This window comes from Neisseria sp. P0009.S007, assembly GCF_051962515.1.
On record NZ_JBQCVF010000002.1, the window covers coordinates 4,235 to 56,491 of the forward strand.

General features: G+C 50.6%; 71 protein-coding genes, 1 tRNA gene and 2 pseudogenes. 5 read left to right on the forward strand and 69 right to left on the reverse strand.

Going from position 1 to position 52,257, the window contains the following annotated elements; genetic code table 11:
- From ACTHS3_RS00465 to tpiA, 4 genes are all read right to left on the reverse strand, one after another.
- A partial coding sequence (locus ACTHS3_RS00465) for a flavoprotein (protein WP_440366845.1) occupies positions 1 to 128 on the reverse strand: 128 nt, incomplete at its 3' end.
- A gap of 90 nt (positions 129 to 218) precedes the next feature.
- Positions 219 to 304: transfer RNA gene (locus ACTHS3_RS00470), tRNA-Leu, on the reverse strand.
- 15 nt (positions 305 to 319) lie between these two features.
- Complete coding sequence (gene secG / locus ACTHS3_RS00475) at positions 320 to 679, reverse strand: preprotein translocase subunit SecG (RefSeq protein WP_004519013.1); 360 nt, start codon at positions 677 to 679, stop codon at positions 320 to 322.
- A gap of 7 nt (positions 680 to 686) precedes the next feature.
- Positions 687 to 1,460, reverse strand: a complete 774-nt coding sequence (gene tpiA / locus ACTHS3_RS00480; RefSeq protein WP_004519014.1) for a triose-phosphate isomerase — start codon at positions 1,458 to 1,460, stop codon at positions 687 to 689.
- A gap of 183 nt (positions 1,461 to 1,643) precedes the next feature.
- On the opposite strand from tpiA, the gene ACTHS3_RS00485 reads away from it, so the two are divergent.
- Both ACTHS3_RS00485 and ACTHS3_RS00490 read left to right on the forward strand, forming a co-directional pair.
- On the forward strand, positions 1,644 to 2,300 hold the full coding sequence (locus tag ACTHS3_RS00485) for a protein-L-isoaspartate O-methyltransferase family protein (RefSeq protein ID WP_039861872.1): 657 nt from the start codon (positions 1,644 to 1,646) through the stop codon (positions 2,298 to 2,300).
- 50 nt (positions 2,301 to 2,350) lie between these two features.
- Complete coding sequence (locus ACTHS3_RS00490; RefSeq protein WP_003679997.1) at positions 2,351 to 2,680, forward strand: rhodanese-like domain-containing protein; 330 nt, start codon at positions 2,351 to 2,353, stop codon at positions 2,678 to 2,680.
- A 66-nt stretch (positions 2,681 to 2,746) separates the two neighbouring features.
- Here ACTHS3_RS00490 and ACTHS3_RS00495 read toward each other — a convergent pair whose 3' ends face one another.
- From ACTHS3_RS00495 to ACTHS3_RS00785, 59 genes are all read right to left on the reverse strand, one after another.
- On the reverse strand, positions 2,747 to 3,295 hold the full coding sequence (locus ACTHS3_RS00495) for an amino acid permease (RefSeq protein ID WP_440366814.1): 549 nt from the start codon (positions 3,293 to 3,295) through the stop codon (positions 2,747 to 2,749).
- 78 nt (positions 3,296 to 3,373) lie between these two features.
- On the reverse strand, positions 3,374 to 4,153 hold the full coding sequence (locus ACTHS3_RS00500) for a DNA adenine methylase (protein WP_083314035.1): 780 nt from the start codon (positions 4,151 to 4,153) through the stop codon (positions 3,374 to 3,376).
- 81 nt (positions 4,154 to 4,234) lie between these two features.
- A complete protein-coding gene (locus ACTHS3_RS00505) occupies positions 4,235 to 4,354 on the reverse strand; it encodes a zinc finger domain-containing protein (protein ID WP_311457636.1) in 120 nt (39 codons plus the stop codon).
- A gap of 182 nt (positions 4,355 to 4,536) precedes the next feature.
- On the reverse strand, positions 4,537 to 5,799 hold the full coding sequence (locus tag ACTHS3_RS00510; protein ID WP_070646345.1) for a hypothetical protein: 1,263 nt from the start codon (positions 5,797 to 5,799) through the stop codon (positions 4,537 to 4,539).
- A 75-nt stretch (positions 5,800 to 5,874) separates the two neighbouring features.
- Positions 5,875 to 6,105 carry a hypothetical protein gene (locus ACTHS3_RS00515; RefSeq protein ID WP_070646342.1) on the reverse strand — a complete coding sequence of 77 codons (231 nt, stop codon included), beginning with the start codon at positions 6,103 to 6,105 and terminating at the stop codon, positions 5,875 to 5,877.
- Between the two features lie 83 nt (positions 6,106 to 6,188).
- A complete protein-coding gene (locus ACTHS3_RS00520) occupies positions 6,189 to 8,054 on the reverse strand; it encodes a hypothetical protein (protein ID WP_070646339.1) in 1,866 nt (621 codons plus the stop codon).
- 11 nt (positions 8,055 to 8,065) lie between these two features.
- Entirely contained in the window at positions 8,066 to 8,443 is a 378-nt protein-coding gene (locus tag ACTHS3_RS00525; RefSeq protein ID WP_070646336.1) for a hypothetical protein, read from the reverse strand.
- A 3-nt stretch (positions 8,444 to 8,446) separates the two neighbouring features.
- Positions 8,447 to 9,385, reverse strand: a complete 939-nt coding sequence (locus ACTHS3_RS00530; protein WP_440366817.1) for a hypothetical protein — start codon at positions 9,383 to 9,385, stop codon at positions 8,447 to 8,449.
- A 109-nt stretch (positions 9,386 to 9,494) separates the two neighbouring features.
- Positions 9,495 to 10,076, reverse strand: coding sequence for a hypothetical protein (locus tag ACTHS3_RS00535; protein ID WP_070646330.1), 582 nt, complete (start codon positions 10,074 to 10,076; stop codon positions 9,495 to 9,497).
- Positions 10,077 to 10,184: 108 nt separating this feature from the next.
- Entirely contained in the window at positions 10,185 to 11,870 is a 1,686-nt protein-coding gene (locus ACTHS3_RS00540; RefSeq protein WP_070646327.1) for a hypothetical protein, read from the reverse strand.
- Positions 11,871 to 11,878: 8 nt separating this feature from the next.
- Positions 11,879 to 13,714, reverse strand: a complete 1,836-nt coding sequence (locus ACTHS3_RS00545) for a hypothetical protein (RefSeq protein ID WP_249967815.1) — start codon at positions 13,712 to 13,714, stop codon at positions 11,879 to 11,881.
- 45 nt (positions 13,715 to 13,759) lie between these two features.
- Positions 13,760 to 14,170 carry a hypothetical protein gene (locus tag ACTHS3_RS00550; protein WP_070646324.1) on the reverse strand — a complete coding sequence of 137 codons (411 nt, stop codon included), beginning with the start codon at positions 14,168 to 14,170 and terminating at the stop codon, positions 13,760 to 13,762.
- Positions 14,171 to 14,273: 103 nt separating this feature from the next.
- Entirely contained in the window at positions 14,274 to 18,329 is a 4,056-nt protein-coding gene (locus ACTHS3_RS00555) for a phage tail tape measure protein (protein ID WP_070646321.1), read from the reverse strand.
- 109 nt (positions 18,330 to 18,438) lie between these two features.
- A complete protein-coding gene (locus ACTHS3_RS00560) occupies positions 18,439 to 19,197 on the reverse strand; it encodes a hypothetical protein (RefSeq protein ID WP_070646318.1) in 759 nt (252 codons plus the stop codon).
- A gap of 12 nt (positions 19,198 to 19,209) precedes the next feature.
- Positions 19,210 to 19,674 carry a phage tail terminator protein gene (locus ACTHS3_RS00565; RefSeq protein WP_070646315.1) on the reverse strand — a complete coding sequence of 155 codons (465 nt, stop codon included), beginning with the start codon at positions 19,672 to 19,674 and terminating at the stop codon, positions 19,210 to 19,212.
- Between the two features lies 1 nt (position 19,675).
- Complete coding sequence (locus tag ACTHS3_RS00570; RefSeq protein WP_070646313.1) at positions 19,676 to 20,107, reverse strand: phage virion morphogenesis protein; 432 nt, start codon at positions 20,105 to 20,107, stop codon at positions 19,676 to 19,678.
- A gap of 3 nt (positions 20,108 to 20,110) precedes the next feature.
- Entirely contained in the window at positions 20,111 to 20,521 is a 411-nt protein-coding gene (locus ACTHS3_RS00575) for a phage protein Gp36 family protein (protein ID WP_070646310.1), read from the reverse strand.
- A 58-nt stretch (positions 20,522 to 20,579) separates the two neighbouring features.
- Positions 20,580 to 21,569: a major capsid protein gene (locus ACTHS3_RS00580; protein ID WP_049335940.1), complete on the reverse strand. Its 990-nt coding sequence runs from the start codon at positions 21,567 to 21,569 to the stop codon at positions 20,580 to 20,582.
- Between the two features lie 22 nt (positions 21,570 to 21,591).
- Positions 21,592 to 21,927 carry an oxaloacetate decarboxylase alpha chain gene (locus ACTHS3_RS00585; RefSeq protein WP_070646308.1) on the reverse strand — a complete coding sequence of 112 codons (336 nt, stop codon included), beginning with the start codon at positions 21,925 to 21,927 and terminating at the stop codon, positions 21,592 to 21,594.
- Positions 21,920 to 22,870 (reverse strand): hypothetical protein, encoded by a 951-nt coding sequence (locus tag ACTHS3_RS00590; protein ID WP_440366822.1) that lies wholly within the window; start codon positions 22,868 to 22,870, stop codon positions 21,920 to 21,922. Before ACTHS3_RS00590 ends, ACTHS3_RS00585 begins: the two co-directional genes overlap by 8 nt.
- Before the next feature lie 290 nt (positions 22,871 to 23,160).
- Positions 23,161 to 23,460, reverse strand: a complete 300-nt coding sequence (locus tag ACTHS3_RS00595; RefSeq protein WP_070646302.1) for a glycine cleavage system H protein — start codon at positions 23,458 to 23,460, stop codon at positions 23,161 to 23,163.
- Positions 23,461 to 23,463: 3 nt separating this feature from the next.
- Entirely contained in the window at positions 23,464 to 24,759 is a 1,296-nt protein-coding gene (locus tag ACTHS3_RS00600) for a phage minor head protein (RefSeq protein WP_070646299.1), read from the reverse strand.
- Positions 24,746 to 26,191, reverse strand: a complete 1,446-nt coding sequence (locus ACTHS3_RS00605) for a phage portal protein family protein (RefSeq protein ID WP_070646296.1) — start codon at positions 26,189 to 26,191, stop codon at positions 24,746 to 24,748. The genes ACTHS3_RS00600 and ACTHS3_RS00605 overlap by 14 nt, the downstream gene beginning before the upstream one ends.
- A 50-nt stretch (positions 26,192 to 26,241) precedes the next feature.
- Entirely contained in the window at positions 26,242 to 26,439 is a 198-nt protein-coding gene (locus tag ACTHS3_RS00610) for a hypothetical protein (RefSeq protein WP_440366824.1), read from the reverse strand.
- A gap of 2 nt (positions 26,440 to 26,441) precedes the next feature.
- Positions 26,442 to 28,052, reverse strand: coding sequence for a phage terminase large subunit (gene terL, locus ACTHS3_RS00615; protein ID WP_070695165.1), 1,611 nt, complete (start codon positions 28,050 to 28,052; stop codon positions 26,442 to 26,444).
- Positions 28,053 to 28,880 carry a phosphoadenosine phosphosulfate reductase domain-containing protein gene (locus tag ACTHS3_RS00620; protein ID WP_141750523.1) on the reverse strand — a complete coding sequence of 276 codons (828 nt, stop codon included), beginning with the start codon at positions 28,878 to 28,880 and terminating at the stop codon, positions 28,053 to 28,055. It lies immediately after the preceding gene.
- Positions 28,873 to 29,379 (reverse strand): DUF1804 family protein, encoded by a 507-nt coding sequence (locus tag ACTHS3_RS00625; protein WP_004520456.1) that lies wholly within the window; start codon positions 29,377 to 29,379, stop codon positions 28,873 to 28,875. Before ACTHS3_RS00625 ends, ACTHS3_RS00620 begins: the two co-directional genes overlap by 8 nt.
- A 2-nt stretch (positions 29,380 to 29,381) precedes the next feature.
- On the reverse strand, positions 29,382 to 29,579 hold the full coding sequence (locus ACTHS3_RS00630; protein WP_049343850.1) for a hypothetical protein: 198 nt from the start codon (positions 29,577 to 29,579) through the stop codon (positions 29,382 to 29,384).
- Complete coding sequence (locus ACTHS3_RS00635) at positions 29,576 to 29,842, reverse strand: hypothetical protein (protein WP_440366827.1); 267 nt, start codon at positions 29,840 to 29,842, stop codon at positions 29,576 to 29,578. The genes ACTHS3_RS00630 and ACTHS3_RS00635 overlap by 4 nt, the downstream gene beginning before the upstream one ends.
- A gap of 11 nt (positions 29,843 to 29,853) precedes the next feature.
- Complete coding sequence (locus ACTHS3_RS00640; protein WP_063076057.1) at positions 29,854 to 30,183, reverse strand: hypothetical protein; 330 nt, start codon at positions 30,181 to 30,183, stop codon at positions 29,854 to 29,856.
- Complete coding sequence (locus tag ACTHS3_RS00645; protein WP_210398386.1) at positions 30,180 to 30,497, reverse strand: hypothetical protein; 318 nt, start codon at positions 30,495 to 30,497, stop codon at positions 30,180 to 30,182. Before ACTHS3_RS00645 ends, ACTHS3_RS00640 begins: the two co-directional genes overlap by 4 nt.
- A complete protein-coding gene (locus tag ACTHS3_RS00650) occupies positions 30,394 to 30,813 on the reverse strand; it encodes a hypothetical protein (protein ID WP_070695164.1) in 420 nt (139 codons plus the stop codon). The genes ACTHS3_RS00645 and ACTHS3_RS00650 overlap by 104 nt, the downstream gene beginning before the upstream one ends.
- Entirely contained in the window at positions 30,785 to 31,021 is a 237-nt protein-coding gene (locus ACTHS3_RS00655) for a hypothetical protein (protein ID WP_070695163.1), read from the reverse strand. Before ACTHS3_RS00655 ends, ACTHS3_RS00650 begins: the two co-directional genes overlap by 29 nt.
- A gap of 2 nt (positions 31,022 to 31,023) precedes the next feature.
- Positions 31,024 to 31,188 (reverse strand): hypothetical protein, encoded by a 165-nt coding sequence (locus ACTHS3_RS00660; RefSeq protein ID WP_021439337.1) that lies wholly within the window; start codon positions 31,186 to 31,188, stop codon positions 31,024 to 31,026.
- A gap of 2 nt (positions 31,189 to 31,190) precedes the next feature.
- Positions 31,191 to 31,394, reverse strand: coding sequence for a hypothetical protein (locus ACTHS3_RS00665; RefSeq protein WP_070646193.1), 204 nt, complete (start codon positions 31,392 to 31,394; stop codon positions 31,191 to 31,193).
- Positions 31,391 to 31,936 (reverse strand): N-acetylmuramoyl-L-alanine amidase, encoded by a 546-nt coding sequence (locus tag ACTHS3_RS00670; RefSeq protein ID WP_070646196.1) that lies wholly within the window; start codon positions 31,934 to 31,936, stop codon positions 31,391 to 31,393. The genes ACTHS3_RS00665 and ACTHS3_RS00670 overlap by 4 nt, the downstream gene beginning before the upstream one ends.
- A 162-nt stretch (positions 31,937 to 32,098) precedes the next feature.
- Entirely contained in the window at positions 32,099 to 32,578 is a 480-nt protein-coding gene (locus ACTHS3_RS00675) for a Mor transcription activator family protein (protein WP_070646199.1), read from the reverse strand.
- A 2-nt stretch (positions 32,579 to 32,580) separates the two neighbouring features.
- Positions 32,581 to 32,979: a gp16 family protein gene (locus tag ACTHS3_RS00680; protein ID WP_070646201.1), complete on the reverse strand. Its 399-nt coding sequence runs from the start codon at positions 32,977 to 32,979 to the stop codon at positions 32,581 to 32,583.
- A gap of 154 nt (positions 32,980 to 33,133) precedes the next feature.
- On the reverse strand, positions 33,134 to 33,313 hold the full coding sequence (locus ACTHS3_RS00685; RefSeq protein ID WP_082815512.1) for a hypothetical protein: 180 nt from the start codon (positions 33,311 to 33,313) through the stop codon (positions 33,134 to 33,136).
- 123 nt (positions 33,314 to 33,436) lie between these two features.
- A complete protein-coding gene (locus ACTHS3_RS00690) occupies positions 33,437 to 33,910 on the reverse strand; it encodes a DUF2335 domain-containing protein (RefSeq protein WP_070646204.1) in 474 nt (157 codons plus the stop codon).
- Positions 33,907 to 34,095: a hypothetical protein gene (locus tag ACTHS3_RS00695; protein ID WP_070646207.1), complete on the reverse strand. Its 189-nt coding sequence runs from the start codon at positions 34,093 to 34,095 to the stop codon at positions 33,907 to 33,909. Before ACTHS3_RS00695 ends, ACTHS3_RS00690 begins: the two co-directional genes overlap by 4 nt.
- 274 nt (positions 34,096 to 34,369) lie before the next feature.
- Complete coding sequence (locus ACTHS3_RS00700) at positions 34,370 to 34,891, reverse strand: host-nuclease inhibitor Gam family protein (RefSeq protein WP_049343832.1); 522 nt, start codon at positions 34,889 to 34,891, stop codon at positions 34,370 to 34,372.
- On the reverse strand, positions 34,884 to 35,030 hold the full coding sequence (locus tag ACTHS3_RS00705) for a hypothetical protein (RefSeq protein ID WP_168162674.1): 147 nt from the start codon (positions 35,028 to 35,030) through the stop codon (positions 34,884 to 34,886). The genes ACTHS3_RS00700 and ACTHS3_RS00705 overlap by 8 nt, the downstream gene beginning before the upstream one ends.
- A gap of 11 nt (positions 35,031 to 35,041) precedes the next feature.
- On the reverse strand, positions 35,042 to 35,242 hold the full coding sequence (locus tag ACTHS3_RS00710) for a hypothetical protein (RefSeq protein WP_049230751.1): 201 nt from the start codon (positions 35,240 to 35,242) through the stop codon (positions 35,042 to 35,044).
- Between the two features lie 15 nt (positions 35,243 to 35,257).
- Positions 35,258 to 35,503 (reverse strand): hypothetical protein, encoded by a 246-nt coding sequence (locus ACTHS3_RS00715; RefSeq protein ID WP_049343831.1) that lies wholly within the window; start codon positions 35,501 to 35,503, stop codon positions 35,258 to 35,260.
- Position 35,504: 1 nt separating this feature from the next.
- On the reverse strand, positions 35,505 to 36,332 hold the full coding sequence (locus ACTHS3_RS00720; RefSeq protein ID WP_070646210.1) for a hypothetical protein: 828 nt from the start codon (positions 36,330 to 36,332) through the stop codon (positions 35,505 to 35,507).
- On the reverse strand, positions 36,329 to 36,685 hold the full coding sequence (locus ACTHS3_RS00725; protein WP_070646213.1) for a hypothetical protein: 357 nt from the start codon (positions 36,683 to 36,685) through the stop codon (positions 36,329 to 36,331). Before ACTHS3_RS00725 ends, ACTHS3_RS00720 begins: the two co-directional genes overlap by 4 nt.
- Complete coding sequence (locus ACTHS3_RS00730) at positions 36,682 to 36,879, reverse strand: hypothetical protein (RefSeq protein WP_049343825.1); 198 nt, start codon at positions 36,877 to 36,879, stop codon at positions 36,682 to 36,684. The genes ACTHS3_RS00725 and ACTHS3_RS00730 overlap by 4 nt, the downstream gene beginning before the upstream one ends.
- The gene (locus ACTHS3_RS00735) at positions 36,876 to 37,367 is read right to left on the reverse strand and encodes a methyltransferase domain-containing protein (protein WP_070646216.1); all 492 of its coding nucleotides are present in this window, start codon (positions 37,365 to 37,367) and stop codon (positions 36,876 to 36,878) included. The genes ACTHS3_RS00730 and ACTHS3_RS00735 overlap by 4 nt, the downstream gene beginning before the upstream one ends.
- Positions 37,367 to 37,534 (reverse strand): hypothetical protein, encoded by a 168-nt coding sequence (locus ACTHS3_RS00740; protein WP_168162972.1) that lies wholly within the window; start codon positions 37,532 to 37,534, stop codon positions 37,367 to 37,369. The genes ACTHS3_RS00735 and ACTHS3_RS00740 overlap by 1 nt, the downstream gene beginning before the upstream one ends.
- A gap of 189 nt (positions 37,535 to 37,723) precedes the next feature.
- Entirely contained in the window at positions 37,724 to 37,879 is a 156-nt protein-coding gene (locus tag ACTHS3_RS00745) for a hypothetical protein (RefSeq protein ID WP_168162973.1), read from the reverse strand.
- Between the two features lie 99 nt (positions 37,880 to 37,978).
- Positions 37,979 to 38,218, reverse strand: a complete 240-nt coding sequence (locus tag ACTHS3_RS00750; protein ID WP_063076373.1) for a hypothetical protein — start codon at positions 38,216 to 38,218, stop codon at positions 37,979 to 37,981.
- A gap of 27 nt (positions 38,219 to 38,245) precedes the next feature.
- Positions 38,246 to 38,488, reverse strand: a complete 243-nt coding sequence (locus ACTHS3_RS00755) for a toxin PIN (protein ID WP_025457345.1) — start codon at positions 38,486 to 38,488, stop codon at positions 38,246 to 38,248.
- A 1-nt stretch (position 38,489) separates the two neighbouring features.
- Positions 38,490 to 38,837, reverse strand: a complete 348-nt coding sequence (locus ACTHS3_RS00760) for a hypothetical protein (protein WP_083314034.1) — start codon at positions 38,835 to 38,837, stop codon at positions 38,490 to 38,492.
- Positions 38,830 to 39,399, reverse strand: a complete 570-nt coding sequence (locus ACTHS3_RS00765) for a helix-turn-helix transcriptional regulator (protein ID WP_070695161.1) — start codon at positions 39,397 to 39,399, stop codon at positions 38,830 to 38,832. The genes ACTHS3_RS00760 and ACTHS3_RS00765 overlap by 8 nt, the downstream gene beginning before the upstream one ends.
- Positions 39,396 to 40,115, reverse strand: coding sequence for an AAA family ATPase (locus tag ACTHS3_RS00770; protein ID WP_049358176.1), 720 nt, complete (start codon positions 40,113 to 40,115; stop codon positions 39,396 to 39,398). The genes ACTHS3_RS00765 and ACTHS3_RS00770 overlap by 4 nt, the downstream gene beginning before the upstream one ends.
- A gap of 62 nt (positions 40,116 to 40,177) precedes the next feature.
- Positions 40,178 to 42,379: a Mu transposase C-terminal domain-containing protein gene (locus tag ACTHS3_RS00775; protein ID WP_440366836.1), complete on the reverse strand. Its 2,202-nt coding sequence runs from the start codon at positions 42,377 to 42,379 to the stop codon at positions 40,178 to 40,180.
- Entirely contained in the window at positions 42,376 to 42,633 is a 258-nt protein-coding gene (locus ACTHS3_RS00780; protein ID WP_049352586.1) for a helix-turn-helix domain-containing protein, read from the reverse strand. Before ACTHS3_RS00780 ends, ACTHS3_RS00775 begins: the two co-directional genes overlap by 4 nt.
- Before the next feature lie 63 nt (positions 42,634 to 42,696).
- Entirely contained in the window at positions 42,697 to 42,909 is a 213-nt protein-coding gene (locus tag ACTHS3_RS00785) for a hypothetical protein (protein WP_049352588.1), read from the reverse strand.
- 323 nt (positions 42,910 to 43,232) lie between these two features.
- Here ACTHS3_RS00785 and ACTHS3_RS00790 point away from each other — a divergent pair, with 323 nt between their 5' ends.
- The gene (locus ACTHS3_RS00790) at positions 43,233 to 43,997 is read left to right on the forward strand and encodes a S24 family peptidase (RefSeq protein WP_063076376.1); all 765 of its coding nucleotides are present in this window, start codon (positions 43,233 to 43,235) and stop codon (positions 43,995 to 43,997) included.
- A 144-nt stretch (positions 43,998 to 44,141) separates the two neighbouring features.
- Here ACTHS3_RS00790 and ACTHS3_RS00795 read toward each other — a convergent pair whose 3' ends face one another.
- From ACTHS3_RS00795 to acpP, 5 genes are all read right to left on the reverse strand, one after another.
- Positions 44,142 to 45,110 (reverse strand): amino acid permease, encoded by a 969-nt coding sequence (locus ACTHS3_RS00795; RefSeq protein WP_440366839.1) that lies wholly within the window; start codon positions 45,108 to 45,110, stop codon positions 44,142 to 44,144.
- Positions 45,111 to 45,208: 98 nt separating this feature from the next.
- Entirely contained in the window at positions 45,209 to 46,096 is an 888-nt protein-coding gene (locus tag ACTHS3_RS00800; protein WP_440366841.1) for a homocysteine S-methyltransferase family protein, read from the reverse strand.
- Positions 46,097 to 46,237: 141 nt separating this feature from the next.
- On the reverse strand, positions 46,238 to 46,930 hold the full coding sequence (locus ACTHS3_RS00805; RefSeq protein ID WP_440366843.1) for a hypothetical protein: 693 nt from the start codon (positions 46,928 to 46,930) through the stop codon (positions 46,238 to 46,240).
- Positions 46,931 to 47,112: 182 nt separating this feature from the next.
- Positions 47,113 to 48,360 carry a beta-ketoacyl-ACP synthase II gene (gene fabF / locus ACTHS3_RS00810; RefSeq protein WP_039861923.1) on the reverse strand — a complete coding sequence of 416 codons (1,248 nt, stop codon included), beginning with the start codon at positions 48,358 to 48,360 and terminating at the stop codon, positions 47,113 to 47,115.
- A 162-nt stretch (positions 48,361 to 48,522) separates the two neighbouring features.
- Positions 48,523 to 48,759, reverse strand: coding sequence for an acyl carrier protein (gene acpP / locus ACTHS3_RS00815; RefSeq protein WP_003679644.1), 237 nt, complete (start codon positions 48,757 to 48,759; stop codon positions 48,523 to 48,525).
- Between the two features lie 254 nt (positions 48,760 to 49,013).
- Here acpP and ACTHS3_RS00820 point away from each other — a divergent pair.
- Both ACTHS3_RS00820 and ACTHS3_RS00825 read left to right on the forward strand, forming a co-directional pair.
- A pseudogene (locus ACTHS3_RS00820) lies at positions 49,014 to 49,668 on the forward strand (IS1595 family transposase).
- 274 nt (positions 49,669 to 49,942) lie between these two features.
- Positions 49,943 to 51,418, forward strand: coding sequence for a DUF389 domain-containing protein (locus tag ACTHS3_RS00825; RefSeq protein WP_049344980.1), 1,476 nt, complete (start codon positions 49,943 to 49,945; stop codon positions 51,416 to 51,418).
- A 44-nt stretch (positions 51,419 to 51,462) separates the two neighbouring features.
- Here the strand turns inward: ACTHS3_RS00825 and ACTHS3_RS00830 are convergent.
- A pseudogene (locus ACTHS3_RS00830) lies at positions 51,463 to 51,654 on the reverse strand (aminotransferase class IV); the annotation flags it as partial.
- Positions 51,655 to 52,257 lie beyond the last annotated feature (603 nt).

The window sequence follows — 52,257 nt, forward strand, 5'->3', positions numbered from 1 at the left end:
CGGGTCATCTCCGCCCCTTGCGAAACCACCAAATGCGTTTCTACCTGATGCTCACGCAAAAGCTGCAAAGCCTTCACGCCATACTGAAAACCGCTGGCACCGCTGATGCCGACAACCAAACGCTTCATTGTATTTCCCTGTCTTGGCCTAAAGATAAATGAAAGGCAGATTCTCAAGACGAAAAAATAACCGCTAAAAAGCGGTTAGATTTCCTAATGTGGTGCCGACAGCGAGATTTGAACTCGCACAGCCTATGGCCACTACCCCCTCAAGATAGCGTGTCTACCAATTCCACCATGTCGGCATAAATTAAATTGTCTTACTGCTGCTGAGGATTCGGAGCAACAGGAGTTGTATTGTTTTGTGCAGGCGTTGCAGGCTTAGGAGCTTGCTGGGTCTGCTTCACATCGCTGAAGTCTAAACCATGCTTACTGGAGTGAGTGTGAATATACACCATCGCCATGCAAGTCGCAAAGAAAAATGTTGCAGCAACGGCAGTCGAGCGGCTGAGGAAGTTGGCATTACCGGCAGAACCGAATACGCCTTGCGCGCTACCGCTGCCGGAACCGAATGTTGCGCCGGCATCCGCGCCTTTACCGTGTTGCAGCAATACTAACACGATTACGAATAGAGCGGAAATAATATTAATAATCCAGATAAGGGTTTTAAAGGCTTCCATATGTTTTCTACGAGGCTTGTGCTGCGTTGATGATGGCGGTAAAGGAGTCATATGATAATGACGCGCCACCAACCAATGCGCCGTCTACATGAGGTACTGCGAAGATGTCGGCCGCGTTATCCGCTTTCACACTTCCGCCGTAAAGAACGCGGATTTTAACATCGCTTCCGCACAAAGACAAGATTTCTTTGTAGATAAATGCGTGCATGTCGGCGATTTGTTCGACGGTGGCGACTTTGCCTGTACCGATCGCCCAAACCGGCTCGTAGGCAACGGCGATGTTTTTGGTGTTCAAACCTTGCAGGATGGAAAGCTGGTGGGCAATGACTTCGTGTTCTTTACCGGCTTCGCGTTCTTCCAAACTTTCGCCGACGCACAACAATGGAATCAGGCCGACGTTGAGGACGTTTTCCATTTTGCGGCGTTGGATTTCGTTTTTCTCGCCAAAATAAAGGCTGCGCTCGGAGTGGCCGATGAGGACGATATCTGTACCGATGTCGGCAAGCATTTCAGCGGACACTTCGCCAGTGTACGCGCCATTATTTGGGAAACGGCTCACGTCTTGCGCACAGGTCAAGATGCGGTTGTTCAAAACAATCTGCATGGCGTTGTGCAGTTGCAACAGATAAACGGTCGGAGCAGCCAGGCCGATTAACACGCGTTCTGCGGTTGGCATGACACGGAAGCGGTGCATAAGTGCATTGTTGTTTTGGAGTCGGCCGTTCATTTTCCAGTTGCCGATAACCCATTTTTGGTCCCACATTCCGATTTGGTGATACATCTTTATTGCTCCGTGTGTTGGTTGTTGCTTGCTGTAGCGTCGTGTAATGTGAAAGTTTAGTGGATATATGTGCGCTTGGCAATTATTAACGGGCCTCCGGGGCCGTCTGAAAGATGGCACACTCTCCGACAAGGATTTATAATGTATGCTTCGATAAAATTAAGAATTGAACGGAGCACAAATATGGACTTTGAAAAAGCGCGTTTCAATATGGTTGAACAGCAGATTCGTCCGTGGGATGTCTTGGACTTCGACATTTTGGATGCTTTAGAGGAGATCGAGCGCGAACATTTTGTCGGCGAGGCTTTTCAAGGTTTGGCCTATGCAGATATGGAGCTGCCGCTGACCAACGGCCATAAGATGTTGGAACCCAAAGTCGTTGCCCGCCTGGCTCAAGGCTTGAAACTGAAAAAAGACGAAACTGTCTTAGAAATCGGTACAGGCTCAGGCTATGCAACCGCCCTGCTGTCCAAACTGGCCGGCAAAGTCGTGACCGACGACATCGACGCCGAGCAGCAGCAACGCGCCAAAAAAGTTTTGGACGAATTGGGCTTTACCAACGTCGATTATGTGCAAAACAACGGCCTGACCGAAGCATCGCAAGGCGCTCCTTTTGATGCGATTTATGTGGGCGGCGCAGTAGACAGCGTACCTGAAATCTTAAAAGAGCAATTGAAAGATGGCGGCCGCATGGTGGTCATTGTCGGTCGCAAACCGGTACAACGCGTGCTTTTGCTGACGCGTAACGGCAATGAGTTTTCCGAAAAAGTATTATTTGACACCGTCGTGGCACACTTGGAAGACAAATCGGCCAATCCGTTTGGCGATTTCGATTTTTAAACAACAGGCCGTCTGAAAATTCAGACGGCCTCATGCTTTTACCCAACCCTATGACCGACATCATCCAACTCTCGCCCACCGAATTGAAACAATGGCAGGACGAAGGCCGCGCATTTCATCTGCTCGACGTCCGCACCGATGAAGAACGCGCCATCTGCACCCTGCCCGCCGCCATTCATATCCCGATGAACCTCATCCCCCTGCGCCAAAACGAGCTGCCCGACGATGATTTACCCATTGTTGTCTATTGCCACCACGGCATCCGCAGCCTGCACACGGCAATGTATTTGGAAGACGCCGGATTTGAAAACCTCTACAACCTGCAAGGCGGTATTGATGCTTGGGCAATGCAGGTAGACAGCAAAATGATGCGATATTGAATCGGTTTTATCAATAAAAGGCCGTCTGAAACTGGATTTCAGACGGCCTTTTTCAAACCTTTCTGCTTACACTTGTAAGCTAGCGACAAACTGCTGTACGGCCGGCACAGCCAAAATCAACAGCAATACCAATACGGCTTTTTCCATACGGTTGAACTGACAATTTCCGTAGTGTTTCTTTTGCGAATAGAAAAACAGTAATACGCCGGGCAAATAGAGCAAGACTGAAAGCAGCAAATATTCCGTGCCTGCCGCATAGACAATCCAAGCCGCATAAAGCGTTGCTGCCGCGCCGATAAGACGGTATTTCGCCGCGGCCTTTTGTGTCAGCGATAATTTGAGCAGATATGCACCAATTAACAAATATGGTATCAAAATCATGGAAGTCGATACCATCAGCAAGGCAGAATAATCCTCGCCTTTTAACCACACCAGCAATAGGCAAAACTGCACGGTCAAGGTGGTAAACATCAATGAACCCTGCGGCACTTCGTTTTTATTCAACGGGATAAACGATTTTGGAAATGCGCCGTTTCTCGCACCCATGTGCGGAATCTCGGTCGCATACTGTAAGGTCGTGGCGGATTTGTCATAGTTTCGCGGAAATTTTGACACTTTTAAAAATATCGGCTGTGCCAAATAAATTGCAATTCAGAAATGAAAACAAAAGCGACGATACCGTCGCTTTTTATTTTACCAATTACATACGACCAATTCTCCACTGGTTTTACCAGTTTTATTTCTTCCGACCGTATAAGCCAATTCAAGTTGAGTGATACGGAAATCTTTAAACAATTCCCTGATATCAGGGTGGTCATTAATGGATAGCATGACCTTACCCTTACTCTCTGCCATTACCTTGGCCAGTAATTCATACTGCTCCCAGCCAAATGATTGGTCATAGCCTGCGGTCTGCCAATATGGTGGGTCTGCATAGAAGAAGGTGTGCTCACGGTCATATCGCTTGAAGCAACGATCCCACGATTCATTCTCTATATAAACACCTTTTAAACGGTCTTTAGCAGCCTTTAATTTAACCTCAATCTGAGACGCATCCCACGCTTTTGACGTGGTAGCTGTCCCAAAATGCTGATGGACGGTTTTGCCGCCGAAGGCGTTGTGTTGAAGGTAGAAGAAGCGAGCGGCACGTTGAATATCTGTCATGCATTCGGGCGGCGTGTTTTGCAGGCAGGAGAATGTCTCGCGGCTGGTCAGCGTCCACTCGAACTGACGGACGAACTCGTCGAAATGATGTTGTACCACACGATAGAGATTGATGAGCTGTCCGTTGATGTCGTTGAGTACCTCTACTTTAGCAGGCGTTGGGCGCATAAAGAACAATGCTGCGCCACCAGAAAACAACTCGACATAGCAAGAATGCTCGGGGAACATGGGCAAAAGATGTTTTGCCAAACGACGTTTGCCACCCATCCAGGGGATAATAGGTAATGTCTGTTGCATTTTTTGCATCATATATACTCCTAAATTATGGCATTCGCGATGCTCTAAATCAGATTTAATATGACGCTCAAAGGCATTCTTTTGATTTATTAATTAGCTGAAAGAATTGATGTTTTTACAACGAGCGCACTTTATTTGTACACAGCCGCTGCCTTTTGCCAGCAATTTCCCACAAAACTTACAGCGTAATTCACGATAGATTTGCATTTGCATCCACTCCTGTATCAGATAGAATGCCTCGGTCTCTAGAGACTAAGGCGGCCTTAGAAGTCAATGCAGGCATACTCTGCTTGGCTGGCGTAACAGTGTTGCCGCACTGTTACGTCGCCGTCCCACTTATATTTAAAATCCTCCCGAAGGCCGCCTTATTCAGACGGCCTTTTATTTATATTTGCCTACAAGTAGCGCAACTCTTTGGCTTTTGCGATGATACGTTCGGCGACTTTAGCCTCAACCGCCGGAAGCAGATGAGCACCGCCGTCCTGCGAGAGGGACAACGGCATTACGCCGTCTGTTTGCGCTTTTTTATCCGCCTCATTCGGCGTGAGGCCGCTATCCGTCCAAATCTGGTCAGATAAAATATATTGCTCAATATCAAAGACATTATTGCCATATTTAGACTTGAGCCAATTATTAAATTGATCCTTGAGCTGATGTCGGTATGGGTGGTTTTCTTTGGCCCAACCCGGCTTATTATCAGCCCATACAGTCAGGACAATATAACGGGGAGACTCTTTCGGCTGAACTTGTTGAATACATTTTTCAACATAGCTTTTGATTCGTTCTAAGACCGTCTGCCAGTTGCCGATATTTGCGCCGTTAATATCATTCTTGGCCGTTGCCAACACACAAATGCCATCGACACCGCCGCTGTTTTTCAGTCGTACCGGATATTTTTTACCCGGAACAACGCTATGAGCCTGGCTATCGCGCGGAATAACTTTAATATTGGCGGTTTGGCCGGTCATGACCGCCTCAATGTCATCGCCAATAATAACGACGGTAGAGTGCATACTGAAAGGCGTAACGCCTTCGCCGTAAACCAACTCGCCATCAACCATCACGCCATTCGCTTTTGCCGGAATAGTATCAACTTTAAAAGTAACTTCCACCGGACTGCCGTCCATCGACATCAAGGCATACGCAGCCAGGCTGCCCCCCTGTGCGTTGTTTACAACCGGCAGATTTTCAGCGGCGGCAACACTCACGGCCTGACCGCCGATACGCGCATTGGTAGAGTCCCCGAAGAAATTGAGGCTACGTTTCAATGCAGAAGGAGGGGAAGGAGGAGCTACCGGGCGTTCCGCTTCTTTAGGCGGAACCACAGGGCCCGACGGCATAACGGTATGACGTCCATGCTCGACCGGTGCGCCAATATATTGAATGCCGAATCGGTCGCCTTGCTGCAAGGTATCAGTAATATTTTCAGGCTTGGCACAATAACGCAGATCAATAATACAATTGTGCGGCTGAACAAGAGCGTAGCCGTCTTGCTCATCGGTTAACGCGACTAATTTATTTTTATTATCACGCAAAGAGAAATTGACCCAATCACCGGCACGCGTACCATCCGGCACTTTTACCTTCACACGCGTCAAGGCAGTGGCTTCAAATTTTAAAATGTCGCCGATACCGACACCCAACACTTCAGTTCGCACAAAACCTCCTCAAAATAATAATAATTATTTTAAGACGTTATACGAAAGCAACGCCTGGCTATACTGCACTTAGCCTTATACGCCAAGCTCTAAAACAGTAGTATCGGGAGCCTGCCCAAGGATACGGTTGCTCAAGACATCATAAAACACGCGCTGATTTAAAGCGGCTTGTCCGCTTAAAACAAGATTGCCGCCGCTTTGCGTTTGCGCCGCCCATGAGCCGCCGCCCAAATCGCCCGTTATTTTGGCAATGCCGCGCTGTTCGCGCCTGAGCAGTGCCGTCAGGTTTTGATACAGATTAGTCATTTTGTTATCCTCAACAAAAAGATAAAAGGCCGTCTGAACATGGCTTTCAGACGGCCTTTAAAGCATCTTTAAACCAGCTTTAATCACTCGTCAAAATAGCGGTCTATCGTTACATTTTGAGTCACGACAGGCGCGTCGTTTTCGATTTTGACTTCGACCGACACACCAACCACCACGCCTTGCCAGCTTCCCGAAGGCTCATTGATTTGCCAAATCTCGCCTAAATTCGCCATAGGAATGGCGTATTTATCCGATACCGGCAAAGACACCGTTTCGCGCTTATGCACACCGGTTTCGCTTAACGCGGCAATCCCTGCGGCGAGCAAGACCGGCTGGTCGGTATAAAGCGTATTGGTCAGCGCGGAGGCACGCGGCTCGCGGTTACTGCCGTTGCGGTACACATCCGCGCCTTTGCCCTTGTTATGGCTCGGCCAAACATAAACCCCATTGGCGCGCTCCGATACATTGCGCTGGCCGCTGATGCTGAAAATCACGCTGACAGGGACACTGACATCGGCAGGCGCATCGGAAACCTCCCAAGAAGCCTTTTTCCATTTAGGCTTAAAGCGGATAACCGGCCTAGCGCGGTCGCTCTCCACAAATCCCCCGGCGGCTTGAGCCAGCTCTTGCAAAACAGCAATCGGCGTTTTATCGGTCAACGAATACACATCTCCCGGAATCAACCAATCAGCCATCGTCCAGCCGTCCAAATCCACGCCTGTCGGGCGTAAAACCTCCGTTGCGATTTGTTGCGCATAAATCGGATTGCGGTATGTACCGCGGCCTTTAGGCGCATAGTCCGCGCCCAAACGGGCGGTAACACTGCGGCCGGTTACCGTATAGCTCTTTTGCCCAAAGCGGCGGTTGTCGCTGTAATCCTCGGCGAGGATGACAAAAGTATCCGCATTGATTTGCACCGCGATTTCGGCCTCCCGGCCTTTCGGGCGGACATCAGGATTAATCTTAGCGAAATCATCGGGCGAAACAGTCAAACTGCCTTGCCAGCAATAACCGGCAGTGTCCGTCGTAAAGGAAGCAGAAAACAGCCCGATCGGCTGGCCGTCAACCGTAGCCTTAATAATATTTTGCATGATATATCCGTCTAAAACAGGAGTGCTTACCGTATCAAAACAAGCAAACGGCAGCGGAATATGGCGCGCATCGTGTGCAATCTTTTTGCGGTAAAACCGCAGGTGCAGACGGTTTGAAGGCGGGCGGATACCGCAAACATAAGTTTCAGGAACCGGCTCTGGCTCAACCGGAATCTCATAATACTCGCAAGGCACAGCCAAAGCAGGCAGGCTTTGCGAATGCGCACAGCGTGCCAATACCGCCGCCTCGCGCACCTCCGACACCAAACAATCGCCAACCGGCGCATCATCGGAAAACACACTCTCCGAACACGCCGCCAAAGCCTCGCCAAGACCCGCCGCCGATTGATCCGCATTACAGCCGCTTAGAAACAAATCATCGGGGAAAGCATCATGCAGACAGCCGTCCAGGCCATCCATTCCGGCCTGCTCCGCCTGCATACAACCGGCAACCCCGTCAGACAAGCCGACCGTTTCATGCAGGCAGCTTTCCAACTCAGGCATATCCGAAAAGGCCGTCTGAAAACAAACCGCCTCCCCGACAGCCTCCGCCGTTATCCCCGACACTTGGGCAGCAATGCCGCCCAAATCATAACGACCGGCCGCGCACACTGCCTGCGTTGACACCGCCTGCTGCACAAAGCCCCACGCCCCCGAAACAGTCGCATAACCATCCGGAGGGCGGTACGGATTAGGCTTAGGCGGCGTATCAGGAACAATCTCGCCGCCGTCTTCAATATGGCGTAAAGGCCGTCTGAACGCCAACGGCAAGAACCTGGACGGCGGACGGGAGCCAATCGCCAAACCGAAAGGCAAAGGGATACGCGCCGAATCAGCATAAATTTTGTCTTCGGACATTTCAGACGGCCTCAACCGCCGCCGTCACGCTCGACATAAGGCTTAATAAAATCATAAGAAACAGGCTCGTATTGCTTTTTATAATCCGTCGCCACCATCAAATACTCCTCGTCTTCCTTAAGCCGGTCGAAGCGGTAGCTGCCGTCTTCCGCGCTCCAAGTATCGGCGATGCAGTACATATTAGGCCGGGAAAACAGGTAAATACGGCGCGAAGCCGGCTGGCCGCCTACCGTAACAATGCCCGTACCTTCGCCGGCAATATAGCCATGGCCGCCGTATTTCCAATGCGGTGACTTGACAGCACGGCTTCGCGCAATCCGGTTGACGACTTTGCCGCGCAGCTTGCCGCGTTTAACGGCAAGACGGCTGCGGAAAACATAATTCGGCATGGCTTACAGCTCCCAGGCCGTGAGGTTGATCAGCAGGCCGGAATGATTACTAAAAACTTTGACATACATCCATGCATCGCCGGAATTGTCTAAATTATCGTAAACAGTACCTTGCGGGATAACACTGTTACTCGGCATCGCTTCGTTAGTACGCATCAAACCCGGAACTAAGCCGCGAATCGCATATTTACTGCCATTAAGTTCCTCAAAAAGATACAGGTCGGAAGCCGTAAAGCCGCCACTGATTGGGCTTGGATAAGGGGAAGCGGATTCAACCACATTAGCACCACAATAAAATTTATTTGGCGCATCCCCCTTGTAATCACGCATGGCCGAGCAATAAAAATTGGAGTAGTCAGCAAGATTAAAATTATATTCGCTTCCGTACGCCCCCAGACCCAATAGGTTTTGATGCTCGTCAGCCACCGCCAAGCTTGGAAACTCCCCAAAATAAAGTACAGGGCTGCCTACCGAATTGCCCGGACTCAGCAAAACAAGGGCGAAGGCACGTGCATGACCTACTAAAACCCATTTCAATCTGAAACTATTGTCGTAATAACCGGAGCTAGCAAATCGAACCCTACTCGAATTACGCCAAACATACTGAACCGCCTTGCCCGCTGTAGCAGATGTCGGCTCCAAAATCCCACAGACATCGGCATAACGATTATTTCTGTCGCCGCCTGCAAGATACTTCGTATCATCCACCCCCAGCCACCACTTTGTCGCCTTCGGGTGCGTACTGCGGAAACAAGCTTCTTGCGTCTTTTCAAACGCCATTTCCCAGCCCAGCCCGTCCTTACGTTTATTACCTTCGCCGTAACCGGTAACCAAGCAGGCTTTTAAAATCGTTTTAATGCTGCCTGCCGCCGATTCAACCTGCGGCGCACCCTCGTCATCCCAGCGGTAAACCTTTACCGGCACACGTTGCGTATCAAACATTTCAGACGGCCTTTCTTTTTAAATGGTTTTTAAAACCAAATTAAAACAAAAGCCCCGAAAATCGGGGCTTGGCATAGTTGCACTCACTTGCTTGTTTCTATTTTGTTTTTTAGCGGAAATAAGTAATTTTCGCCTGATTTCCGCTTGCATCGACGGAGCAGCTAAATTGCGCACGCAACATAGCCCCGAAACTGTTTTGTGAATCGACATATCCGCTTATTTCAAACGTCCCATCGGCATTTTCACGTCGTTGCCACCCTCCGAAATCAGCCGAAGAAGGCGATTTTAAAATACCCGTTACCGCGCTTTCGCAAGCTGATTGCGCCTGATATACGCTCGGCTTGGATGACGTACCGCCGTTTTTGAATGTAAACCAAAGCATCGGGATGGAAACCAGAATCCCGGTGCCGATCAATTTCAAGAAATCAGACCCTCCGCTTTTTTTATTTTTCTGTCTGAGCTTTTCTCTTTCTTTCGCTTTTTCGCTTTCTTCTTTGGCAAGATCGGGATTGTCGGCATGGAGGATTTTATCGTATTCCGCCTTTGCCGCCGGATTCAGCAAATACTCGCGACACCATCTTATCTCATCCAACTCAAGTTCCTGTCGCTCCGCAGCACGCAATATAGCCCGTTTAATCTCTTCTTCCGTTGCAGATGACATAATCCCAAGAAGTTTGTAATAGTTTTCCATTTCATTCTCCATATTTATTTTAAATAATGTATTCTAAAACAAACGGCATAAAAAAGAAACAAACGGTATAAAGGCCGTCTGAAAGTGCTATTCAGACGGCCTTGTCTTTTATTCGGCCACTGTATTACCGCGCAAACACGCGGTAAAACCATCGCGGCCGTTTTGCTTGTCCGGCGAAGGCTGGACACTGCGCAAAATCCAAACGGGCAACAGCGTGCCGTAGGTGTTGAAGCGGATACAGTTCTGGACCGACCAGCCGCCGCCGAATGCGGCCGCCTTGAGCGTGAAATACGGCTTGCCGGTCGCAGGATTGGTCGGCGCAAGATCGGTCAAGGTATCGCTTTTTGCGACCAAGCCCAGCCGCTCGCCGTAAAGCTCAAATTGGGTTGCAGTAATAAATTTAATCAGCCAACGCTCGGTAATCGCGCCATTACTGGCCAATTTAATCGGGTAGTCTTTGACATTGGTACGCGCCAAAATAGGCTCCCCGCGTTGCGCGTCACTCCACACATTGTCCCATGCCTGTTGCGAAAACGGCTCGGTAGCGCGCACCAGCAAATCGCCGCCGATCAGGGCGGAGGACACAAATGTATGCTCCTTCGGATAGTTGCGCCCAATCGCAAACTGGAGTTTCAGACGGCCTGAAATATCGACGCCGGTCACACGGTTTTCTTCTTCCCACGCGCAAACGGCAGTCAGCGGCAGGGTATATTGCGACAAGTCCAACGGCTCGGCAAAAGTAATGCTGCCCGCTTTGAGGTCTGCCGTGTATTTCTCAGCGAGGACGTGTTTGCCCTTGCTGTCGACCAAGCAGAGGCGGTCGATATTTTGACGGTTGAGCGTGATTTTTTGAGCGGCAGTAAACGCGCTGCCCAAATCCTGCTTGAGACGGTTGGAAATCACGATCATATCGCCCTTGCGGAACACAGGGACGCGTCCATCGGCAGGCAGGCGTACGGCATCAATGCCGATAATCGACGAATCCAAAGGCAGGTTGTCTTGGGTCACGGCGTTGTAGCGTAAATCTTCAGGGTAAAAACCCTCATCGCGCTTGATTTCATAAAAGCCTGTCTCGTAGTCGATTTTGCCTGTGATGCCGCCGGTAATTTCGCCTGCGGCGTTGCTTCTGCCGACAATTTCGCCATTGCCCGCGTAAACGGTAAAACTTTCAGGCTTAACCGGCGCAGCAGGTGTGCGGCCTGCATAACCATAACCCTTGATCTGTGGCTGGCGTACGATACCGCCTGTAATTTTAAGATTCAGGAAGGCAATATTACGGTCATTGATAATGACTTTACCGTCAGCAGTCAACGTACCGACTACATCGCCAGAACCTTGTACTGCATTCCAATTCTTATAAAGCGTACCGCCTCGTTCAACAATCTCTGTCTCGCCGTCATGAAATGACCAGGTATCAAAAACACAGACGCTTCCTTGATCAAAGTCGCTCAAAACATTAAATAACAAGCCACCGTTCAAGCTGCCACGACGTTTTTTTATTGAGGCTGGATCACTAGTGAGGTAATCTGCATACCAACTGACTATTTTCCCATAACGGTTTATTGTTTTGGTTTCAAGCAATTCTAGGTACTTATATTTTGTACCCAAAATATTTCCTTCGACTATCCGTCTTTCCTGACCAGCAACCTGCAACACCGTTTTAGGTACAATTATTGTCGAGCCTACAGCACTTACACCCTCGGCTTTTCGACCGCCGATTGTGAACTCGCCATTTTTCGCAGGGTTGGCGGACAATACAATTTTAAAACCGCCTGAACCAGTTTTTATTCCCATTATTTATCCTATCTCAATGCTGCCGCATAACCAGAATAACTGTTTGAAACAGTTGTACTTGTATATTCTTCAAAGCTTCCCAAAGCCGTTAAAGAAACAGTGCGCCAATCAGGTATCGCTGTCCCCAGTGTGATATTCCAAACCTCTCCTTTTTCCTCTGCGGTCAAGCCAAGACCATCAGCAAGGCCAACTTGAATGCGATCAGGCTCATCACAAACATAATCAACTGAAGTAGAGTCAATATAAGCCGGCAATTTAATCGTGCCGTTCAAATAATCCACGCTGCCAGTTGCATCGCCCGTTAATTTTCCTGCTCCATCATCTCGTGCGCTTTTTTTACCGTTATTTTGCCAAGTAAGCACCAGCGTTCCCGGCTTAATTGGATGGCCTAGGGAATAAGTGCACTCCCCATTTGCCGCCTTGGGCAGATTATTCCCCCCCGTCTTCCCACCATCAAAAGACGTAAAACCAGAGGAATCTCCCCATTGAAACACCAAACGGCTGCCAACATCCGGAAGAGACGGTAGATTAAGCAATACACTGCCTGTTGCAGACGATACCGTACCTACACTTTTACCGGCTTCATCCCGTAACACGCCGTCGCCTGTATCGGTCAAAACATACCAAACGCCCAAAGCCATAAAAGACACTTTTAAACTACCCAAAGCAGGATTAGGTCTAAGCAGAGGGGCAAATGATGTACCGTGGTTGGTTTCTTTAATTTCTACCGCAAAAGCATATCGCGCTGATGACGATTTAGCACCCGGAACCGCAGTTACCGTGTAATAACCTGTCGGCAAACCACTCAGACGCCCATGAGCGTAATCGGCATTGACGATATTGTCCCCGCTTTTAAGTTGACCGAAGCCATTGTCTGTGTAGTTCCCAATCTTGATACTGCCGGGTAAAACAGCCGAAGGCAAAGTTAAGGTTCCACTATCGACACGCCCCGCAAAAAGCTGCTTTTCCGGCGCAGCGGCGACCCATGCTTCACCGGGAACCGGGTATTCGTCCGCATAAGGTGTCTCGACTGTCGAGGTCGGTACAAGCTTTTCGTAAATGCTTGACACCGTCAGCGCGGCATCTCCTGCCGAAAGGCCATCTGACACGGGTTTGACACCATAATAAGTCGCGGAATCTGCAACTTGGGTTTCTAAAATCTTAACTTTAGGCGCGGCATAACCTTTGACCGGATAATCGACACCGTCAAAATCTCGGGTTAACGGATTGCTGATTTCCATTTTGACTACACGGCGCGGCACTTCCTCGACCTCACCGTTTGATTTTGGAATCTCAAAAATGCGCACCTCGTCTTCGATGTTGATAATGCGGAAATACTCTGTGATACGGCGCGTCATATTTTCAGTTTTATCCTCATATTGCAGACAATAACGCTCGCCAACCTTCGGCAAAGGAGCCTCTACGCGCTGATACGCCTGCACAAGGCGCACGCCTGCCAAATGGCGACCCAATAACGTCATGCGGCTCTCCACTGTCGGCACAGAATACGCCTCAATGCGCGGCATAATATCCGCGCGGCTCTCTCCGTAGTTGCGCGCCTTAAACGCTAAAAAAGACACGTTTTCAGAGGTCGGCGGCTCGGTAATGACGAAATGACCGCCGTAAAGCGGCTCGGAGTCGTTACGCAAAACGGCAGGGTACAGCAGACGCGCGTCCAGGCTGCCCATCGTGCGGTCAACGTCCGAGACGGGCGGAAAAATCTCGTTATCCTCGCCCGTCAGCGGCTGGCCGACCATCAAACCGCCGCCGTCAGGCGTATCGGTCATGCGCTGGCTGGGGTAAATCTGCAAATCCTGCTGCGTCAGGCGCGTTGTTTTTTCCATTTTGAAACCTTTTTAAATCCTGTTTAAACCTACTTTCAGACGAACTTAAAACGTCATCAGGCAGAGCTGGGCGGTGTATCGCTCGCTATCCGTTTCCGGCGTTGAGTAATGCACCGGCTCGACATTGTTCAAAGCCGCGTTGTGCGTACGCCAAATAACATTAAATTCGCGGCCGTCGTAGTGCGTCAGCGTCATCTCCAATTCGGGGACGTCGGTCCAGTCACGCAACGTACGCAAGATACTCAAATCAAGCCACACCCAATCGCCCGACAGCGTAATCGGGCGACCGTTTGTCTTAATGCCTTGTTGAATGACCAATCCGCCCGACAAGGTGCGCTGCGGAGCGGCCTGCGCCACCTTGTTCCATTCAAATTCATCGTCCCAGCGCATATCCTGCGGCAGATGTACGGCCACGCCGGTATCTTTCCGTTTCAGCGTCCATTCTTGATTTGCCATTTCAGACGGCCTTTGCGTATTTTTCTCAAAACCCTATTAAAACAAAAGCCCCGAAAATCGGGGCTTGGCATGGTTGCAGTCAGATGGTTGCAGGCCGTCTGAATTATGTCGTGCGCTTTAATGAAGCTTGTAAACTATTCATAAAACCGTTAACAGCTTTCTCAGCAACCGCTTGGTCGCGCTGCGCCAAAATTTGGTTAAGCTTTTCCGGGTCGATATTAACCTGCGGATTGCCGATTTGTTGCAACCGCTGGGCGGCATTACTGTTACCATACGAACCTTGGTTGCGGACTTGCTCTTGCGCGGCAGATTCGGCGCGCTTGCTGCGCTGCCTGTTGTAAATCTGTTGCTGCAAATCGATTTGACGCTGATATTCGCGCGCAACGTCGGTTTGTTTGAGGCGGTTGGCATTGTCGAGTTTTTGTTGCAGCTCACGGATTTTTCTTTCTTGCTGCAAAGAATAAACCGCTTCCGTATTACCATTAAGCTCGGCAAGCTCGGCCTCAAGCGCGCGGGTTGCATCATGTGCTTCTTGACGCAGGGCATTCAGCCGGCGTTGGGCATCGGATATCGCATTGCGGAATTTTGTCAGCTCAGTATTCCCCAATTTATCGGCAGCACGAGATGCCGCGCTGGCCGCATCGTTCAAGATATCCTGTGTCACTGCGCCTTGAGCAGCAGCATTGGTCAGCCTTTGCATCGCGGTATTCGCGTTGTAAATCTGTTGCGTGTACTCTTTCATCTGAGCAGCGCGGAATGTGGCCTCCATGCCCAACTTAATCCCGGAAAACTGTCGGTTCATCAAATCTAGCTGCTCATTATTGAGCTTGTAAAAGCCTGCCGTTTGCGTCAGACGGTAGCCGTAATCACTAAACGATTTAGACGCATTTGCTGCCGCTTTGGCTGCATTGTCTGCCTCTGCTGCCGCCTCTTTGTTGGCTGTCGCCACTTTTCTGACCGATTGGGCATGGTTTTCCGCCGCTTGCGAGCCTTTTTCATGCGCGGCTTTCGCGGCTTCGCCTGTTTTAGCGGCAGTATCATTTAACCCTTGATAGGCGGTTTTGGCTTTTTCCGCACCGCCCGAAGCCGCGTCGCCCAACCGGGCAAGCTGTTCCTGCGTCAACAGTGCCGCGTCTCCGCTGGCTTTGAGCTGGTGTTGAAACTCGGCAAATTCCTCCTTGCTTTTAAGTTTGCCCATCATGGCCTCAAAGGCTGCCTGTATTAGCTTGGCATCTTTTTGACCGGCGGCCGCCGCTTCTGTCGAGGCTGTCTGAAAATCAGCGAATGCCTGCCGCGCGTCGCTGCTGATACCTGTCATCACGGCCTTGCTGTCCACGCCGATTTTGGCGAAGGCGTCGGCAACCTTGTCCGTCGACTCCCTTGCCGTATCTCCGATTTTCTTAATTTCCTCGGCCGTCAGCCCGGATTGTTTGCCTACCTTTTCCAATTCGGCCAAAAGAGCATCGGTTGATTCTTTACTGTCCATCTGCTTGAGCGCGGCCTGAAACACCCGGCCCATCTGCTCGGCATCATTACCAAACTGAGAGGCGACACGCGAAAAATTGGCAATACCTTCCGCCGCCTTTTTGCTCATGCCGGTGGTTACCTCTTCCGCCGTCAAACCCAAAGCCTCAAGGGCTTTTTGTGCTGCGGCAAGCTCGCCTGTATCTGCGCTGATTTTGACGTTTTTCTTATCAAGTTCGGCTTTCAGTTCGGCGGTTTTGGTACGCACGTTTTCCAGCTTGATTGCCAGCTCACTGTAAAAGTCGCTGGTTTCTCGACCGTCTGCACGCAAGGCGGCCATACTGTGTTCCAACGCTGACAACTCTGTTGCAGACGCACGATATTCGGCTTGCAGGGCTTTGACGGCGGCTGCCTCTTCTTCGGCAGCTTTTTTCTTGGCGACGGCGGCTTTTTCGGCAGCTTCCTGGGCTTTTTTATCCGCTATCTCCAACTCGCGCTTAATTTGGGCTTCGGTTTTGAAAAACTCGTGATACTTGTCGAGACCGCCGGTGGTAAACAGACTATCCAAAATGGCAGGAATACGGGCGAGGTTATCGCCGAAAATTTTTGCTAAATCCGTGTTTTCGCGCAGCCAGCCGCCCACACCACGGCCGACCTCAAAAGCCGCAAAAAGTAATCCGGCATTGGATGCCGCCGTCTTGAGATTTTGAGCCAATGCTCCCGCAGCAGCCGCGCCATTACCGAAACCGTTACCGGCAGCAGCGGATTTGAGCGCAATGCCCAGCTCTCGTGCAGCGACAGTGGTCGACAGGATAGATGCTTTGGTTGCTTCAATTCCGACACGCTGGGTCGCAAATGATGCTGATACCGCACCACCAGTCAGGCGGACAGCCGCCTCATAAGCCTTGACGGCAACTGCGCCTGCTGCAAACAGCGTGGCAAGTTGCGTCAAAACCGGAAACTCTTCGGTAATCGCTCCGATTGCGCTTGCCACACTGCCGGCCGTACTCGCCAATAGAGACACCAAAGGCAGCAGCTTTTCGCCGACCTCGATGGCAACGTTGATGATTTCCTGCTTGGCTTTGTTGATTTGCGCCTCGCTGGTGGACATGGCGTTTGCCACCTCTTTTTGCATCGCGCCGACGACTTGTCCCTTGTCAGCGACCAAACCCAAAGCCTTTTCGTATTCGCCCAGTGAGCCGACCAAGAGGGCAATGTCGTCGCTGTATTCCGTGCCGAAGAGTTGCGAGAGCATTAGGGCGCGGCTTTGTTTGTCCAAGCCTTCGAGTTTGTGCAAGAAGTCCGTTAAAGCCTGCTGCGGATTGGCGGCGATATTGGCTGCCATCTCGTCGGCAGACGTACCGATACCTTCCAAGGCTGCCTGAAAGCCCTTGCCCTGGCTTTGCGCGGTTTGCAGTTTTTGCAGCATGGCATTGATGGCGGTCGCCGCTACTTCGGGCGGTTTGCCCAAGGCGATAAAGGCGTCGGCAAGCGCGGCAGCTTCGTCGGCGGCCAGTCCGAACTGCTTGGCCGTACCGCCGATACGCGCCATCGCCGCAACAATGTCTTTTTCACGGGCGGCGGTATTGTTGCCCAAAACGTTGATGGCATCACCGAGCTTCTCGACTTCTCCAATCGGGAGCTGGAACACGTTGGCAATCGTCGCGGCGGCATTGCCTGCCTCTTCAGCAGTCATGCCAAAGGCAACCGACATCTTAGACGCGATGGCGGTAAATTCCGACAACTTCTCAATCGGGATGCCGAGCTGTCCGCCGGCAGCGGCAAGATCCGCCATTTCGGCGGCGGAAATGCCCAATTCCGCACTCATTTTTTTCAGCTCGTCTGAAAGTTTGGCGTACTGCTCGTCCGTACCTTCGGCGACTTTTTTCACGCCCGCCATCGCAGTCTCAAACTTCATCGCCTCTTTGGCGGCAAACGCCAAGCCGCCTGCCTTACCGACCAAACCTTGAACTTCAGAGGCAATTTCGGAAATAGACGGCTTCACGCCTTTCAGGCTGGCTTCAAGTTCGCGCACCTTGCCTTCCTGCAACTGCGCCGCCCGGGCTAATTCTTCATGCGAGAGCGTGCCGCTGTTTTTAAGCAATTCGTAGGCGTCTTTGGTCTTTTGGATTTCCTGCCGTGCCTTGTCGTCGGTATCGATGCCGAGCTGGATTTTTGCATCAGCAATGGCTTTTAGGGTTTGCGCTTCGGCGGTCAGGCGGTCGAGCTGCGCTGTTGCGGCGGCGGATTCGGACGACAGGCGCGCCTCTTCGGCGGCAAGATTTTTGACGGACACGCCCGACACCGACATCGCATCGCGGGCGGCATACAGCTTGCCTGTCAGCTCGGTTTCGCTTTTTGCCAGGCGTTCGGATTCGGCACGCAGTTTCGCCAAATCGGCCTGCTGTTGCTGCGTACCGCCGCCGCGCATGGATTTCTCCAACGTCGCGGTCAGCTCGTCCAGCGCGCGCATTTCTTTGGCGGTATTGTCCAATTCCGCCGACAACGCCTTATATTCTGCAATTGCCGCCTGTTGCGCTTGTGCTTTGGCCAGCGTTGCGCCCAGCTCTTTCGCTTCGGTGGTCAGCTTGCCCGTATCGATGCCCGCTGCCTCGATGGACTGCGCCAGCGCGTCGATGTTTTCAACGCCGGACACGCCCGCCTTAATCTCTAAACCTGCCTGAATATTCGCCATGATTTAATCCTGTTTTAAAACCCGTTTAAAAAAGGCCGTCTGGAACCTGCCGCCGCTGCGCCTACACGCAGAAGCCAGTTTCAGACGGCCTTTGTTTATTACCGAATCTTTAGTTGTTGTACGACGTGAAGGAATAGGTCGAAGTTTCGCCCGAAGCCAACACCGCCGTGCCTTTGAATTCCGCCGTATTAAAGTCGTCGCCGAACCAGTCGATACTGCCGTCCGCCGCCAGTACGGCATGGGGGATATGCAGGATGCCGGTCTCGCCGGTAACGCGGTTGCGGCCGTCGACGTAGATTTCCAAATCCAAGCGGGACAAGGTGGCTGCGGACACTTTATAGCCGCCGGAATCGCGGGTTTTGTAGTCGACGGTGATGTTTTCGCCGTCGTTGACGGTATCGGCGGCCGGCAGGATGGTAATCATGCCCAAGGTGGCATTAATATCCAAATGCTTGGCATCAACATTTGCGTTTGACTTGTTTTTGACTTTGACGGTAGCCGGGTCGATGTTGCCGTTTGCCAGTTTGTACGCCATGCCTTTTTTGCCGATGGTCACGGTCTCGCCGGTAACGGTCTCCGCCGTAGCCGCGATGACGGCGGCTTCGCCCATCAGGGCAAGCGCGAGGTTGTCTTTGTCGAAGGTGTCGAGTTTCAGGCCGATTTCGGTGGGCTTGACGGTTTTCAGGCTGTCGAGTGCGCTGCCGTAAGTGCCTTTTTGCTTGGACACGCGCTCTTTGGTTTCCACGCTGGTTTGCGTGGTCAGGGCGGTGGTGTTGCCGATTTCGATAAAGCCCGAGCCTTTTTGATTGAGGTTGCGCACCTTGACGTCGCCCTCAAAAATTAAGCCGTGGTCGTTTTGTTTTGCCATGTGGCAGCTCCTTTAGTTTGCCGCCTGCACGGTGTCGCAGGCGAATGAAATGGGGTAAAAAGCAAAGCCGTCGTTGTATTCGATGGATGGCGAGGCGATGCGGCGGAAAGGGGTAACGGCATATTCGTCGCCCGCGTCCCAGCCAGAAAACGCCTGTTGGATTGCCGTCAGGGTCTCGCCGACCTCGTACAGCGTGGATTTGCCGTTGGCGGTGTAGCTTCGCGCGAGGACGAAGGTAAAGTGCAGCGTCGATTTGAGGAATTTGCCGTTTTTCGCTTCGTCGGCAAAGGTTGAGCCGCCGTAAACGACATAGACCGCGCCGTCCAGCGGGGCGGCTTTGCGCTTCGCCGCGCCTTGGGCGAGCAGCTCGGCAAGTTCGCCAATCTCCTTGACCGCCTTAATGCCTTTGACGGTTTTCAGACGGCCTAGGATTTCGGGATAGACCGCCAATAAGTTTTCATGCTGTTTTAAAGCCATATCAGACAATCAATCCTTCCAGCCAATCGGACATTAAATCGTCAATGTCCTGATAATCTTGCGAAGACAAGCCCAAAAACGGGCGGGCAGGCATGGTTTTCGTGCCTTCCTGCACATAAACCGAGTAGCCCATTACCGAGCCGGTAATCACGCTTTTTGCCGATGCCTCGTGCGTAATGCTTGCCAAGAGGTTGCCGTAGTCCACCAAAATCCCGCCGCGTCCGTTTTTGGCTTCTGCCGTAGCGGGGCTGACATCCTGCCAGCGTTTGCCGTCAGGCGCGGTTTTGGTTTCGGCGATACGGCGGCGGGTCGAAGATTCGAGGATGCCGCCGATAGCGCGCAAAGGCTCTTCAAGGCTGCCGTTCAACCTGCCCGACAGGCGGTTCAGGCTTTGGGCGATACGCGACAAGTCGTGCGATACCGTAATCCGCATTGCCTACTCCTTCAGCCATTCCCGCAAATCGGGTTCGGCATTCACATAAACGGCACACGTTGACGGTCTGCGGTCATCCGATACTCGGCTTTCGTCCAGCATATTCGGATTTTTGACGACCATCTTCAGCCAAGCGATTGCCGACTGATAACGCTCTTCGACAATACCTGTTACCGCATCGTCGTAGAGGTAGTAGCGGGCGATGTCGCAGACTTTGATTTTCAAAACCTGCGGCGCGGTGTCGTTGGTAAAAAACAGTTTCGCCGCCCGAAGGTAGCTTGCCGCTTCTTCTTCCGCGTCGGCAATTGCCGCCACCATCACCGCTTCGTCTATGGTTTCGTAGTTCTCATGATTCGACCGCTCCGCCATTTCCTGCTCACCGAAGCGGGTAATCATGTCTTGGATGGTAATCATGCCGTCCTCCGTTTTCAGACGGCCTTTAAAACTGCCTTAAAGGCCGTCTGAAATCCGTTTAAGACATAGTCAGCGTTGCCAACAACTCGGGGCGCAGCGCAATCGGCAATGGATTGGATTGCATATGCAGGCTCCAGCCTTTGTCATGCTGCAACTTCTCGCGGCTGGCGTAATACGGCAGGGCGCGGGTGTTGACGGTCGCGTTCATGTCGGCAGGCGCGAAATACTCTTTGTAGAGATTGCGGCCAACCGGCAGCAGAATGGCTTTGTCCGCACCGATGTCGGCGTCGCTGCCGAAATGGTTGGCATACTCGATAAAGCGGATGCCTTTGTGGACAAACTCGGTCGGATTGAGCGTATCGCCTTCGCGGTAGGCGCGTGCTTCGTCAAAGCGTTTGTACACTTCGAAGATAGACTTATGCTCTTTGAGTGCACTCAAAAACTCCATGCCGCAATAGACAACCCAGCCGCGCACTTGCGCACCGTTGAATTTTTGGCGTTGTTCGGACAAGAGCTTGTCCAATACCGCGCCGACTTTGGTCGTATCTTTCGACAATTCGATGTCTTGTGTTTTGCGCTGCACTTTGAAATCGGTATTGATGTCCAAAATCACGCTGCCGTCCGCATCCAAAATCTTGCCTTGCAACGCGCCGAGCATCAGGTGCTCACGGGTGTATTCAAGGTCGGATTTGCCGCCGGCCAGCTTTTCGTTGACCTTGTCCATGACGGTCGCGGCTTGGGTTGTGCCGAAAGCACGCAGGTTCTGCACGTCGTCCGCGCGGATGACGTCATGAATCGGCAGGTGTGGGATTTTGACGGTACGCACGGTGCGTTTCGGACTTTCGACCGCCTGGCCGGCCGTACCGCGCTCTTTGCTGGCTACCAAGTGGACTTTGCCGTCTTGGAACTCAATGTCGGCGTAGGTGGTGGTCAGATATTCGGGTTCGAAAATACCCAATTCGCGGATTTGGCTTGCGCCCGGGTCGATTTTGTTGACGGCGGTGGTCAAAGCCTGCACGCCAAATTTGCTGTTGTCAGATAAAGGCATATTTTTTCCTTATTTCAAATAATTAAGCATCAGATGCGCCGAATTTCTGCAGGTTGACGTAAACAATCCCATACGCGTCACCTTCTTTTTCCATAACCGCGGCGGACTGAAATGCAGCTTTAGCTTGGATAAAAATATCCTTACACTCAATGATGCAATTGAGCGGCTGAACAATAACTTTCCCATCAGCTTCATCTGTTAAAGCAACAAGTTTTTTATTGCGTAGCGGATACGTCACAAAACTACCCGCTTTAGTACCGGCATCGGCAGCAACAGCCACACGCGTCAACGGCGTCGCTTCGTATTTCAAAAAGTCGGAAATAGCAGGGCCTAAGATTTCGGTTTTGACTTTAGACATAAGAACCTCCCAATAAGCCTTTGTGGCTGGCGACGGAGAATTTGCCCTCCGCCTCGCCGGTGTGTTCGGATTCGCCTTTGCCTGCGCCTTCGCTCAACAGTGCGGGTGGTACGGCAGACTGGGTGGCTTTCGGCTTTAGATCGGCAATCATGGCTTCTGCCGCTTCGATGTCGGCAGACAAAAGCACGGTCATGGTTGCGTCGGACAAGCCTTCAAACTTGCCGTTTTCGCCTTCCTTAAAGCCGGCGGCGGACAATTTCACCTTGACTTGGTTTTTCTTGGCAGCCGCTTCGGCTTCTTTTAGCTTTTTCTCGGCTTCGGCTTTTTCAGCCTTGAGCGTATCGACTTCCGCTTTCAGGTCGTCAAACGCTTGCTTTTCTTCGGGTGTCATAGATAACTCCAAAGGTTGTTTAAAAATATCCGGCAATGGACTGCCGTCCGACAACACCACCGCCTCCGTCTCGCCGTCCACGCCGACGGCGGTAAACGACACCTCGCGTATCGCACAACGGCGCAGGATGACGGCCGGCCCGGTTACCTCGTTGCCGTTGACGGACAATACTGCGCCCGCCGCCAGTCCCTCGTAGGATTCCGCCTGCGCGTAAACCGACATTTCCCAAGGGAAACCTTGGTCGGCTGCTTCGGCGATCTGCGTGCCAAACTCGTTGGACAACAGACTGCCTTCCGCAATCAGGCCGTCCGCCGTTACCGACAGGCTGCACACGCCCGCCATCTTGACGGGAGAATGCTCCAACAGGACGGGGACGGACGCTTTGTGTGACAGCTGGGCCAAATCGACGACTGTCTGATAATCGCCGTAGCCGAAGGGCTTGCCCGAATTGGCAATGCCTTTAAAAGTACGCACCTTGTCGGCACCGGTCGCCAGGGCAACCGGCAGCGCGGCGGACAATTTGATTTTGAGGGGGGTGTTGTTCGTATCCATTGCTCCATTTTGCCTTGCCAAGTTCAAAAAGACGGACGGCAGGATTTCACTTCCCAATCCAAATGCAAAAGCCGCCTAAAACCCGAATATCAGGTTTCAGACGGCCTTTGAAAATCCTCATGCGTAAAATATGAAAATACCCACTTTAAAACCGCTTTAGAATCGTGTCAGATTGCATTTAAACTCTCGGATATATCTTTGCCTATCCTGACCGATAAAACGCGCTTAAACGCGAAATTTGGGCGGTTATGAAAAAAGGTCGTCTGAAACGGTTTCAGACGACCTTCGGGTTATACAGGTTTAAATCTCGGATCAGCTTCAAGCGCGGCTTTCAATTCGGACTTGTACGGCTTAATCCACTCGGACTTTTCTGCTGCCTCAAGTATCCATCCGCGCACACGGGCGAATGCCGCAGCGGACAAATCCGCAATCGAAAATACGCAGCCCGAAAACTCGCCCTGCATTTGGTCGGCTGCTTCCTTGTCGATTTCGGCAAGACGCGGGTACAGATAGTCCAACAATTCGGACGGGGCGGTTTTCCCGCCTAAAAATACTTTTACTTCGCGGCTGACATACAGTTCAGACGGCATGACTTACTCCGATATTTTTACCAATAAGCGGACTTTATCCCGCTGTTCTTTCGGCAATGATAACACATACTGCAACAATTTATGCCGGTTTGCCGCATTCAGATGGCGTAAATCAAGCGGGACAATATCGGCTTTGTTGAAATGCTCTTGAATATTGTCAACCTTCCCTTTCCATGCGTCGGCGGTGTGCGCAAAATAACGGTTCATCAATTCCGCACGTTCGGGATTTTCGGTAAACATAAAATCCAGTTTTACCCATTTCTCACGGGGCAGGTCGTCTGAAACAATCAGATAATCGGCTTGTCCTTTGCCTTTTTCTACCGCCAAATCGAACACTTCCAGCCTGTCGCCCGTTTCAGCCTGCCACGCTGCCGCAGCTCTCGCTTCGTGGTCTTTGGTATTGTTGGCAGACTGCTCTTTTGTCAGCCTACGCACTTCTTTTTCCGACACCTTGTCTGACAAAGCCAACACCGCCACTTTATCAGACGGCACGCTATACCGCTTGTCCAGCCACGCCTCACGCTCGGCAATCATGGCGGCCAGAGCCTCTTCGCCGTTTTTCTCGCCAAACAGCGCGTCCATCGCGCCCAATCGGTCGCCGTGGTTGTGCGCGAAGCTCGGCGTGATGTCGTCGGGTATCAATACCGTTTTGCCTGTGCGCGGATTGGTAAACTCAACCATATCCACATCAGGCTCGCCGCTGATACCCTCGCGCTCCGCCTGCCGACGGGTCAGTGAGGACACCGAACATTTACAACCGTAGCCGTTGGGTGGGAAGATAACCTTCCAAATATCGTGGTCAACCGGCAGGACTAAGCCGTAGTAGCGTTTATGGCTGTCGCGCGGATGCCCGGCGGCGGAATGGTTGTAGCGCAAATACGGCAGGGCTTTTTTATTTGCCTGAATCCGCTGCCACTGCCCCGCTGCAAAGGCGGTTTGCATATTGGTATTAAAGATGGTTTTCAGACGACGTGTGCTGCCGAGCTGTACCAATTTCGGCTCGCCGTCCAGCGGGTCGGTCATCACTTGCTCGCCCCACCAGCCTTTCGCCATCAAATACGGTTTTAAACGCTTTTTAAAATCGGCGAATGCCGTACCGTTTTTCTGCGCGGATTCGACGGCGTCTTTGACCTCCGCAAGCATATCCGCGTCCATCATCTTGGCGACGGTAAAGGCAAGGCTGTGCTGATACAGCCAAACGTCGTAATGCGAAAACCCGGGCAGGATTTTCTTAGCCTTGAAATGCTCGAAAGCGGCTTTATCGACCAGCCCCGTGAAGTTGTATTCAATCCCGTCCATCGCCCGCTCCGTCAGCCCAAGCCGAAAGGCCGTCTGAAACCAAACGCTGGATCAAGAGATTGTCGCCCTTGCTCAAATCAAGTTCGGACAGCTTTGCCTCAAATTCCGCGTAGTCTTTGCAGCTTTCCAATAAACCCAACACTGCTTCCATTTTCGGGCGGGTGATTGCCTGCTCCGCCGTATCGGGCGCATTATGGGCAAGAGCGTCAGACAAGCGCAGGCTGAATTTGGCGGGCGCAGGGTTTTCAGACGACGCTTTCGGGTCGCGCAGCTCGAAATGTTCCGGCTCAAAGCCCAAGATGTCGCGGTAGTAGGTTTCGGTCAACACGAGCTGCCCCGTATCCATATACATCTTGTCGCGTTCGGCGCGGGTTTTATCGACCTTGATTTCGTCTTCAAACTCAAACCATACGCCTTTGGGCGCATTAATCGGCTTGCCGTAGGCATTGTTAACCATCACGAGCGCGTCGATAAAGTGCTGTGCAGCGCGGGAGAACAGAGCGAGATACGCGCCGATACGCTCGTCGCGATTGTTTTCTTCGGTCTCTTGGCTCGCGCGGCTGGCGGTCTCAAGGTCGCTGGTTTTAACTTTGCCTAACAGCGTTTTTTGGATACGCGCATTGGCAAGGTTTTCCAGTCGGCGGAATGCCTGACCGTCCGCGCTGTTTTGCAGCATCATCACATCGTCTTCGCGTTCGATACTCAATGCGCCGCCGCTCACAAAACGGTAAAAACGGCTCATGAAACTGTCGTGGTCGTCGTTGCTGTTGGCTTGGATTTTGGCAATCAGATAAGGCTGGGCGTAGCGCGTGATGAATTGTGCCGCATAAATAAAGCCTTTTTTACGCAACGCAACCGGCGCATAAAGCCGCGCCGCCGCCATTTCGCCCGCAGGATTGGTTGAAGTGGCGCGGTGGGTAATAAAGAGATACAGCACGTCCGTATTGCAGGCTTCCTCGCCGCCGGTGCCGCGATACACCAGCGAGCCGTCGCGGTAGGGAACGTATTTCGCCAATTCGCCGCTTTTGTTGCTGATATGCTTAATCGTCAAAAAGCCGTCGGGTTCGGGCTGATAAACGTACCGACCGACACCATAGCCGCCCAAACGCGCCGTCAACACGATTTCGGCAAGTGCGGGCAGATGGCGTTTCAGCGTTTTCCACAAGCGGTCTTTGTCATCGTCATTCAAGTCCTCGCCATAAATGCGCCACGCCTTGTTCTGCATGGCGGAATGCAAATCCTCCAAACAGGCAGCCACCTCGTCATCGCTTACCACCGCGTCCAATGCCTGCTGTCTGTCCACGCCGAGACGCGAAAGCAGCGCGTCCGTGCCCTCCATATTGGAAAACAGGCTTTCCAGCGCATCTTCGGTCGCGCTCGTCAATGTCTTGATGGCGGTTTTTCGCGTTGCGCTTTTAATCAATCCGAACATATTTTCTTACTCCAAAGGTCGTCTGAAACCGTTTTCAGACGACCTTAAAATCAATACTCTTCGCCACGGTCCGCCAAAAAACCTTCAATTCCAGCGACAATAAAATGTAGATTTAATAGCCGCCCAGCCTTATAGCAGGAGACAACCTCTTGCAGATGTGCAATCGCTTTATCCAAACCACGCTCGAGGTACTCAACATCCTCTGTCAGCTCTTTTTCACGAGCGGTTATACGTTTTCCATCACACATTGTTAAATCTCCAACATCGGCACAGGCAAATCAATCGCCCGCGCTCTGTTTGATACATTGCCCGTCGTTGCCGCCATCCACAGCATATGCAACGCATCGGGGCCATCGTCGTGGTCGGCTTTCGGGAAGTGACGCAACTGGCTAATCAGCGTCTTTTGGTCGGGGTTGAGCAAAATCAGCCCGTTTGCCATATGTGGCTGTAAGGTCTCAATCCGCAACATCTTGTCCGATGACGGCTTGATACCGCGCACCGGAATATGCACACCCAAACGCGCCCCGCGCTTAATCAACTCGTCCTTGAGAAACTCTTGGAATTGCACCGTCTCCACCACCCACAATACCGGCTTGACCCGCGCCTCTTTTTGGATGCGGATCACGTCCTCGATAATCAAATCGGGCAGGCGTTTTTTGACTTGGGCAACGGTTACAAACAGACGGCCTGTTGATTTCTGATAACCGCCGACCAAAATCGCCGACGGGTCACGCCCCGCGCCCGCTTTACCCAATGACGGGTCGAGCGCGCCGTAGTACACCAAATCGTCCGGCAATTCCGACCAGTATTTGATGTTTTCGGCAAACGGCGCATCTTCGCCGCTGACCGGGTCGTTTTGGTACTCACTGTCAAATGTCGCATGGCCGTCGCGGGCGCGGATTTTCATCAGCGCGAGTACGCCGCGAGCCGCCCAGCTTGTTTGTGCGCCGCGCTCCATCTCGTCTTTGTTGGCGAGATAAAACGCCTCGGCCACCGTCTCGCCGTCGTTGCGGAAAAGTTCCTCCCAGCGGTCCCACAAATCCATGCGGTCGGGCCAGCGTTTCATCGCCTTAAACTTAATACCGTGCCAAAACGGGTTATTTAAAGTGCGATTCAGTACGCTGTCGTAATGCAAAATCGTGCCGATATAGATCACATCGTATTTCTGGCCGACCCCGCCCAGAGGCAATACCGTTTTAGTCAGCCACGCATTGAGCTTGTCGCGCTGTTCGGGATTGCGGACTTGCTCGTCATTCTCAATATCGTCCAAAACAGTTAAGTCAGGACGGTAAGGGCCGTGACGCAAACCGCGCAGCTTTTTACCGCTACCGGCCACTTGCACCTTAACGTCATTGGCCGTAACAATCGTACCGGCCTGCCATACACGGCCTTGTCCGCACACTTCTGGGAAGTCGGTTTTCAGGCGCGGATTAAATTCCAATTCCGCCTTGATGGCTTCGAGCATCGGGTATGCCTGGTCTATGCTGTCCATCACAATAACGGCATAATGTTTTTGGCCGGTCACAATACACCACAGCGTAAACAGCTGGGTAACCTGCGTCGATTTACCCTCGCCGCGCGGCGCACCCACCGCCTCATTTTCCCCTTTGGGGGAGCGGATAATCTCCGGCAGACGGCTGAATAAAAACGCATGCAGTTCGGATTTCTCAGGCGAGCGGATATAATGGGGGAAGTAGGTATTTACGAAATATTCGTAACCGCCTACCGGGTCAAATACCTTGGTACGGCGTGCAGCAATAGCCTTGGGCGACGCATCAAAGCCGTCCACTTCCGCTTCGATGACTTGGCGCAGACTGGCAGCAAGGACGGACAGGGATTTGAGGAAATCTTTGTTCTTCATTCAGACAGCCTGTAAAAATTCGCACGATTCAGAACATCCACCTTGATGGGTATAACTTACTGTTGGTTCAACAATTTCTTTTAATTTTTCAAGGTCGGAAACGGTACGATGCCGACGAAAGAAAAAAACGGGCGAGCCATCTCTACCGTTCGGATATAGCCGCTCCATCATTTTTGGAAATTCAAAGTATTCGGAGGCATCATTTAACGCATTAAGTAACTTGGCATCCGACTTTTTAAAACACCAGACACAGTTGCCTAAATATTCGGGGATGTTTAAATCAAAAGGCTGTTTTTTCCAGAAATCTAAAACATCTTGCTTTTCAGACGGCCATATATCTACCAATGGATAAATAATTTTTCTTTGGACAGCATCTGCCTTAATGCGTCTCGATTCGTCAACTCTGATACCAATAGCTGTATCAACGGCTGCCGTACCGAATTTCTCACGCGCCCACGAATTTATAACTGCCAGTTTTAGTTCTCTTGTGCAATGCGGGTTGGATACGTTAGGTATCGTATATTTTGCAATCATCGCCTGATAAGGCTCGCCATTTCTTGATGCTATTTCAAAATTGACCACCTTATGCCGAGTACCCTTGCCATGTTCAGAATTAATCACCGCTTCCAACCATACTACCGGCCAGCCAAACACTGTCTCACATTGATGTATAAACTCAAGCGTTTGTTCGTGTTCGCAGCCCGTATTGGCAAAGACAATAAATGGGGTGTAATTAGTAAACAACCCAAGATTATTCATAATCAGATGTGTCATGTACGCGCTGGTGCGACCACCGGAAAAACTAATCAACAAAGGTTCTTTATCCAAACTTCTTCTCCACTTCCGCCCCAAACGGCTCCAATACCTCCACAAAGGCAGGCAAATGTTTGGGGTGTTTTTCTTGCACAAACGCCATCAAGAACTCAATCAATTCCAAAGCCGTCGCCAGTTTTGACGTTTCCGGCATCACACGGGCATTGGCTGATACGGTTTTGGTAAACGCATCGGCCAGGCTGGCCAACAGCTTCGCACGGTCCGATGGCGGCAAATCTTCGGTACTCGAATCCTGCAGCATCGTCATCGTGCTGTTGTACTGCACCATAAAACCGGCCAACATCGCACGGCTCAAGTCCTCAATACCGCCGCCGGCCAAAGTGTAGGCGGCGCGCATCTTATCCCAGTCGTCGCCTTTTTCCTTATCCGCACGTTTCCACGCACGCGCAGTGGCCTGCGGGATTTCGCACATCAAGGCCGCCGTTTCCAAAGTTTGCTCGCCGCTCACATAGAGCCGGCGTAACTTTTCACGGATTTCTTGCGGGTGAGCCATAATTACAGTCCCATTTTCGCTTTAAGCAATTCCCAGCCGACCGTAATCACGCCGCCGCCGATCGCGCCGAATGTAATGGCCGTGCGTTTCGTGTCTTGGCGGATTTGTGCAATTTCCGCCTGCATTTCCTTCTGATTTTTCAGAGTTTGATCAGTCTTGTTTTCAATACGCGCCAAGGCTTCCAAAATCGGGTCGCTCATGATTTGTCCGCTTTCCTGTCCAGTTTTTCGTTTACTTTTTCCAACTTGTTTTCAATTCGTTCCAAGGCCGCCGCAATATTAGTGCTGTCTGCCTTGGCGTCCTGCTTGGTGTGATAGGAGAGCTTGACATTGTGTAGCTCCTCTTTAAGGTCGTCGATGCGCTTGTCCGCCTCTTTCAGGCGACCCGAAATGCCGTTGACCCAAAACCAAAACGCCGCCGTTGCAATCGGCCACAAGGTTTTAAAACCAAATTCAAAGTCCATTTAAAACCCCTTTAAACCGGCACATCGCCGAATACGATACGCACCGCATAGCCTTCGGGATTTCGGCTCGCCGCCTCGACCTTTTGGCCGTCAAAAAAGACTGAGTAATATTTACGCAAAATACCAATCACATCAGCAGGGGCGGTCGCCGAAAACTCCACACAAAAGGTCGTCTGAAAATCCTTATCCATACGCACTGCGTACTCAATGCCTGCCTTATCCAACAGGTCGGAAACATGAATGACAAACGGCTCTTGCTCGCGTGCGCGGCTTAAGCCCAATTCCAAGTCCGCATGGCGGCAGGCGACCGTGCGTTGTACCAAATCACGATAAGTCGTCATCGCGCGCCCTCCGAACCGTCAACTGCCGCTTGACTGTTGACCCAATCGCGCCAAGCCTGATTTTGGTTTTCCAACTCTGCCACATAGCCGCCAAACTCGGCGGCGTGTTCCAACAGCGTGGCCGTCTTGCCGTCTTTCGGCGGATTCGGGCGCACCGGCGCGACCATCAACGCGGCAGGCGGTGTCGGCATGACCGCCTTTTCGACAACTTTAATTTCCGTAGCCGAGGGCGCGGTTGTAGAGCTGCAGGCCGTGAGAGCCAAAGCCGTCAATACAATTACCGCTTGCATTTTTACGGTCTTGAGTAAGGACATTTTCGATTTCCTTTTTATTTTCCGTTTTCAGACGGCTGACTTCCGCCTGTTTTTTCGCCAAAGCCATGCCGACGGCGTGTGCCTTGACTTCATATTTTTTAGCTTCCGCGCGTGCCTGTTCCAGCTCGCGGGCGTAGTTTTGAGCCGACAACAGCAGGGCTTGCGCCTTGTCTTTTTCCATCTTGTCGATGACCGCCTGCTGCTTCGTAAAAGCCGACTTGTAGCCTTGATGGTGCGACACAGCCAAGCCCGTGCCGATAAGTGCGATGATGGCAATCGGTTGCCAGTTATTCGCCAGCAGTTTCACGAGATTCATTCTCGACCTCCTGACGTTTCACGCTGACAAACGAGCGTGCCACCGCATATCCGCCGACAATGCCCAAATACACCGCCCAAATTTCCGCCGACGGGTCGGGCAACATCACAAACTTAAACGTCCCCGCCGCGCAGGCAACGTTTGCCCACAGTTTCGAGTGCGACACATTGCCTGTCGCCGGGTTTTTAAAAATATTCAAAATACGCATTGCTATTCCACACTTTTGGTTTGCAGGTGCCGTTTCAGCATTTCCTGATAATTGGCCAGTTCGCCCTCCGCAAATTCGAACGCAGCCAAGTCTGCCTGTTCGCTTGCCTCGCGGCTTTTGGCCGACCATAGCTCAATCATCTTTTCGTAAAACTCAACCTGTCCCATGATTAACGACGATTCTTGCGTTTACGCGCTGCGCGTTTGGCTGCCGCCACGCCTGATTTACCCAAGCGCAGGCTCGGATGTTGTTTCAAAGAGCCTACCCGAACAGGGCTTGGCGTGATTTGGATTTCAGGTAACAGCGGTACGCCAAAACCGTTTTTCAACTTTGCCCAATAGGCAATAGATAAAGCAATCAAAGACTTTTTCATACCTTCGCCGCTCCCAATTCCATCGCAATCGCGTCCGCAATCGCGCGGCAGATGCCCCATTTAGTAGCCTTAAACAAGGCCAAATCAGTGTCGTTGGTTATGAAAAAAGGTTCAAACACAATGCCGCCTGCCTGCGCATACGCCAGACGCGTATGCTGGCCGGCATTGTCGGGCTTAAAGCCGTCTTCGCCGCGCAGTTTCCAGCCGGTTGCCTTCGCAACAGCCTTGCTCAACACCTGACACCAGCGTTTGTTTTTTGGCGTGGACAGGGCTTCGATGCCTGTCGCCGCCTTACTGACGGCTGCGTTGGTGTGAAACTCAATCGCCACTGCCGAGCCGCGAATCAGCTTTACAGCTTCGCGCAGCGGCATATTGCCTTTGCCCGTGCCGTCGGTTTTAACGGTCAAGCCGTAGTCATCGCGCAAGATAGATGCCACGATGTTGCGCATATCCTGCGCCAAGTCCGCCTCACGGTCGGAGCCGTTGCACGCGCCCGGGTCGGTGTTGCTGTGGCCGGCGGTTAAAGTTACAGTTTTGCCCATAAACATCTCCGAAAATCAAATCACAATTTATTTTTAAAACCTTATTTAACCTTTTCAGATGGCATAAGACGGTCGGCACAAATGCACTTACTGTTCCGCAGACAAAAAAAAGCCCTGCAAAAAGCAGGGCAAAGGTCCACTCACAAGAAACACACAACACAATCAAGCTACAAATAAATCCGTCTGCGCTCTTGCCGCCGCCTCGCGGTCGGCCTCTTTCAAAATGTATCGTATATTGCGCGTAGACAGCCGATGAGCCAGCACCAGCTCGCGCACAATAAACAAATCGCTCAAACCTTCCGCGCTCATCGCATCATACTGGCGGCGGATGAACCGGTTGCGCAGTTCGCGCATCGCGTCCCAGCAGCGCGGAATGGCCAAGAAAGGCTGACCGGCATAAGCTCGCTCCAATCGTCCCGCAGCCTCCTCACCAATGTCCTCGACCAGTTGTGCGTGTAAGATACGGCTCTGGCGCGTATTGCGGCGGCGATTGGAAATCGGGTAATTCGTCCCGCCCCAAACCTTGACCATGTGAAACGCCGCTTCAAGCCCGATGACCGTAATCATCGCTACCACGCTCTGCGGCAGAAGATGTTTCACATCCTCAAAGTCCTGCTCTGTCATTTCCCAACTTACACTCATTCCTATTCCTCCTTCTTCCTTCGGTTCGCCGCAATCTGCAACGCCGCCACCAGCTTGTGCATATTGCCGTCGGACAACCATTCCACGCGGTCAACCTTAAACATTTTTTTCGCCGTACCGTGCGCATAATTCCAAGTCCAGCCGTTATCCAGCAGCAGGGCTTCGATTTTGCGCATCATCGGGTCGGCGGAAGAGCGGCGGTTCGGCCGTCGGCCTGCCGTCTTTTTCGGCTGAAACCCATGCTGGCGCAAATCCTCGACCACGCGCTCCAGCTCAGGGATACTGCACTCAGTACACGACCGCTTGCCCGTCACGCGCTCCAACACCGCGCGATAGGTACCGTCATCCAAGCCCAGCTCCTTTTGAGCAATCTTAATTTTCGCAATCAACGCCCGGCGCATTATTTCTCCAATACAACATATAGTATAAATTAGCGAATATTATACCAATAAAATACAATATATAGTATTAAGTCGATGTTTTTTTTTTGCGAAACTGATAGGCACAAAAAAGGCCGTCTGAATAATTCAGACAGCCAAAATTTCAAAACCTTAATTAACGGCCACAAATACGTTTTGATTTACTAATACTGCCGTCTTGGCATACAAACTTATCCCCCGCACAATGCGACACACCGCCTTTTTTACCCGAACAAGGCTGACGGCCCTTAGCTTGTACAGTTAAAGGCATCGACACCAAAGCCAAAGTTACGCAGGCAATTAATAGTTTCTTCATGATTTATCCTCATATGATATAGTCAAAATGTTGTTTGATTATACGCAATATGACTACAAACAAAAAGGCTGCCTGAAACAGGTTTTAAACCCCATTTCAGACGGCCTTTAATCATTCCCTATTTTATTCTTTCGTCTGACCACGTCCGGCAATAAAAGCCAAAACTACAGTAGCAAGAGAAGCTCCCATCAACAACGCGCCTGCTGTAGGCGAACCGCTGTAAATCAAATAAACGGAAATAGAGGCAAAAACAATAATTGACCAACAGGCAAACCATTGCCCACGTTTTTTAATATTTTGCTCTTGTTTTAGATACTCAAACCGTTCTTCCTGATCCTTTGTCTCAAATTGTAAGCGTGCAGACTGCTCTTTTTCCGCCATTTGCATAATCCGCTCTGCACCATTCGGAATAATGTTATTGTAACTTACCATGTCTTCAGGGGTAGGCAAAGGCCCCTGATGATGACGGGCAATAATCTGTTGAATTAAGCGTGGACGGTCTTCTATTTTTTCTAAGAGCTCTTGCTCTTCTTGTGCTGGAAAAACCAAACCGCCCGTATCTGTCGAGCGGTTTTTTAATTCATCTTCATTGTTCATCGTGTCGCACTTACCTTTTTGACTGCTTTTCTAAAATCGCTGCCTATACTCAACCAATCGTTTGTTAATGCTTGACGGTCATTCTTTTGTTTGTTTTTGACTGGAGCATCAGTAGATGCTGCAATCAGGCCGAAAGACGAAATGAATCCGGCCAGCAGTGCTTTTCCTGGTCTAGTAATTTTCATCATCTTTCCTTCTATCACTTGTTAATAACGAAGTTAATCTTCTTATAATTCTAATACATTCATTCAAATAAAGCGAACCCTAGTGAACGCCAGCGAACTCTAACGGACGGGATTTACTTACCACCTTACATCATGAAAAAACAACATATTGTGTTTTATATTAAAAATATTTGGAAATATTGGAATATATGGTTTATTGTAAAAATTTAACAGAAGATTTAAACAGCTTGTTAAAACTGTTGTTAAATCCCCTGTTAAAGACTTTAAAACACTTCTACGCCAACTCCTGCTCAGTAGGCTCAATCACAAAATCCTCAAGCCCCGACACAATCTTAATCCCCGGCACTTGGCCGTCTGAAAAACGCTCTTTTTGATTCAGGATGGCATCTTTGTCGATTTCCTTTTTTGTGCGGACAAACTCGGCAAAGGCGGATTTCTCCGAGAGCCACGCCAAGACGGCAGCCACGCCCGTTACCTTGACGGATGGCGGACGGATGCGCCATTTAATCAGGCCGGTGGTAAAGTCCACAGTTTTGGTTTTACCGTTTTCCGTCAGCTCGTCCTTATGTGCCTCGCAGTATGCGGCCACACGTTCGGTCAGGCTCATGATTTCGGCACACATCGGCGCAGCTTTGGCGGCATATTCTTCTTCGATGACCGCTTTTTTGTCTCCGGCTTCGGTTTCCAGGCGTTTGACTTCGCGCTGCAAATCGCCGATTTTACGGATAAACGCAGTAACTTCCGCTTTGTCTTGTGCCGCTTCGATAGCGGGTTGTTTGATTCGGGTTTTAGCCATTTGCTTTTTCCTCCAGTTTGTTGAGTAGTTGATATACTTCGCTTGCTTCAAATCCTTTAGTCTCAGCAAAACTGATAAAGGCATCCCAGTCTTGCTCTAAATATTCGTCCAATAGACGGTACTCATGCGGTTCAATCATGATGTTTTCCTTTAATCTTGATCTGATAAGTCTCGTAAAATTTGACTTAAAAAATTCTCGTGGAGTGCTGTTTGCCTTTTTCTCAGATAGCCTGCTGCAGCATGTCCGGCAAAGATTGCAGGAGTTTTTTCACTATCATCTCCCAATCCTTTGATTTCAAAATCAAATAAGCTTTTGGTACTATCTTTAATGGTAATAATGACTTTAGCCATTTTCTTTTTCCTTTCTTAGTTTACTTTTCGGTCTGCATCTCTCAACTGTCTTGCCAGTTGCAATGCTTTTAAATTAGTGACAGCAGCCTTGATAAATCCTTCCGTATCTCGGGCGGCATCACTGCATACGCTGTCTAAAAATTCCGTTGTCAACGCAGCCATCAGGTCGGGAGCTTGATACTCACCGTTTATCTTGATTTCGGGCAACTCGACGCGACACTTCCCATTTTCCGCAATGATTTTAAAAACATACTCTTTCATTTCACTTACCTTTCTTGTTTAAAACATCTTTCACTTCCGCCATTTTCTGACGGCCTTTTTCCTTATCCGGCGCGGGCTTTGCCAGCATCGCCCTTGGTATCAACCGTGGCGGCAGGTTGCGGAGCAGTTCGGCGGGGTGCGGCCATGTTTCCGCCGCCTGCAATACCTTAAACCCCGTCTGAATCCGTATCGGGTCATACTCCGGCGAGACGATTTCTTTTTTCTCCATCAGTTTCCGATACCAAATTTCCGCAACTACCGGCATATCCTGCGCTGCCGGTCGGTTGGGTAGATTGAGCGCGGCAAGCAATGTAAAACCTGAAGCGATTTCTCGTTTCGCCCAATCTTCTCCTGCCCATTCGCCCAAGGCTGCCACACCCTGCCGCAGCTTGGACGGTGCGCCGCCTTCGCCCCCTCTCCCCGTGGGAGAGGGCTGGGGAGAGGGCACCCCCGAACCCTGCCACTGGCTGATAATCTCCAGCAAATAACCATGCGACTTTAAGGGCAGTTTCAGACGGCCTTGGTCGCGGGCATTAACGGTTTCATTAAAACCGTGAATCCAAGCCTCGGTAGGAGCGGGGAAACAAACCCCGTCGCGTGCCGCCTCCTGTGCCTTAATCATCGGCAGCAACTCATTCAGCAGTTTCGCGGTACGCGCCCAAGAGAGCTGGGACTTGGCGGGGCGGAACAAACCGATATACCGTATCGCCGCCTTGCCCATTTCAGCATCCATCTCCAACACAGCCCGCAATACAGACGATGCGTCGGCATCGTTGATTAAGCTGTCCAGACTATGCACCGCCCCGCAGTTCGGGCATTTGATGTTCATTGTTTATCCTTCCAAACATCGCCACCAGCCTGTACATTTCCATTGCCTTTTACGATTTGAACATTACCTGCCAAGTGATTTTCAAGTTCAGCTTGTTTATCGATCCATGTCTTAAACTCTGACCAAGTTTCAAACTTAGTTTGCTTGTCACGCATCAACCTGCCCAACTTAATGCCCAGATAAGACAAAAACATCAAACCGCTGATAAATGTCCAAAACACTGAGGCTGACCAATGGCTGATATACACACAAAACCCTAACATCGCCCCCGTGAAAACATCCTTGATGATGCTTTCCAAAACACTTTCACTCGCGTTGTACGCAACAAAGTTTTTACTTCTGATTTCAATCATTTAACCACCCCAAGAATCGCCAAAAACGCCACAAGGACAACAATCAACCCAAAAAACATACCGCAGGCATCCAAAACAACAGCTTTAGTCCGCTGCTTAAACCAGTTTTCAATCAGGCTCATCAGTGCCAAAACCACCAGTGCCAAACCAATCAGCCCGCAGATCAAGAGATAAATCATCATTCCAATGCTCATGACGCTTCTTCCTTCAAAAACGTTATCCAATGTGTCTGTGTTTGGTTTTGCTTATGCTTCATGCTAACGTGCCCAATAAGTGGTTCTACGTTAGTCAGAGCAAGAATCTCTTTCACAGGGATTTGATTTTCACTCCACTTAAAAATCAATATGCCGTCAGGACGCAATACCCGGAAACACTCAGCAAACCCTTTACGAAAATCTTCTCTCCACTCATTGCCCAACACCCCGTATTTTTTTGCAAGCCAAGATTTTTCTCCCGCTCTTTGTAAATGAGGCGGATCGAAAACCACTACTGCGAACGTGTTGTCAGGAAAAGGGATATTTGTAAAATCCATAACCACATCGGGATTAATTTCCAGTTTGCGCAGATATTTCCGGTCTTTCAGTAGATGGATTTCTTTGCGTTTATCGCCGAAAACAGCTTCAGGGTTATTTTTATCGAACCACATCATCCGGCTGCCGCAACACGGGTCTAATACCTTCATCACGCTTCCTCCCATAAAGTTATCGCCCGAGCCAAAGTTTCCGCCTCCGCCGTTTTCCACATCCCGTCCGGCGCACGCGCGGCAATCACAAATCCCTCGCCGTCCTTCTTCATGAGCATCAGCTCGCCACGGTCTTCGATCCATTCGGTAATTTCTTTTTGATTCATTTCTTAAATCCTTTTAAATCAACATCTTATATTTTCAATAAGGCAAAAAAATATAGAGCAACATCAACGACTTACCGTTTTAATTGTCGTCATGCCATTTACCTGTCATGTGCAACACGACGATTCGGGCCAGCATTTCAAGCCAAATCCCCAGCAGCACCAACACCGCCAATCCGACAACAAACCAAATCATTTTTTCTCCTCCTTCTTGTCAACAGGCCGTCTGAAACGCGCCTGATATTCTTCGATTTCACGCTCCCGGCTTTTTTGCGCCATTCGCGCCGTCGTACGCCTGCGGTGTTGTCCCCAAGCCTGCCAATCCGTATTACGTCGTCCGAAACTCATTTCACACATCCTTTCAAAATCGCCTTATCACCATATTTCGCGCGGATTTCCTTTACCGCCCGATCCAAAGCCTCTTGTTTCGCCGTAGGGCTCAATGGCTTATCGCTCATAAACAATCCCCTTCATTTTTTCCTCCGTACTCATCGACTCGTATTGCTCGCCCAAGGCTTGAGCCTCCAAGTCCGCCATCCGCTCGCGGCGTGACATTTCCAACTTCGCCGCCGACACCACCGGCTTAGAGCAGCTGTGAAGCATCGTTCCCACCAAAACCGCCCAAAACAACAACCAAAAAGCCAAACCGATCCACTTGGTTTTCCGTTCGCAAAACAAATTAGACATTTTCCTATTTCCTTATAAATCAATTACTTAATATTTTCTTAAGGCAAAAAAATTATTGCGCACCCAATCCGCCTTAACCTGCGCCGCCCATTCCTTGGCTTCCTCTTTGCTCTCGAAGCGTTTCCGCAGTCGGCGGATTTGCAACCATGCGAAGCCTTCTTTCCGCTTGCCGCGTATATCCGCACGCCAAATCTTCCGCCGTTTATGGGTTTCATAATCGTGCCAAGTGTCCTCATAGACTCCGGCGTGTACCGCATATTCGTGTCTCATTTCAGCCAACCTTTTTACGCTTTTCGCATGGTTTAATTTCACACTTTTGACATGCCCGCCAGTGCTGCATTTTGATAGGGTTATGCGTCGGAGCGGGGGAGAGAGAGATTTCAATACATTCGGCTCGTTCCATCCGTCGACCTTCAAACGGACACATCACCTTGCGAAATACATCCGCCACTTTCGCAGCAACTTTGTCAGGCTTGCCGTTGTATTTGCCGTTCAAAATCAGACTGATGCTTGTCGCGCTGTATCGGAGTTTTGCCGCAGTCTTCATCAGTCCGTCTTTCTCGACCTCTTCCTTCAAAACCGCGTACCAATCTTCTTTCATATAATCTTTTTTATTCATAATCAGGAACCTCCCTTAATACAATTTCGTTTATATTTGGGTCGTACACCTCTCTGACAGCCAGCAGCTGCGGTGCTTTCGACCCTGTATTCTTCAAAAGGACAAACGATTTTTTCCGAGCGTTGCCCGTATTTTTCAGATAACCCGCTGCTTCAAGGTGTTGAGCATAAACCTTGGCCATACTGCGGCTGACAGGGTGTGTCATATTGACGTGGGCCGTCAGGCTGTCCAAGTCAAAGGTTTTCAAAATCCGCATCGTTCGCCACAAGGCTTCCGTTACCGGACATTTCAACGGCTGACCGTCATCAGACAAGCGGGGCGCATCCACACCCGCATCCCGCTCCAGTCGGTATCCGTACGGGCTGCAAAAGTCCGAACCCTTCTGTATCGACACAAACCCGCCTTTATTAAGAGCTTTCAGATACGTGTACACCGTATTCCCGCTCAGTTGGCAGGCTTTGGCGATTTCAGAGACCGTCTGAAGCCTGTCCTTATTGCCCCGCAGACAGTTCCAAATCTCTTGTCGGCGGTTGCGGGGCTTCGTCAATGTCGTCACGCTCATAATTTGACCCCGCGTTTAGGTGCTTCGCCCTTGTACAGATCGGCTTTCGCACAAACCTCGCGCGTTACCGTATCCAAGCCTTGCTGGTTGGCAAGCTCCAACAGATTGACCAAATTGACCGTTACGCGGCGTACCGAGCCGTGCGCCAAATCCACCAAATAAGACAGCGCATCTTTTTCAAACGTCAAATCAGGTGCGTAAACCTTCGCCAACTCTTCCGCGTCTGCCAAATCGACAGGCTGCGCAGGTACCCAAGCCAACACGCGACCGTGGAAACGCTCGAATTTCTTCAGCTTGGTCGGCAACATCTCCTCGCCCACCAACATCAGCGGGGCTTGGCTGCCCTCGTAGATGTCGCGCACCAGCTCGACCAATCCCTTATGCGTAACCAAATAGTCCGCCTCATCCAAAATCAACGGACGTTGGCTGGCGGCCAACTGTTCGCAGATCACATCCAAACAACCCGCCGCCGTCCGGGCAGGCGGCAAGCCCATCTCGAAGCAGATTTTTTCCAACAGCGTCTTTTTGCTCCATGCGCTGCGCAGCTGGACATAGTAAGCTCGTGTCTCATTCGCCACCGCCACCGTCGCCGTCGTCTTACCGAAACCCGAAGGGCCGTACAACACACCCAAACCCGGCAAACCGTCCTGACGGTTAACCAAACGCTCCATCGCAACGGAGACCAAAGACAGATTGTTGATATTTGCAATTTTCATTTTTAAAATCCTTTTAAATTAGTGAATAAACCTTGTTTAAAACCCCGAAAGGTCGTCTGAAATCAAGCCAGCATCGCCCGTTTGGACAACGCCTTATACTCATTGCTTTGCGGATACCGCTCCAGCCATCTTTGCGCCTGCGGCGGCAAATCCGTCTGACCGCAAAGACGCTGATACAGCGCAAACCGCTCCGATGCTTCGGACGGTACCGACCATCCCGCAGCAGCTTCCGTTTCAGACGGCATTTCCACCGTCTTCACTGCCACAGCCTCGACCGTTAAATCGTCCTCACGGTTTCGGCGTGCTGCCAATGCGGCAGCCTTAGCCTTGATTTGACCCATATCCAGCACCATCCCCCCGATATTGACCGAGTCCTGATGTTCGATGGTCGGTACGCGGCGTTCTTTCAGGATGTTTTGTTGTTGAAGCTCGTTGCGTTTCAGACGCTCGTCGTTGCGTTTGTCTTCCGCGCGCTCCAAGACGCTGACAGGCATATAATCCGTCGAATTTCCATGCCATTCCGCTTTGCAGATAAGGCGGCCGACATCGTCGTAAATCCAAACCCAAAGCGCGTCCTGCACGTCGTAGCCGACCCTGACCGTTTCGCCGTTGAACTCCATCAGTTCGGCGGAATAATAAGTATTGCTGAACAGCGATACCTCTCCGCGCCGTACCGTGCGCATCACCTGCGGTCGGAACAAATACCCTTCCTCCTCCGGCGACACTCTCGGCGGCTCGCCAAACTCCGCCACCTTCAAAGCCCAAAACTCATTAGGCGACATATGCCGGCGTTTGCCATCGCGGTCGGTAAACTTAGGCAGCGAACGGTGCGGTCGGTCGTTATATTCGTCCACCACCCGTTCGATATAGCCCTTAAACTCATCCCAAGTAGGAATCGGCGAATTCAAAATCTTCCCGTGCAGGCGGACTTCCTTACGCGACAACTTAAACAGCTTCTGCCGCGCCTCGTCGTCCATATTTTTTCCCACAAAAGACGGCAGGTTCGCCGCCGCCCGTGTGAAAATATTATGGCTGCGTTCCGACGCGCCCTTCGCTTGCGAGTTATAAGCCCGCGAATGCGTCATCGTCATACCCAGCCTGCCCATCAGACCCGTTGCCTCATCCGTCATCATCAAGTTTTCAAAGCCACGACCCCAGTCCACATACCAAAGCGCACCGATGGCCGCGCGGCTCGCGTGGCTTAAAGCCTCAAGCACGGTAAACCGGCTTTCCGCCAGCCCCACGCTCCAGCCCATACACCGTCTTGTGCCAACGTCCAAAACCGTCGTAATTTCAGGTCTGAACGGCAGCCCCGATAACGGATTCAACACCTCCGCATCAAACGTATGACCGTCGGCGGTGTAGATGGCGGCAGGTTTCAAGTGCAGGAAATCGCGCCGTTTGTGCGGCAGGATATTTTTCAAATCCCGCGCGCCGCGTCGTCCGCGTTCACGCTCCACATTGCCAAGCTTGCCCAACCACCGGCGCACCTGATGGATACTCGGCACATCGCCCCCTCTCCCCGTGGGAGAGGGTTGGGGAGAGGGCAAAGCCTCCAGCCTGTTCACAAACAAGCGGTAAGCTTCAGAAACAGAAGGCTTCATCGGCAGCCGGTAGCATTCCAAAAACACCGGCAGCCAAGACGGGACGTTCATATCCTCGGTTCTAGATTTCGGCGCGAGGCTGTTAGATTCCCGCGCCGCAAACCACCTCTTGATGGTCCGTACGCTCGGCAGCTTCCCACCGCCGCCGCGCCCGTCGGCAGCCAAAGAAAACAGCTTCGCAATATGCTCGAAGCCAGGCATCTTCGCCTGCGTCAAAACAGTCGTCATCGCCGCCTCCTTCGACACACCCGATTCCGCCATTACCAGCTCGACCGCAGACAAAACCCCGCGTCGTGCCGATTCGCACAGCCGTTGTTTCTCCGTCGAGCCGTCCGCAACGCCGATGGTAAGCTGTCCCCCTCGCACATCGGGAGAGGGCAGCCCCGCCTCCTCGCCGCCTTTTTCTTCATAAGAAGACAGGGGGGCGGGCAAATCTGACAAACCGCCCAAAACCTCGTTCAGCTTCTTCGCCTGAATCAGTTTCAACACCTCTGGGGGCGGTGCATATTCGCGGCGTTTGCCGTTTTTCCCACCCTGACAAGAGGCTTCAATAAAAGACCACTTCTCTCGTTCAACCTTATATAAGATTGCTCTGTTCGTCTTAGGAAATTTTTCCAAGTTCATTTCCAATAACTCGGAAATCGAATAATGCGTTTTCATGCTGCCGCCTCTTTATATAAATAAGCATAGCGGGGGCGGATGCGCCGCCCGTCTTTCGTCCACCGTTCAGGCCACAGCTCATACAAGGGCTTGCCCAACACTTTCGCAATCGCCATCTCGCCGGCAGTCGACGGCTTTCTCAAAGCCTGACGCACTGTGCTTTCGCCTATACCTGCCATCGCAGCCACATCGGCAAGCGACAGTCCCTTCATTTTGATTTCCGCCCGTATCATTTCAGGATGCATACCACTCATCGTTTTCCTTTCTTTATTATCTAGACAGGTCGTCCGCCGTTTCAGACGACCTGTTTAACCTTATTAAATTCGACGAATAAAGTTCCAAGTATCAGCATTCAAACCTATAGCACAGGCATCGTAATAACCGCCTTTCACTTCGGTTTTCTCTCCACCCAACCATTCGATGACGAATTTTTTAGTCTTCCCGCGACCATATTCCAATATCCGCCCCACTGTACTTTCTTGATTCATATCCCAATCGTTCATCTGCATAATATTTGCAATGTGCTTCATTTTGATTCCTTTCTGTATAAAGTATCTAAGCAAAACCGCTTAATCGGTCGTCCGAACCGTTTCAGACGACCTGTTAAACAGTCTCCTTCCTGACGGGCCGAATACCCGTCATTTTTTTGGCTATTTCCAAATTGTTAAAGAACACTGCAAAATCGGTTATACTGTTTTAAAGTTGCCGTTTCGCTGTTTTTAAAATTATATAACTTGGAAATTATTTCGCAACTAAAATTTCCATGCTTTTCTATGTTGTTTTGACAAGTGATTGTTTTAAATATGAAAATAATTTCTAAGATTTTTTCCATGTTTTTAATTGGAGCATGGAAATGAAAGAGCCAAAATTCAGCATCTCTGAAATTCAGAATTTGATTACCCAGTTGAATCTGATAAGCCTGCCGAATACAACACGCGCCATTCAATACAGGGCAGAAAGAGAACATTGGGAATATGAAGAAGCACCTTCACAAGGTGGGAAGAAAGGTGTTAAAAGAATCTACCCTCTTCCTCCTTATGTTATTGATGAATTGGAACAAAAAGGCTTGCTCCATTTGATAGATGGCGCGGAAACAGACACACCGCTTGAAGTCCGCAACACTCAACCCGATGTAGCGCATATCGAAAATATGGATTACGCAGACTGGGCGGCACGTCAGGATACGCGCGACATCGTACCCGTCCGCTATTACAAAGAAGTCTTCGCCAGCGCAGGCAGCGGCGCAATACCGTGGGATACCAACCCCGAAGCCATGTGGTTCCGAACCGCCTTCTTCAAACACCTGCAGCTCTCCCCCGCAGACTGCTTCTGTACCCGTATCGACGGGGACAGCATGTTTCCAACCCTAATCGACCAAGGCACCGTCCTATGGCAAACCGCCACGCGCTACACCCGGGAAGGAATCTACCTCTTCCGGCAACAAGACGAACTCCGAGTCAAACGCCTGCAACGCCTGACCGCCGATACACTCAACATCATCAGCGACAACCCAAATAAATCCATCTACCCGACAACCCAACTGACCCTGTCCGCCTCCACCCCCGCCGACTTCCAAATCCTCGGCAAATACCTCTGGAGCTGCGGCATATCAAAATAAACAACTTCCCGATAATTCCCATGACAAAAAAAGCGCGAAACCGACAAAAAACTGTCAGATTTCGCGCTTTTTTCGCAATTCTAAAATTTCCCCCACTTTTTTAAATTTCCTTAGTCTTTCAATAATTTCCGCCTTTTTTTCTCGTTATATATCTATGACAAAACTAACACCACCCCACACATACAGCGTCCAGCTTAAATAAGACGACAGCACAGACACAATCAGGCAGGAAGAAATCAACACTTTACCCCAAGAGCCGACCATGTGCGCCAACACGCCCGCCATAGACGGATTAGCCATTGCTGCAATATCCGCACGAGGCAAAATGCCTTGAGCCAAGACGGTAATTGCCACATACATGGCCAGCGTCAAGCTGACGCCGATAATGGTTGCTCGACCGACATCAGCACGACTTCGCGCATGCTTGGACAAAACCGCCGCACCCTCAATACCGGTAAACACCCACAGCGTAATCAGCATTGTGTTTTTCACCTGCGTCATCAGGCTGACATCAGGATTTTCAGGCGTAGCAAGGCTCGCCCCTGTCCAATCGGACATAAACACTTCGGTTTGAAAGAAATAGGCTGCCATACCAATAAATAAAATCAGCGGAAATACTTTGACTGCCGTCGCAATCAGGTTCACTCCTGCCGCTTCTTTAATACCGCGCACCACCAACCAGTAAATCAGCCACACAATTACTGATTCTCCAACAAAAGCAGCAAATGTGTTGCCTTTGCCGAAAATCACGTTGTCCGGCGTATCGACAAATCCGCCTACTGCTTCAAACGCAACCACCAAATAGCCGACAATACCGACCGTGGTGCAAAGCCAATAGCCCCACGCCGAGAAAAAACCCATCAAATCGCCGAAGCCGTCGCGGGCGTACGTATAAATACCGCCATCCAATTCGGGCTTAAGTTTGGACAAGGCCGAAAATGACAGGCCGAGGAAGATAATGCCCACACCGGTAATCAGCCAACCCAACAGCAAAGCCTGCGAACCTGCAACGGCAGCCATATTCTGCGGCAGGCTGAAAATACCCGAACCAATCATGGAACTGATAACCAAGGCCGTCAGCGCGGCCAAGCCGATTTGAGATTTTTGCGACATGTTTATTCCTGATTTTTATCATTATGTGTTTGTGAAGCGACGGCATTACCGGCTTTTTTAGCCTGTTCTAACCGTATCAAAATATTATGCAGCTGCTTTCAGACGGCCTTAAATCCTTGCGCCAACGCACGGATATGTTCAGGTGCGATACCGCAGCACCCGCCGATGATTTCAGCACCCAAATCCGCCCATTGTCTCGCCCATGCCAAATAATTTTCCGGCGTGGCATCAGCGCGAATCGGATCCAAACCATCGTTGGCCTCGTTCATCTGTCCTTGTACCGGTTCAAATGCATTGGCGTAAACACCCAGTTTCAGACGGCCTTGGGCTTCATGTGCCACTTTCAAAGCTTCTGCCATTACTTCAGGCTGACTGCAATTGAACAACATTGCCACCGCACCTATTTCTACCGCGAAATCCGCCGCCTCGTGCACGTTTTCCCCCGAACGCAACACCGGTACATCATGCGGCATCGTATCTTCCAAAGTAAACGACACCCAAAACGGCTTACCGTCATCAGGCAGACTGTTGCGCCAGAAACGCGCTTCTTCCAAGCTGGATACGGTTTCTGCCAACCAAATATCAGCAAACGGCATCAAACCCGATATTAAAGGGCGCGCCAAAGCAGGTGCGACTTGTTTGTCAAACAAGTCAGGGCGGTAAGAACCGAATAACGGCGGCAGGCTTGCGGCCACTTTTGCAGTAGTCCCGCTTTGTTCCACCGCTTCACGCGCCAAACGGCCGGAAAGCCTTGCCCATTCGGCAGCTTGAGCATCAAAGCGCTCCTGCCCGATATGAAACGGTACAAGCGCATAGCTGTTGGTCGTAATCACCTGTGCACCGGCCTGGAGAAAATCCAAATGCGTTTCACGCACAATATCCGGTGCTTCCATCAAAGCCAAAGCAGACCATTCCGGCTGACGAAACGGTGCGCCGCGCCGATGCAGTTCACGCCCCATTCCGCCGTCTAAAATCGTTACTGTCATGATCTACCTCCAATGATGAATTTTTAAAATCGCCATTCTACGCTTTTTTAACTCCTTACCTTTAATCTATGAAAAACTAAACTTATGCAGCTTCGTTATATAAAAGGCCGTCTGAAACTGGATTTCAGACGGCCTTTACGATTATTTCACAAACCGTGCATCTGCCATAAACGGCCGTGTAGCGGCTGGTTTAGCGGAATAGAAGCGGGAGAAAGTGCTGTCGATTTTAGTCTGTATCGGCTTACCGTCCAATGTTGCCGATGCTTCCAATTTCACACCACCGCCACTGGTTTCGCCTAATTTCATATTTGGCAACGTCAGTTTGGCAATATTGAGTTTCACATTTCCCACTTTGGTATCGGGGGACATCAGCTGCTTACCGACCGGACGGATTTTTTCACCCTCATCATGAGGCGCGGCACCACCGTTATCGTCAACCACGCCGATATTAATCAATCTGGCAGACGCCAAATCCATCTTGCCGTTTTTGACCGGAATACCGACAAACAGTTTTACGCCGCGATGAATGAACGTATTGTCCCGCCACTGAGTTTGGCCCTCTTTCGGCGGTTTGGTTTCTGCCGCCACCGAATAAGTGCGGCCCATAATCATCAATTTATAACCTGGAATTTTTTTCGAACCGGATCCATCAGTGATATCTTCGACCAGTTGCGGCGCAGTCAGGGTTTCGTTTGCCAAAATACGGGCTGAAGTTTCTGCCAAATGGGCAGGCTTGCCGTCTATGGTCAATGCCTGTTCATGGCCGAAATCAGACGCAAATGCAGGCACGGCGGCCAGTGCAGCGGCCAATGCTAGAATACGGATAGTTTTCATTGCAGACTCCTGATAAAAATGTAATTGGGTTGATTACCCGATAAAATCCGGGCAATATTGATTGGAGTCGATATTTTTATATAAATGATACAGATTATCAAGAATATTTGTATTTAAAAATAAAAAAAGGTCGTCTGAAAACCAAGTTTCAGACGACCTTTTAATCTACTTAAAACCTTCTATCAGTCTTTGAAGCGTTTGAATACCAATGTGCCGTTGGTACCGCCAAAGCCGAAGGAATTGGAAATGGCAACGTCGATTTTCGCATCGCGTGCTTCGTTGGCGCAGTAATCCAAATCGCAACCGGCTTCAACGTCTTGTTCAAAGATGTTGATGGTCGGTGGAGATTTTTGCTCGTGTACCGCCAACACGCTGTATAACGCTTCCACACCGCCGGCCGCGCCAAGCAAGTGGCCGGTCATGGATTTGGTGGAGTTAACAATGACTTTGCGCGCATGATCGCCCAAAGCGCGTTTGATGGCTTTGGTTTCGTTGGCATCGCCCAAAGGAGTCGATGTACCGTGTGCGTTGACGTAATCAACGTCTTCAGGATTCAGGCCGGCATCTTTCAGGGCACGGGTAACGGCCAATGCAGGGCCTTCTTCGTTAGGCGCGGTAATATGGTAGGCATCGGAGCTCATACCGAAGCCGACGATTTCGGCGTAAATTTTCGCACCGCGTTTTTTCGCGTGTTCCAATTCTTCCAACACCAGCACGCCAGCGCCTTCGCCGATAACGAAACCGTCACGGCCTTTGTCCCACGGACGGGAAGCGGTAGCAGGGTCGTCGTTGCGGGTGGAAAGTGCCTTCATGGCGGCAAAACCGCCGACGCCCAAAGTGCTGATCGCGCCTTCTGCGCCACCGGCAATCATCACGTCTGCGTCGCCGTATTTAATCAATCGTGCAGAGTCGCCGATGGAGTGTGCGCCGGTTGTACAGGCAGAAACCATGCCGTAACTCGGGCCGCGGTAGCCTTTGAGGATGGTCACGTGACCGGAAATCAGGTTAATCAGCGAACCCGGAATAAAGAAAGGATTGATTTTGCGCGCGCCGCCTTCGATAACGGCTTTGCCGGTCGCTTCGATGCTGGGCAGGCCGCCGATACCGGAGCCGATGTTGACACCGACGCGGTCTTTGTCGAGGGTTTCCAAATCGTCCAAGCCTGAATCATTGATGGCTTGCAGGGCGGCGGCAATACCGTAGTGGATGAACACGTCCATACGGCGCGCTTCTTTCGCGCTGATGTATTGGCCGATGTCGAAATCGCGAACTTCGCCGGCGATTTGGCTGTTGATGTCGGATGCGTCAAAGCGGGTAATCCGTCCGATGCCGCTTTTGCCTGCGAGCAGATTGCTCCATGCGGTGGCGACGTCGTTGCCGACCGGTGATACTTGGCCAAGACCTGTGATGACTACTCTTCTCTGACTCATGATAATCTCGCTGTTGGTTGTCGGGATTTTCGCGGCAGCCTTGCTCTTTTTCTTCGTGAAAACGGGCAAAACTCATGCCGTCTGAAATTTCAGGGGTTTAATAATAAGGTAAAAGCCTCTATTGCGATGGCGCAGCAGAGGCTGGATGTTTGGTGCGACCGATTAGCCTTGGTGGGCGTTGATGTAGTCGATAGCCAATTGTACGGTAGTGATTTTTTCAGCGTCTTCGTCAGGGATTTCGCAGCCGAAAGCTTCTTCCAAAGCCATCACCAGTTCTACGGTGTCCAGAGAGTCAGCACCCAAATCGTCTTGGAAAGAAGATTCGTTTTTCACTTCGGCTTCGTTTACGCCCAGTTGTTCAGCAACAATTTTTTTAACTTGTTGTTCGATGTTTGACATGTCAGTCGTTCCTTTTCGCCTTGCGGCAGGTTGTTTAAGGGAAATAATTCGTCGGTATTGTACCGAATTCGGATAGAGTTTTCCATCTAATCCTGCATTTTAGCACAGATTATTCTGGAAAAACCTGTTGTTGCGCATATTAGCATATGCTGATTTTAACCTACAAGCAGGAATTTGTTTTTGTTACGTATTAACATTAACATTATTAAAAACAAGGGGCTGTACTAGATTAGCAGATATGTTACCCTCGAAATATGAAGATAACTCACTGCAAATTAAAGAAAAAAAGTACAGAAAGAACTGCTTCGTTTTTTTGTACTCGAAGTTACCGCCCGTTCTGCCGCCGATATTTTGGGTATCCATCCCAATTCGGCAGCACTGTTCTACCGTAAAATCCGCATGGTTATCAACTATCATTTGGCCTTGGCTGCCGATGAGGTTTTTGAGGGCTCTGTCGAACTGGACGAAAGCTATTTCGGCGGACAGCGTAAAGGCAGACGTGGTCGAGGTGCGGCAGGAAAAGTGGTTGTCTTCGGCATTCTGAAACGCAACGGACGGGTCTATACCGTTGTGGTGGATAATGCCAAGTCTGAAACGTTACTCCCTGTCATCAAAAAGAAAATCATGCCGGACAGTATTGTTTATACCGATAGTCTGAGTAGCTACGACAAGTTGGACGTGAGCGGTTTCATCCATTACCGCATCAACCATTCCAAGGAATTTGCCGACCGTCAGAACCACATTAACGGCATTGAGAATTTTTGGAATCAGGCAAAACGTGTCTTGCGAAAATACAACGGAATCGATCGCAAATCTTTCCCGTTGTTCTTGAAAGAATGCGAATTTCGATTTAACTTCGGCACACCGTCCCGGCAGCTAAAAATCCTGCAAAAATGGTGTGAAATTTAGGGCTAATCTACTAGTACAGCCCCTTAAAAAATTTTGATGGCGGTTGCTGCTGAAAAAGTAGAAATTGGATTTGAGAGAAGGTTTTTGCATATGCTGGTTTCGTGAAGGCCTACGCAGGATCAGCGTTGTCAGCGTTTTCATGTGTATGCTAACCTTCTGCAAGGTATCTGCTTAATCATATTTGAAATCAGTATTAAAGCATAATTATCAGTATCCGAAATTCCAGTTAATTAAATATTCAGAGACAATCGTTAAGATTGATTTAAGGATGAAAATGCAAGACCAAGAAAACATTAAAAACCAAGAAGAACAAGAAAATCAGCCAAAAGAAGACAATGGTGCCATGACCAAGTTGCAAGATGTGTTCAATCTTGCGCATGACCAGGCCCATCCCGATAAAATTGATGCCGTCATCCGCGCCAATACTCGGGTGTCCGGAACCAATATGTGGGTATTGATGTTTGCCATTGCCGTGGCGAGTATCGGTCTAAATGTAAACAGCACGGCGGTAGTGATCGGCGCGATGTTGATTTCGCCGTTGATGGGGCCGATTGTAGGTATGGGTTACGGTTTGGCGGTAGGGGATACTGCGCTGATCCGTCAAGCCGTGCGCAATATTATTATATTCGTCGTCATCAGCTTGATTACCGCTACGTTGTATTTCCTGTTAACCCCGCTTAAAGAGGCGCAAAGCGAGCTTTTGGCGCGTACTCAGCCGACCCTTTGGGATGTGTTGATTGCCTTCTTCGGCGGTAGTGCGGGTATTGTGGCGCTGACTCGAAAAGAAGGAGGCAATGCCATACCGGGTGTGGCGATTGCTACCGCATTGATGCCGCCCCTGTGTACTGCGGGCTACGGACTGGCACATGGCAACTGGCACTACTTTCTCGGTGCTTCATATCTTTTTGCCATCAACTGCGTGTTCATCGCTTTTTCGACCTTGTTGTTTTCCAAGCTGCTCAAGCTGCCGCGCAGGGGGTTGGTAACGGAATCCAAACGCCGGTTGCAAAGCATCATTATTACTGCCGTCGTGTTGGCTGTGATGATTCCGAGCGGCTATATGGCATCAGGACTGGTGCGTCAGGAGATCTTCAACACCAGAGCCAATGCTGCCATTGCCACTGCGAAGCAACAGGAAGGTTTTTTCGTGCTGCGTAAGATGTTGAACCATAGAGAAAATAAAGTCAGTCTGGTTGTCAATGGAACGGGCAATGCCGAGAAAATTTCCGCCTTGCTCGTGAAAAGCCTTGAAGCGTCAGGTGTGAAAGAGCCGAAGGTCAACGTGGTCTATGCGGGAGGGGACAATGCCAAAATCGAAGAATTGCTGGCAAGCCAAAACAACCCGGTTCAGCAGCAAAATGAGCTGAAAGAGCAACAGGCCTATATCGATACCGTACTGGCAGGCAAAGCCTCCGATATCGACGATGCAGCGGTACTTAAGGAATTAAAAGCCCAATATCCGGAAGCGGAAAAAATCGTTGTCGGACGCGGCTTGGCTTGGGATAAAGCGCAAACAACGCCTGTTTCCGAACAGTCTGAAAGCCAAAAAAACGCAGAACCGAAGACAGATACATATGACGATATCGTCGTTGTCTCTCTCGAATTGGAGCAGCCACTACCTGCCAAAGATTACGAGCGGATACAGGCGTGGTTACGCCAGCGTTATGAGGGTAAGGTAGTGAGCATATTGCAAACGCACAAGTCTCAGACAGATAAACCGTCTCAGACAGATAAACCGTCTAACGAATAATCGCCTTCAGGCTTTATCCATTTCCGAGAAATCATTGATTGTTCCTAGTACACCAAATCCGCCTCAAACACGCCTCTCAAGGCGTTGGAGAGGCGGATTTTTTCTGCGCGTTCGAGCATATCGCGGGTGATGTGTGTTTCGATGATGGTGTCCGCGCCCAAGTAGGTTTGCAGCTGCTGCAACACGGCTTGGCGCATGATGCCGTTGAGGATATCCAAATCCAGAGACGGGGTGAGACGGGTGTTTTTGTGCATGTTCATGTTTCAGTATTCTCCTAGAAATACTGTAAACAACGCTACTAGTTTCTACAGCATCGAGTTGATAACGTTCGCCCACACCGGCAAGGTTTTCTGCGCCAAGGACAAGTTTGAGTTTCTCAAAGTCGATTTGGTCTTCGCAAAAGACTTCGGGAAAGATTTGTTTAAGTTTTAATATATTGTTTTGTTTGAAATTATTTTCTAAATCGTGTATAATTTTTCGGTTCGGTTGCCATAATTGCGTCTTCCATCAATGATCACTTACAAAGTGTCCATTTTATCGGGATATGTTGAAAGTTAAAAGAAAAGAAGGCCGTCTGAAAAACTTTAATATTCGTTTTTCAGACGGCCTTCTTTTCACTTGCCGAAACAAGAGTATTTTGTTTCTCAACTTTACAAAACAGTCAATCCTGCTGCTTGCTTCTACCCTAAAAACTCTTTCAAAAACAGCAAGACACAGGCAAGTTCGTCGGCGGATTCGCGTTGGGTGCCGTTGCCGGTATGGCCGCCGCCGTCAGGCGAGTAGAGCCAAGATTGCGGCGAGGTTTCGCGCAGTTTGGCGTAGAACTTGAGCGCGTGGGC

What these genes read in the sequence shown, in the direction of transcription:
- secG (WP_004519013.1), bottom strand. Translation starts at nt 679, where the DNA reads ATGGAAGCCTTTAAAACCCTTATCTGGATTATTAATATTATTTCCGCT.
- tpiA (WP_004519014.1), bottom strand. Translation starts at nt 1,460, where the DNA reads ATGTATCACCAAATCGGAATGTGGGACCAAAAATGGGTTATCGGCAAC.
- ACTHS3_RS00485 (WP_039861872.1), top strand. Translation starts at nt 1,644, where the DNA reads ATGGACTTTGAAAAAGCGCGTTTCAATATGGTTGAACAGCAGATTCGT.
- ACTHS3_RS00490 (WP_003679997.1), top strand. Translation starts at nt 2,351, where the DNA reads ATGACCGACATCATCCAACTCTCGCCCACCGAATTGAAACAATGGCAG.
- ACTHS3_RS00500 (WP_083314035.1), bottom strand. Translation starts at nt 4,153, where the DNA reads ATGATGCAAAAAATGCAACAGACATTACCTATTATCCCCTGGATGGGT.
- ACTHS3_RS00505 (WP_311457636.1), bottom strand. Translation starts at nt 4,354, where the DNA reads ATGCAAATGCAAATCTATCGTGAATTACGCTGTAAGTTTTGTGGGAAA.
- ACTHS3_RS00515 (WP_070646342.1), bottom strand. Translation starts at nt 6,105, where the DNA reads ATGACTAATCTGTATCAAAACCTGACGGCACTGCTCAGGCGCGAACAG.
- ACTHS3_RS00520 (WP_070646339.1), bottom strand. Translation starts at nt 8,054, where the DNA reads ATGTCCGAAGACAAAATTTATGCTGATTCGGCGCGTATCCCTTTGCCT.
- ACTHS3_RS00525 (WP_070646336.1), bottom strand. Translation starts at nt 8,443, where the DNA reads ATGCCGAATTATGTTTTCCGCAGCCGTCTTGCCGTTAAACGCGGCAAG.
- ACTHS3_RS00530 (WP_440366817.1), bottom strand. Translation starts at nt 9,385, where the DNA reads ATGTTTGATACGCAACGTGTGCCGGTAAAGGTTTACCGCTGGGATGAC.
- ACTHS3_RS00535 (WP_070646330.1), bottom strand. Translation starts at nt 10,076, where the DNA reads ATGGAAAACTATTACAAACTTCTTGGGATTATGTCATCTGCAACGGAA.
- ACTHS3_RS00540 (WP_070646327.1), bottom strand. Translation starts at nt 11,870, where the DNA reads ATGGGAATAAAAACTGGTTCAGGCGGTTTTAAAATTGTATTGTCCGCC.
- ACTHS3_RS00545 (WP_249967815.1), bottom strand. Translation starts at nt 13,714, where the DNA reads ATGGAAAAAACAACGCGCCTGACGCAGCAGGATTTGCAGATTTACCCC.
- ACTHS3_RS00550 (WP_070646324.1), bottom strand. Translation starts at nt 14,170, where the DNA reads ATGGCAAATCAAGAATGGACGCTGAAACGGAAAGATACCGGCGTGGCC.
- ACTHS3_RS00555 (WP_070646321.1), bottom strand. Translation starts at nt 18,329, where the DNA reads ATGGCGAATATTCAGGCAGGTTTAGAGATTAAGGCGGGCGTGTCCGGC.
- ACTHS3_RS00560 (WP_070646318.1), bottom strand. Translation starts at nt 19,197, where the DNA reads ATGGCAAAACAAAACGACCACGGCTTAATTTTTGAGGGCGACGTCAAG.
- ACTHS3_RS00565 (WP_070646315.1), bottom strand. Translation starts at nt 19,674, where the DNA reads ATGGCTTTAAAACAGCATGAAAACTTATTGGCGGTCTATCCCGAAATC.
- ACTHS3_RS00570 (WP_070646313.1), bottom strand. Translation starts at nt 20,107, where the DNA reads ATGCGGATTACGGTATCGCACGACTTGTCGCGTATCGCCCAAAGCCTG.
- ACTHS3_RS00575 (WP_070646310.1), bottom strand. Translation starts at nt 20,521, where the DNA reads ATGATTACCATCCAAGACATGATTACCCGCTTCGGTGAGCAGGAAATG.
- ACTHS3_RS00580 (WP_049335940.1), bottom strand. Translation starts at nt 21,569, where the DNA reads ATGCCTTTATCTGACAACAGCAAATTTGGCGTGCAGGCTTTGACCACC.
- ACTHS3_RS00585 (WP_070646308.1), bottom strand. Translation starts at nt 21,927, where the DNA reads ATGTCTAAAGTCAAAACCGAAATCTTAGGCCCTGCTATTTCCGACTTT.
- ACTHS3_RS00590 (WP_440366822.1), bottom strand. Translation starts at nt 22,870, where the DNA reads ATGGATACGAACAACACCCCCCTCAAAATCAAATTGTCCGCCGCGCTG.
- ACTHS3_RS00595 (WP_070646302.1), bottom strand. Translation starts at nt 23,460, where the DNA reads ATGCCGTCTGAACTGTATGTCAGCCGCGAAGTAAAAGTATTTTTAGGC.
- ACTHS3_RS00600 (WP_070646299.1), bottom strand. Translation starts at nt 24,759, where the DNA reads ATGGACGGGATTGAATACAACTTCACGGGGCTGGTCGATAAAGCCGCT.
- ACTHS3_RS00605 (WP_070646296.1), bottom strand. Translation starts at nt 26,191, where the DNA reads ATGTTCGGATTGATTAAAAGCGCAACGCGAAAAACCGCCATCAAGACA.
- ACTHS3_RS00610 (WP_440366824.1), bottom strand. Translation starts at nt 26,439, where the DNA reads ATGTGTGATGGAAAACGTATAACCGCTCGTGAAAAAGAGCTGACAGAG.
- terL (WP_070695165.1), bottom strand. Translation starts at nt 28,052, where the DNA reads ATGAAGAACAAAGATTTCCTCAAATCCCTGTCCGTCCTTGCTGCCAGT.
- ACTHS3_RS00625 (WP_004520456.1), bottom strand. Translation starts at nt 29,379, where the DNA reads ATGGCTCACCCGCAAGAAATCCGTGAAAAGTTACGCCGGCTCTATGTG.
- ACTHS3_RS00630 (WP_049343850.1), bottom strand. Translation starts at nt 29,579, where the DNA reads ATGAGCGACCCGATTTTGGAAGCCTTGGCGCGTATTGAAAACAAGACT.
- ACTHS3_RS00635 (WP_440366827.1), bottom strand. Translation starts at nt 29,842, where the DNA reads ATGGACTTTGAATTTGGTTTTAAAACCTTGTGGCCGATTGCAACGGCG.
- ACTHS3_RS00640 (WP_063076057.1), bottom strand. Translation starts at nt 30,183, where the DNA reads ATGACGACTTATCGTGATTTGGTACAACGCACGGTCGCCTGCCGCCAT.
- ACTHS3_RS00645 (WP_210398386.1), bottom strand. Translation starts at nt 30,497, where the DNA reads ATGTCCTTACTCAAGACCGTAAAAATGCAAGCGGTAATTGTATTGACG.
- ACTHS3_RS00650 (WP_070695164.1), bottom strand. Translation starts at nt 30,813, where the DNA reads ATGAATCTCGTGAAACTGCTGGCGAATAACTGGCAACCGATTGCCATC.
- ACTHS3_RS00655 (WP_070695163.1), bottom strand. Translation starts at nt 31,021, where the DNA reads ATGCGTATTTTGAATATTTTTAAAAACCCGGCGACAGGCAATGTGTCG.
- ACTHS3_RS00660 (WP_021439337.1), bottom strand. Translation starts at nt 31,188, where the DNA reads ATGGGACAGGTTGAGTTTTACGAAAAGATGATTGAGCTATGGTCGGCC.
- ACTHS3_RS00665 (WP_070646193.1), bottom strand. Translation starts at nt 31,394, where the DNA reads ATGAAAAAGTCTTTGATTGCTTTATCTATTGCCTATTGGGCAAAGTTG.
- ACTHS3_RS00670 (WP_070646196.1), bottom strand. Translation starts at nt 31,936, where the DNA reads ATGGGCAAAACTGTAACTTTAACCGCCGGCCACAGCAACACCGACCCG.
- ACTHS3_RS00675 (WP_070646199.1), bottom strand. Translation starts at nt 32,578, where the DNA reads ATGAGTGTAAGTTGGGAAATGACAGAGCAGGACTTTGAGGATGTGAAA.
- ACTHS3_RS00680 (WP_070646201.1), bottom strand. Translation starts at nt 32,979, where the DNA reads ATGCGCCGGGCGTTGATTGCGAAAATTAAGATTGCTCAAAAGGAGCTG.
- ACTHS3_RS00685 (WP_082815512.1), bottom strand. Translation starts at nt 33,313, where the DNA reads ATGAAGAAACTATTAATTGCCTGCGTAACTTTGGCTTTGGTGTCGATG.
- ACTHS3_RS00690 (WP_070646204.1), bottom strand. Translation starts at nt 33,910, where the DNA reads ATGAACAATGAAGATGAATTAAAAAACCGCTCGACAGATACGGGCGGT.
- ACTHS3_RS00695 (WP_070646207.1), bottom strand. Translation starts at nt 34,095, where the DNA reads ATGAAAATTACTAGACCAGGAAAAGCACTGCTGGCCGGATTCATTTCG.
- ACTHS3_RS00700 (WP_049343832.1), bottom strand. Translation starts at nt 34,891, where the DNA reads ATGGCTAAAACCCGAATCAAACAACCCGCTATCGAAGCGGCACAAGAC.
- ACTHS3_RS00705 (WP_168162674.1), bottom strand. Translation starts at nt 35,030, where the DNA reads ATGATTGAACCGCATGAGTACCGTCTATTGGACGAATATTTAGAGCAA.
- ACTHS3_RS00710 (WP_049230751.1), bottom strand. Translation starts at nt 35,242, where the DNA reads ATGGCTAAAGTCATTATTACCATTAAAGATAGTACCAAAAGCTTATTT.
- ACTHS3_RS00715 (WP_049343831.1), bottom strand. Translation starts at nt 35,503, where the DNA reads ATGAAAGAGTATGTTTTTAAAATCATTGCGGAAAATGGGAAGTGTCGC.
- ACTHS3_RS00720 (WP_070646210.1), bottom strand. Translation starts at nt 36,332, where the DNA reads ATGAACATCAAATGCCCGAACTGCGGGGCGGTGCATAGTCTGGACAGC.
- ACTHS3_RS00725 (WP_070646213.1), bottom strand. Translation starts at nt 36,685, where the DNA reads ATGATTGAAATCAGAAGTAAAAACTTTGTTGCGTACAACGCGAGTGAA.
- ACTHS3_RS00730 (WP_049343825.1), bottom strand. Translation starts at nt 36,879, where the DNA reads ATGAGCATTGGAATGATGATTTATCTCTTGATCTGCGGGCTGATTGGT.
- ACTHS3_RS00735 (WP_070646216.1), bottom strand. Translation starts at nt 37,367, where the DNA reads ATGAAGGTATTAGACCCGTGTTGCGGCAGCCGGATGATGTGGTTCGAT.
- ACTHS3_RS00740 (WP_168162972.1), bottom strand. Translation starts at nt 37,534, where the DNA reads ATGAATCAAAAAGAAATTACCGAATGGATCGAAGACCGTGGCGAGCTG.
- ACTHS3_RS00745 (WP_168162973.1), bottom strand. Translation starts at nt 37,879, where the DNA reads ATGAGTTTCGGACGACGTAATACGGATTGGCAGGCTTGGGGACAACAC.
- ACTHS3_RS00750 (WP_063076373.1), bottom strand. Translation starts at nt 38,218, where the DNA reads ATGTCTAATTTGTTTTGCGAACGGAAAACCAAGTGGATCGGTTTGGCT.
- ACTHS3_RS00755 (WP_025457345.1), bottom strand. Translation starts at nt 38,488, where the DNA reads ATGAGACACGAATATGCGGTACACGCCGGAGTCTATGAGGACACTTGG.
- ACTHS3_RS00760 (WP_083314034.1), bottom strand. Translation starts at nt 38,837, where the DNA reads ATGAATAAAAAAGATTATATGAAAGAAGATTGGTACGCGGTTTTGAAG.
- ACTHS3_RS00765 (WP_070695161.1), bottom strand. Translation starts at nt 39,399, where the DNA reads ATGAGCGTGACGACATTGACGAAGCCCCGCAACCGCCGACAAGAGATT.
- ACTHS3_RS00770 (WP_049358176.1), bottom strand. Translation starts at nt 40,115, where the DNA reads ATGAAAATTGCAAATATCAACAATCTGTCTTTGGTCTCCGTTGCGATG.
- ACTHS3_RS00775 (WP_440366836.1), bottom strand. Translation starts at nt 42,379, where the DNA reads ATGAAAACGCATTATTCGATTTCCGAGTTATTGGAAATGAACTTGGAA.
- ACTHS3_RS00780 (WP_049352586.1), bottom strand. Translation starts at nt 42,633, where the DNA reads ATGAGTGGTATGCATCCTGAAATGATACGGGCGGAAATCAAAATGAAG.
- ACTHS3_RS00785 (WP_049352588.1), bottom strand. Translation starts at nt 42,909, where the DNA reads ATGAAGCACATTGCAAATATTATGCAGATGAACGATTGGGATATGAAT.
- ACTHS3_RS00790 (WP_063076376.1), top strand. Translation starts at nt 43,233, where the DNA reads ATGAAAGAGCCAAAATTCAGCATCTCTGAAATTCAGAATTTGATTACC.
- ACTHS3_RS00795 (WP_440366839.1), bottom strand. Translation starts at nt 45,110, where the DNA reads ATGTCGCAAAAATCTCAAATCGGCTTGGCCGCGCTGACGGCCTTGGTT.
- ACTHS3_RS00800 (WP_440366841.1), bottom strand. Translation starts at nt 46,096, where the DNA reads ATGACAGTAACGATTTTAGACGGCGGAATGGGGCGTGAACTGCATCGG.
- ACTHS3_RS00805 (WP_440366843.1), bottom strand. Translation starts at nt 46,930, where the DNA reads ATGAAAACTATCCGTATTCTAGCATTGGCCGCTGCACTGGCCGCCGTG.
- fabF (WP_039861923.1), bottom strand. Translation starts at nt 48,360, where the DNA reads ATGAGTCAGAGAAGAGTAGTCATCACAGGTCTTGGCCAAGTATCACCG.
- acpP (WP_003679644.1), bottom strand. Translation starts at nt 48,759, where the DNA reads ATGTCAAACATCGAACAACAAGTTAAAAAAATTGTTGCTGAACAACTG.
- ACTHS3_RS00825 (WP_049344980.1), top strand. Translation starts at nt 49,943, where the DNA reads ATGCAAGACCAAGAAAACATTAAAAACCAAGAAGAACAAGAAAATCAG.